At 52.5% G+C, this 56605-nt stretch carries 61 protein-coding genes (2 of these 61 only partly in view); 49 read left to right on the forward strand and 12 right to left on the reverse strand.

The window, feature by feature from the left end:
• The 13 genes from ispF to AB1I49_RS03335 form a co-directional block, all read left to right on the forward strand.
• Positions 1–324, forward strand: the 3' portion of a protein-coding gene (gene ispF / locus AB1I49_RS03275) for a 2-C-methyl-D-erythritol 2,4-cyclodiphosphate synthase (protein WP_186834206.1). Its footprint begins 144 nt before the window's first position; the window shows 324 of its 468 coding nt (coding positions 145–468); its start codon lies beyond the left edge, outside the window; its stop codon occupies positions 322–324.
• A 29-nt stretch (positions 325–353) separates the two neighbouring features.
• Complete coding sequence (locus AB1I49_RS03280; protein ID WP_186834205.1) at positions 354–875, forward strand: zinc-ribbon domain-containing protein; 522 nt, start codon at positions 354–356, stop codon at positions 873–875.
• 45 nt (positions 876–920) lie between these two features.
• A complete protein-coding gene (locus AB1I49_RS03285) occupies positions 921–2057 on the forward strand; it encodes a D-alanyl-D-alanine carboxypeptidase family protein (protein ID WP_186834204.1) in 1137 nt (378 codons plus the stop codon).
• A 79-nt stretch (positions 2058–2136) separates the two neighbouring features.
• Positions 2137–3474: a glucose-6-phosphate isomerase gene (locus AB1I49_RS03290; protein ID WP_186834203.1), complete on the forward strand. Its 1338-nt coding sequence runs from the start codon at positions 2137–2139 to the stop codon at positions 3472–3474.
• A gap of 41 nt (positions 3475–3515) precedes the next feature.
• Positions 3516–3932: a hypothetical protein gene (locus AB1I49_RS03295; RefSeq protein ID WP_186834202.1), complete on the forward strand. Its 417-nt coding sequence runs from the start codon at positions 3516–3518 to the stop codon at positions 3930–3932.
• Between the two features lie 219 nt (positions 3933–4151).
• Positions 4152–4652, forward strand: a complete 501-nt coding sequence (locus AB1I49_RS03300) for a YceD family protein (RefSeq protein ID WP_186834201.1) — start codon at positions 4152–4154, stop codon at positions 4650–4652.
• 20 nt (positions 4653–4672) lie between these two features.
• A complete protein-coding gene (gene rpmF / locus AB1I49_RS03305; protein ID WP_186834200.1) occupies positions 4673–4858 on the forward strand; it encodes a 50S ribosomal protein L32 in 186 nt (61 codons plus the stop codon).
• 78 nt (positions 4859–4936) lie between these two features.
• Complete coding sequence (gene der, locus AB1I49_RS03310; protein ID WP_186834199.1) at positions 4937–6259, forward strand: ribosome biogenesis GTPase Der; 1323 nt, start codon at positions 4937–4939, stop codon at positions 6257–6259.
• Positions 6259–6987 carry a glycerol-3-phosphate 1-O-acyltransferase PlsY gene (gene plsY / locus AB1I49_RS03315; protein ID WP_407721365.1) on the forward strand — a complete coding sequence of 243 codons (729 nt, stop codon included), beginning with the start codon at positions 6259–6261 and terminating at the stop codon, positions 6985–6987. Before der ends, plsY begins: the two co-directional genes overlap by 1 nt.
• A gap of 129 nt (positions 6988–7116) precedes the next feature.
• The gene (locus AB1I49_RS03320; RefSeq protein ID WP_186834197.1) at positions 7117–7458 is read left to right on the forward strand and encodes a histidine triad nucleotide-binding protein; all 342 of its coding nucleotides are present in this window, start codon (positions 7117–7119) and stop codon (positions 7456–7458) included.
• A gap of 12 nt (positions 7459–7470) precedes the next feature.
• Positions 7471–8010, forward strand: coding sequence for a phosphoribosyltransferase family protein (locus AB1I49_RS03325; RefSeq protein WP_186834196.1), 540 nt, complete (start codon positions 7471–7473; stop codon positions 8008–8010).
• Between the two features lie 59 nt (positions 8011–8069).
• Complete coding sequence (holA, locus tag AB1I49_RS03330; protein ID WP_316609794.1) at positions 8070–9107, forward strand: DNA polymerase III subunit delta; 1038 nt, start codon at positions 8070–8072, stop codon at positions 9105–9107.
• Positions 9104–9688, forward strand: a complete 585-nt coding sequence (locus AB1I49_RS03335) for a ribonuclease M5 (RefSeq protein WP_186834194.1) — start codon at positions 9104–9106, stop codon at positions 9686–9688. The genes holA and AB1I49_RS03335 overlap by 4 nt, the downstream gene beginning before the upstream one ends.
• 18 nt (positions 9689–9706) lie before the next feature.
• Here AB1I49_RS03335 and sigK read toward each other — a convergent pair whose 3' ends face one another.
• Positions 9707–10405: an RNA polymerase sporulation sigma factor SigK gene (gene sigK, locus AB1I49_RS03340; RefSeq protein WP_407721366.1), complete on the reverse strand. Its 699-nt coding sequence runs from the start codon at positions 10403–10405 to the stop codon at positions 9707–9709.
• Positions 10406–10491: 86 nt separating this feature from the next.
• Between sigK and xth the strand changes: the two genes are divergently transcribed.
• On the forward strand, positions 10492–11250 hold the full coding sequence (xth, locus tag AB1I49_RS03345) for an exodeoxyribonuclease III (protein WP_186834193.1): 759 nt from the start codon (positions 10492–10494) through the stop codon (positions 11248–11250).
• Between the two features lie 42 nt (positions 11251–11292).
• Here the strand turns inward: xth and AB1I49_RS03350 are convergent, their stop codons facing one another.
• Together AB1I49_RS03350 and AB1I49_RS03355 are read right to left on the reverse strand one after the other, a co-directional pair.
• Positions 11293–12429 (reverse strand): DUF2974 domain-containing protein, encoded by a 1137-nt coding sequence (locus AB1I49_RS03350; RefSeq protein WP_407721367.1) that lies wholly within the window; start codon positions 12427–12429, stop codon positions 11293–11295.
• Positions 12422–13585, reverse strand: a complete 1164-nt coding sequence (locus AB1I49_RS03355) for a lysylphosphatidylglycerol synthase transmembrane domain-containing protein (protein WP_407721368.1) — start codon at positions 13583–13585, stop codon at positions 12422–12424. The genes AB1I49_RS03350 and AB1I49_RS03355 overlap by 8 nt, the downstream gene beginning before the upstream one ends.
• 165 nt (positions 13586–13750) lie before the next feature.
• Here AB1I49_RS03355 and AB1I49_RS03360 point away from each other — a divergent pair, with 165 nt between their 5' ends.
• Positions 13751–14203, forward strand: a complete 453-nt coding sequence (locus AB1I49_RS03360; RefSeq protein ID WP_186834190.1) for a hypothetical protein — start codon at positions 13751–13753, stop codon at positions 14201–14203.
• Between the two features lie 2 nt (positions 14204–14205).
• A complete protein-coding gene (locus tag AB1I49_RS03365; protein ID WP_186834189.1) occupies positions 14206–14601 on the forward strand; it encodes a CBS domain-containing protein in 396 nt (131 codons plus the stop codon).
• Between the two features lie 32 nt (positions 14602–14633).
• Here AB1I49_RS03365 and trxA read toward each other — a convergent pair whose 3' ends face one another.
• The 4 genes from trxA to fabF are packed head-to-tail and all read right to left on the reverse strand — an operon-like array spanning position 14634 to position 18303.
• On the reverse strand, positions 14634–14942 hold the full coding sequence (gene trxA, locus AB1I49_RS03370) for a thioredoxin (protein ID WP_186834188.1): 309 nt from the start codon (positions 14940–14942) through the stop codon (positions 14634–14636).
• Between the two features lie 13 nt (positions 14943–14955).
• The gene (locus AB1I49_RS03375) at positions 14956–15369 is read right to left on the reverse strand and encodes an acyl-CoA thioesterase (RefSeq protein ID WP_186834187.1); all 414 of its coding nucleotides are present in this window, start codon (positions 15367–15369) and stop codon (positions 14956–14958) included.
• Positions 15370–15377: 8 nt separating this feature from the next.
• Entirely contained in the window at positions 15378–17039 is a 1662-nt protein-coding gene (locus AB1I49_RS03380; RefSeq protein WP_186834186.1) for a class I adenylate-forming enzyme family protein, read from the reverse strand.
• 37 nt (positions 17040–17076) lie between these two features.
• Positions 17077–18303, reverse strand: a complete 1227-nt coding sequence (gene fabF, locus AB1I49_RS03385; protein ID WP_407721369.1) for a beta-ketoacyl-ACP synthase II — start codon at positions 18301–18303, stop codon at positions 17077–17079.
• Positions 18304–18511: 208 nt separating this feature from the next.
• On the opposite strand from fabF, the gene AB1I49_RS03390 reads away from it, so the two are divergent.
• On the forward strand, positions 18512–19420 hold the full coding sequence (locus AB1I49_RS03390; RefSeq protein ID WP_186834184.1) for a LysR family transcriptional regulator: 909 nt from the start codon (positions 18512–18514) through the stop codon (positions 19418–19420).
• Between the two features lie 308 nt (positions 19421–19728).
• On the opposite strand, the gene AB1I49_RS03395 is transcribed toward AB1I49_RS03390, so the two are convergent.
• On the reverse strand, positions 19729–20277 hold the full coding sequence (locus AB1I49_RS03395) for an NADH peroxidase (RefSeq protein WP_186834225.1): 549 nt from the start codon (positions 20275–20277) through the stop codon (positions 19729–19731).
• Between the two features lie 179 nt (positions 20278–20456).
• Between AB1I49_RS03395 and AB1I49_RS03400 the strand changes: the two genes are divergently transcribed.
• The 9 genes from AB1I49_RS03400 (at position 20457) to AB1I49_RS03440 (ending at position 30146) form a co-directional block, all read left to right on the forward strand.
• Positions 20457–20999 carry an N-acetylmuramoyl-L-alanine amidase family protein gene (locus AB1I49_RS03400; protein WP_186834183.1) on the forward strand — a complete coding sequence of 181 codons (543 nt, stop codon included), beginning with the start codon at positions 20457–20459 and terminating at the stop codon, positions 20997–20999.
• 73 nt (positions 21000–21072) lie between these two features.
• Entirely contained in the window at positions 21073–21735 is a 663-nt protein-coding gene (locus tag AB1I49_RS03405) for a lactate utilization protein (protein ID WP_316619635.1), read from the forward strand.
• Positions 21735–23051, forward strand: coding sequence for an RsmB/NOP family class I SAM-dependent RNA methyltransferase (locus tag AB1I49_RS03410; RefSeq protein ID WP_316611890.1), 1317 nt, complete (start codon positions 21735–21737; stop codon positions 23049–23051). The genes AB1I49_RS03405 and AB1I49_RS03410 overlap by 1 nt, the downstream gene beginning before the upstream one ends.
• Positions 23048–23899 carry a 16S rRNA (adenine(1518)-N(6)/adenine(1519)-N(6))-dimethyltransferase RsmA gene (gene rsmA, locus AB1I49_RS03415; protein ID WP_186834180.1) on the forward strand — a complete coding sequence of 284 codons (852 nt, stop codon included), beginning with the start codon at positions 23048–23050 and terminating at the stop codon, positions 23897–23899. Before AB1I49_RS03410 ends, rsmA begins: the two co-directional genes overlap by 4 nt.
• 1 nt (position 23900) lies before the next feature.
• A complete protein-coding gene (locus AB1I49_RS03420; RefSeq protein ID WP_407721370.1) occupies positions 23901–24155 on the forward strand; it encodes a hypothetical protein in 255 nt (84 codons plus the stop codon).
• Between the two features lie 158 nt (positions 24156–24313).
• Positions 24314–26917, forward strand: coding sequence for a cation-translocating P-type ATPase (locus tag AB1I49_RS03425; protein WP_407721371.1), 2604 nt, complete (start codon positions 24314–24316; stop codon positions 26915–26917).
• 46 nt (positions 26918–26963) lie between these two features.
• Positions 26964–27503: an inorganic diphosphatase gene (locus tag AB1I49_RS03430; protein WP_186834177.1), complete on the forward strand. Its 540-nt coding sequence runs from the start codon at positions 26964–26966 to the stop codon at positions 27501–27503.
• Positions 27504–27621: 118 nt separating this feature from the next.
• Positions 27622–28122, forward strand: a complete 501-nt coding sequence (locus AB1I49_RS03435) for an RNA polymerase sigma factor (protein ID WP_186834176.1) — start codon at positions 27622–27624, stop codon at positions 28120–28122.
• A gap of 5 nt (positions 28123–28127) precedes the next feature.
• Entirely contained in the window at positions 28128–30146 is a 2019-nt protein-coding gene (locus AB1I49_RS03440) for a beta-propeller domain-containing protein (RefSeq protein ID WP_407721372.1), read from the forward strand.
• A gap of 47 nt (positions 30147–30193) precedes the next feature.
• Here the strand turns inward: AB1I49_RS03440 and AB1I49_RS03445 are convergent, their stop codons facing one another.
• A complete protein-coding gene (locus AB1I49_RS03445) occupies positions 30194–30400 on the reverse strand; it encodes a hypothetical protein (RefSeq protein WP_186834174.1) in 207 nt (68 codons plus the stop codon).
• 75 nt (positions 30401–30475) lie between these two features.
• On the opposite strand from AB1I49_RS03445, the gene pgeF reads away from it, so the two are divergent.
• The gene (pgeF, locus tag AB1I49_RS03450) at positions 30476–31306 is read left to right on the forward strand and encodes a peptidoglycan editing factor PgeF (protein WP_316609445.1); all 831 of its coding nucleotides are present in this window, start codon (positions 30476–30478) and stop codon (positions 31304–31306) included.
• Here the strand turns inward: pgeF and AB1I49_RS03455 are convergent.
• Positions 31298–32242 (reverse strand): RluA family pseudouridine synthase, encoded by a 945-nt coding sequence (locus AB1I49_RS03455; protein ID WP_201428928.1) that lies wholly within the window; start codon positions 32240–32242, stop codon positions 31298–31300. The two genes, pgeF and AB1I49_RS03455, sit on opposite strands and share 9 nt — an antisense overlap.
• Positions 32243–32331: 89 nt before the next feature.
• Here AB1I49_RS03455 and AB1I49_RS03460 point away from each other — a divergent pair, with 89 nt between their 5' ends.
• The 12 genes from AB1I49_RS03460 to secF all read left to right on the forward strand — a co-directional run bounded on the left by AB1I49_RS03460 (position 32332) and on the right by secF (position 46352).
• Positions 32332–32475: a hypothetical protein gene (locus AB1I49_RS03460; RefSeq protein WP_201428927.1), complete on the forward strand. Its 144-nt coding sequence runs from the start codon at positions 32332–32334 to the stop codon at positions 32473–32475.
• Between the two features lie 2 nt (positions 32476–32477).
• The gene (gene spoVM / locus AB1I49_RS03465) at positions 32478–32570 is read left to right on the forward strand and encodes a stage V sporulation protein SpoVM (protein ID WP_186834171.1); all 93 of its coding nucleotides are present in this window, start codon (positions 32478–32480) and stop codon (positions 32568–32570) included.
• Between the two features lie 161 nt (positions 32571–32731).
• Positions 32732–35506 carry a dockerin type I domain-containing protein gene (locus tag AB1I49_RS03470; protein WP_407721373.1) on the forward strand — a complete coding sequence of 925 codons (2775 nt, stop codon included), beginning with the start codon at positions 32732–32734 and terminating at the stop codon, positions 35504–35506.
• A 112-nt stretch (positions 35507–35618) separates the two neighbouring features.
• Positions 35619–37145: a DUF3794 and LysM peptidoglycan-binding domain-containing protein gene (locus AB1I49_RS03475; RefSeq protein WP_407721374.1), complete on the forward strand. Its 1527-nt coding sequence runs from the start codon at positions 35619–35621 to the stop codon at positions 37143–37145.
• A 12-nt stretch (positions 37146–37157) separates the two neighbouring features.
• Positions 37158–38636 (forward strand): stage IV sporulation protein A, encoded by a 1479-nt coding sequence (spoIVA, locus tag AB1I49_RS03480; protein ID WP_407721375.1) that lies wholly within the window; start codon positions 37158–37160, stop codon positions 38634–38636.
• A 182-nt stretch (positions 38637–38818) separates the two neighbouring features.
• A complete protein-coding gene (locus tag AB1I49_RS03485; RefSeq protein ID WP_186834167.1) occupies positions 38819–39259 on the forward strand; it encodes an OadG family transporter subunit in 441 nt (146 codons plus the stop codon).
• A 25-nt stretch (positions 39260–39284) separates the two neighbouring features.
• Positions 39285–40517, forward strand: a complete 1233-nt coding sequence (locus tag AB1I49_RS03490; protein ID WP_186834166.1) for a sodium ion-translocating decarboxylase subunit beta — start codon at positions 39285–39287, stop codon at positions 40515–40517.
• A gap of 152 nt (positions 40518–40669) precedes the next feature.
• Positions 40670–41398, forward strand: a complete 729-nt coding sequence (locus AB1I49_RS03495; protein WP_186834165.1) for a YveK family protein — start codon at positions 40670–40672, stop codon at positions 41396–41398.
• A 2-nt stretch (positions 41399–41400) separates the two neighbouring features.
• Positions 41401–42129: a CpsD/CapB family tyrosine-protein kinase gene (locus AB1I49_RS03500; protein WP_316616903.1), complete on the forward strand. Its 729-nt coding sequence runs from the start codon at positions 41401–41403 to the stop codon at positions 42127–42129.
• A gap of 208 nt (positions 42130–42337) precedes the next feature.
• Complete coding sequence (locus AB1I49_RS03505) at positions 42338–43621, forward strand: aspartate aminotransferase type Ic (protein ID WP_186834163.1); 1284 nt, start codon at positions 42338–42340, stop codon at positions 43619–43621.
• A gap of 312 nt (positions 43622–43933) precedes the next feature.
• The gene (secD, locus tag AB1I49_RS03510) at positions 43934–45343 is read left to right on the forward strand and encodes a protein translocase subunit SecD (protein WP_186834162.1); all 1410 of its coding nucleotides are present in this window, start codon (positions 43934–43936) and stop codon (positions 45341–45343) included.
• Positions 45333–46352: a protein translocase subunit SecF gene (gene secF / locus AB1I49_RS03515; protein WP_316616901.1), complete on the forward strand. Its 1020-nt coding sequence runs from the start codon at positions 45333–45335 to the stop codon at positions 46350–46352. Before secD ends, secF begins: the two co-directional genes overlap by 11 nt.
• A 47-nt stretch (positions 46353–46399) precedes the next feature.
• Here the strand turns inward: secF and AB1I49_RS03520 are convergent, their stop codons facing one another.
• Together AB1I49_RS03520 and AB1I49_RS03525 are read right to left on the reverse strand one after the other, a co-directional pair.
• Entirely contained in the window at positions 46400–46780 is a 381-nt protein-coding gene (locus AB1I49_RS03520; protein WP_407721376.1) for a DUF4363 family protein, read from the reverse strand.
• Entirely contained in the window at positions 46777–47451 is a 675-nt protein-coding gene (locus AB1I49_RS03525) for a DUF421 domain-containing protein (RefSeq protein WP_201426567.1), read from the reverse strand. Before AB1I49_RS03525 ends, AB1I49_RS03520 begins: the two co-directional genes overlap by 4 nt.
• A 78-nt stretch (positions 47452–47529) precedes the next feature.
• Between AB1I49_RS03525 and AB1I49_RS03530 the strand changes: the two genes are divergently transcribed.
• From AB1I49_RS03530 to dxs, 10 genes are all read left to right on the forward strand, one after another.
• The gene (locus AB1I49_RS03530) at positions 47530–48999 is read left to right on the forward strand and encodes a spore germination protein (protein ID WP_407721378.1); all 1470 of its coding nucleotides are present in this window, start codon (positions 47530–47532) and stop codon (positions 48997–48999) included.
• Positions 48983–50047 carry a GerAB/ArcD/ProY family transporter gene (locus AB1I49_RS03535; RefSeq protein ID WP_407721379.1) on the forward strand — a complete coding sequence of 355 codons (1065 nt, stop codon included), beginning with the start codon at positions 48983–48985 and terminating at the stop codon, positions 50045–50047. The genes AB1I49_RS03530 and AB1I49_RS03535 overlap by 17 nt, the downstream gene beginning before the upstream one ends.
• Positions 50031–50639, forward strand: a complete 609-nt coding sequence (locus AB1I49_RS03540) for a Ger(x)C family spore germination protein (RefSeq protein WP_316609430.1) — start codon at positions 50031–50033, stop codon at positions 50637–50639. The genes AB1I49_RS03535 and AB1I49_RS03540 overlap by 17 nt, the downstream gene beginning before the upstream one ends.
• A gap of 108 nt (positions 50640–50747) precedes the next feature.
• Positions 50748–51713: an HPr(Ser) kinase/phosphatase gene (hprK, locus tag AB1I49_RS03545; protein WP_186834155.1), complete on the forward strand. Its 966-nt coding sequence runs from the start codon at positions 50748–50750 to the stop codon at positions 51711–51713.
• A 15-nt stretch (positions 51714–51728) separates the two neighbouring features.
• The gene (gene murB, locus AB1I49_RS03550; protein WP_186834154.1) at positions 51729–52634 is read left to right on the forward strand and encodes a UDP-N-acetylmuramate dehydrogenase; all 906 of its coding nucleotides are present in this window, start codon (positions 51729–51731) and stop codon (positions 52632–52634) included.
• A 10-nt stretch (positions 52635–52644) separates the two neighbouring features.
• On the forward strand, positions 52645–53508 hold the full coding sequence (gene rapZ / locus AB1I49_RS03555) for an RNase adapter RapZ (protein ID WP_186834153.1): 864 nt from the start codon (positions 52645–52647) through the stop codon (positions 53506–53508).
• An 8-nt stretch (positions 53509–53516) separates the two neighbouring features.
• The gene (whiA, locus tag AB1I49_RS03560; protein WP_316611403.1) at positions 53517–54449 is read left to right on the forward strand and encodes a DNA-binding protein WhiA; all 933 of its coding nucleotides are present in this window, start codon (positions 53517–53519) and stop codon (positions 54447–54449) included.
• Complete coding sequence (xseB, locus tag AB1I49_RS03565) at positions 54442–54657, forward strand: exodeoxyribonuclease VII small subunit (protein WP_316611402.1); 216 nt, start codon at positions 54442–54444, stop codon at positions 54655–54657. Before whiA ends, xseB begins: the two co-directional genes overlap by 8 nt.
• Positions 54654–55529, forward strand: a complete 876-nt coding sequence (locus tag AB1I49_RS03570) for a polyprenyl synthetase family protein (protein ID WP_316611401.1) — start codon at positions 54654–54656, stop codon at positions 55527–55529. Before xseB ends, AB1I49_RS03570 begins: the two co-directional genes overlap by 4 nt.
• A gap of 32 nt (positions 55530–55561) precedes the next feature.
• A protein-coding gene (gene dxs / locus AB1I49_RS03575; protein ID WP_316609973.1) for a 1-deoxy-D-xylulose-5-phosphate synthase crosses the window boundary here: on the forward strand, positions 55562–56605 show its 5' portion. The gene runs 852 nt beyond the window's last position; the window shows 1044 of its 1896 coding nt (coding positions 1–1044); it begins with the start codon at positions 55562–55564; the stop codon falls past the right edge of the window.

The following is a 56605-nucleotide window of genomic DNA, read 5'->3' on the forward strand; positions in this document are numbered from 1 at the left end:
CTCGGAGCCGCCGCGCTTGGAGATATCGGCAAGCTCTTTCCGGATACAGACGACAGATTCTTGGGCGCGGACAGTCTTTTGCTGCTCGCCGAGGTCGTGCGTGTTCTTGAGGAAAACGGATACAAAATCGTCAATATCGACTCCACCGTGATCGCCCAGAAGCCAAAGCTGCGCGGTTACATAGATACCATGCGCCGGAATATCGCCGGCGCGTGCAAAATCGACGTCTCTCAGGTCAGCGTCAAGGCGACCACCGAAGAGAAGCTCGGCTTTACAGGCAGATTGGAGGGCATTTCAGCCCACTCGGTTTGCCTTATTGAGTAATATTTGTAAATGAAGAAGGAGAAATTAATATGAAAACCTGCCCACAGTGTCACGCGAATCTGGCTGACGACGCGGTGTTCTGTACTAACTGCGGTACACCTCTGAACGCGGCTCCTCAGGCTGAGCAGCAGATCCAGCCCTATCAGCAGCAGCCGGGTCAGCAGACGCCCCCCGTACCGCCTGCGGCTCCTGCGGTAAGTCCGTACGACCACACCGCCGAATTCAGTGAGGAAGAGGTGCACGATAACAAGATCTTTGCCCTCGCGATCTATGCCCTCAGCTTTATCGGCATCATCATCGCGCTGCTAGCGAAGAGCTCCGACAATTCCGCGTACCTGCGCTTCCACATCAAGCAGGAGCTTTCGATCCTGATCACACAGGTTCTGGTCGGTTTCGCGACCGCTGTTCTCTGCTGGACCTGTATCGCTCCGATCGCGGGCTGTGGCTTGCTCGCTTTTCTCGGGGTAGTTGAGATCATCTGTTTCATCAACGTTTGCCGCAACAAGTCGATTGAGCCGCTTCTCGTCAGAAAGCTCAAATTCTTAAAGTAATAAAACCGACACCTCGCTCATAGGATAGGGCGAGGTGTTTTACATATGAGAAAAGTGATCGTTTCAATATTGCTCGCCTGTTCGCTCCTGATAACGGCTGCCGCGCCCGCGTTTGCCCTTGACGAGGGGAGTATTTCTGCGCCGTCGGCAATCCTTATGGAAGCAAGAACAGGTAAAATTCTTTTTGAGAAAAATGCGCATGAGAACAGACCATGCGCGTCTATCACAAAGGTCATGACGCTGCTGCTTGTTTTCGAGGCGATGGACAGCGGCAGGCTTAGTCTTGACGATACGATTACTTCATCTGCGCACGCGGCTTCGATGGGCGGCAGCGACATCTGGCTCGAGGAAGGCGAGAGCATGACCGCTGACGACATGATCAAGGCAACGGTAGTCGCCTCGGCGAACGATGCGGCTGTCGCGCTGGCGGAGCACATCAGCGGCAGCGAGGACGCGTTTGTCGAGCAGATGAACGCCCGCGCAAAGGAGCTGGGCATGGACGAAACGACCTTCAAGAACTGCAACGGACTCGACGAGGAAGGCCACCTGACCTCGGCTTACGACGTGGCTCTGATGTCGCGCGAGCTGATGAAGCACGAGAAAATCTACGACTACACGTCGATCTGGCTCGACTATCTCAGAAACGGCGAGACCCAGATCGTCAACACCAACAAGCTGCTCAAGACCTACAAGGGTATTACGGGTCTGAAAACAGGCACCACCGACGATGCTGGCTGCTGCATGGCGGCTTCGGCGCAGCGCGACGGAATGACCCTGCTCTCTGTTGTGCTAGGCTGCGACACAGGCAAGCAGCGGTTTGCGGATTCAGCCGCGCTTCTCGACTACGGCTTTGCGAATTATGCTGTAAAAGAATTAAAAGCCCCCGAGGATCTGCCCGATACGCTTTCGGTAAACGGCGGAATGGAGAGCTCTGTCGGCATTTCCTGCGATATTCAGGGAAGCATCGTCACCGAGAAGGCGAGCGCGGACGAAGCTCAGTGCGAGGTCGATCTGCCCGAGGCGGCGGACGCTCCGGTTGAGGAGGGAGAGGTCGTCGGAAAAATAACCTACACCTTCGGCGACGAGAAGCAGACCTATGAGATACTCGCCGAGAACGCCGTTGAGCCTACCTCGTTCGGCAGGATTTTCGCCTATCTTTTTAATTCTATAACTGCATTATAAATTTTGGTGAAAACGCCTTGCAAAATACCCTTGTTTATTGTATAATAAATGAATAAAGGTATTTGGAGGAGTTTATACTATGGCAACAAAATTAACTGATAAGTATTTAAACGGTTTTATCAGCGACCATGAGTATGAGGGTATTGCAGGTGAAGTCAAGGCAGCGCATAAGGCTCTGCATGACGGAACATGTCTCGGCAATGACTTCATCGGTTGGCTGAACCTTCCCACAGATTATGACAAAGAGGAGTTCGCCCGCATCAAGGCTGCTGCCGCGAAGATCAAGAAGGACACCGACGTGTTTGTCGTTATCGGCATCGGCGGTTCCTATCTCGGCGCGCGCGCTGCGATCGAGTTCCTCACCTCACAGAACTACAACCTCACCTGCAAGGACACACCCCAGATCTTCTTCACGGGTAACTCCATCAGCTCTTCGGCGCTCGCCGAGATCATGGAGCTTTGCGAGGGCAAGGACGTTTCTGTAAACATGATTTCCAAGTCCGGCACAACCACCGAGCCCGCGATCGCTTTCCGCGTATTCCGCGAGATGCTCGAGAATAAGTACGGCAAGGAAGGCGCACGCGAGCGCATCTACTGCACCACCGACAAGGCGCGCGGCACTCTCAAGGAGCTCGCTGACAAGGAAGGCTACGAGACCTTCGTAGTACCCGACGACGTAGGAGGCAGATTCTCCGTTCTCACAGCTGTCGGCCTGCTTCCAATCGCTGTTTCGGGCGCTGACATCGACGCACTCATGCAGGGCGCTCAGACCGCTCAGAAGGAGCTCGACAACGACGACCTGTTCACCAACGACTGCTACAAGTATGCCGCTATCCGCAACCTGCTTTACCGCAAGGGCAAGACCATGGAGATCATGGTAGCCTACGAGCCTGCCTACACCATGATGGCTGAGTGGTTCAAGCAGCTCTACGGCGAGAGCGAGGGCAAGGACAACAAGGGTATCTATCCCTCAAGCGTTGTATTCTCGACCGACCTTCACTCCCTCGGCCAGTACATTCAGGACGGCAGACGCACAATGTTCGAGACAGTAGTGCTCTTCGACAAGTGCAAGCAGGAGATCACACTCGGCACCGATCCGACAAACGTAGACGGCCTCAACTTCCTCAGCGGCAAGACCATGGGCTTTGTCAACCGCAAGGCGTTCGAGGGCACCGTTCTCGCTCACAACGACGGCGGCGTTCCCAACATCGTGATCAACGTTCCCGAGATGAACGAGACCGAGCTCGGCTATCTCATCTACTTCTTCGAGAAGGCATGCGCTATCTCAGGCGCAATGCTCGGCGTCAATCCCTTCAACCAGCCCGGCGTTGAGAGCTACAAGAAGAACATGTTCGCTCTTCTCGGCAAGCCCGGTTACACCGAATTAAAGGCTGAGCTTGAGGCAAGACTCGGCTGATCCGAATATCATCACAGTTTAAAATACAGGAGGTTTTTACAATGGTTAAATTATTAATCGGTAAAAAAGGCACAGGCAAAACAAAGAAACTCATCGCTCTCGCTAACGAGGCAGTAGCGGCTTCCTCAGGTAACGTAGTTGTTATCGAGAAGGGCTCCAAGCTCACCTACGACGTTACCCACAAGGCAAGACTTATCGACACCGAGCAGTACACTATCTACGGTTATGATATGCTCTACGGCTTCCTCAGCGGTATCTGCGCGGGCAACTACGACGTGACCGATATCCTTGTTGACTCCACCTTCAAGATCGCTCCCGAGGCGATCGCGGGTCTTGAGTCCTTCACCAAGAAGCTGCAGGATCTCTCCGAGACAACTTCCACCAACATCACCCTCCTCATTTCCGCTGACAGCGCCGACATTCCCGAGTCCATCAACGCGGTTTGCGAGCAGGTCTGATCTGTTAATTGAGTATTTTACGCGCTCCCGAGGTAATTCGGGAGCGTTTTTCTCGCAATAATACAATATTATTCCTATTTGGAAAAAACGGCTGTGCTATGCGCCGAAAAAGCGGTAAAAATTCAAAAATCTCGTGTTTTTCGGTTGACAAAGTCCCGAACCTTTTGTATAATATAAGACAGCGTTTTAATATGCGTTTATGCGGTTTGGGGTGTGTCAATGCTTTTTGAACTGAAATCCGTCTTTATGAACGACGGCGAAACAAAGAAATGTTCCTACGAGCTTGATATTACAAAACTCGACGTCGACGGGATTTTTCCATTCACTACTCCCGTTACGGTCAACGCCGAGGCACAGAACCGCGCTAGCCTCGTTACCCTGACGCTCAGCTGCAAATACGGCTTTTGCCGTCCGTGCGACCGCTGCGGCACTCCCGTTGAGGACGAAACGGAAGTCAGCTTTTCTCACCCTCTGGTGCAGGAGCTTGTTGACGAGCGCAACGACGACTATATTGAAACACCCGATTTCACCCTCGAGCTCGACGAGGTTGTCATCTCGGACATCATTCTGCACTATCCTCAGAAATATCTCTGCAAGGACGACTGCAGGGGACTGTGTCCGAAATGCGGCAAGAACCTCAACGAAGGCGATTGCGGCTGCGACAGAACGCAGGTAGATTCGAGGCTTGAAATTCTCAAACAGCTTATGGAAGATGAATAATATACAAGGAGGTCTTTGAAATGGCAGTACCTAAGAGAAAAACATCACACGCAAGAAAGAGCTCAAGACGTTCAACAGTATGGAAGCTCAACGCGCCCACACTCACAACTTGCCCCAACTGCGGCGAGCTGATGGCTGCGCACAGAGCTTGCGGTAACTGCGGTATGTACAACGGCAGACAGGTTATCGTTAAGAAGGAAGCGTAATCCTTTATCTGAAAACGATGGGCGGCAGGAGCTATACTTCTGTTCGCCCTTTTGTCTTATAGACAGGAGTTGATCAACATGAACAAGCCTGTGATCGCGATCGTGGGCAGACCGAATGTCGGAAAATCAACACTTTTCAATAAACTCATCGGACAGCGCGTTTCCATCGTCGACGATACTCCGGGCGTCACCCGCGACCGCATTTACGGCGAGGTCGAGTGGTGCGGCAAGACCGCAATGGTCATCGATACGGGCGGAATCGAGCCAAAGAGCGACGACGTTATTCTCGAGCAGATGCGCCGTCAGGCAGAGCTTGCGATCGATACAGCCAACGCGATCATCCTTGTGACCGACTGCAAGAGCGGCATGGTCGCGACCGATGCGGACGTGGCACAGATGCTTCAGAAGTCAGGCAAGCCGATCGTCGTCTGCGTTAACAAGTGCGACACCGTCGGCGAACCCGATATGGCATTCTACGAGTTCTATAACCTCGGCTTGGGCGACCCGGTACAGGTTTCAGCCGTACACGGCCACGGCACGGGCGATTTGCTCGACGCGGTGTACGAGCACCTGACCTTCTCCGACGAAGAGGAGGAAGGCGAGGACGCGGTGAACGTTGCGGTGATAGGCAAGCCGAACGCCGGCAAGTCCTCTCTCATCAATAAAATAACCTCGTCCGAGCGCTGTATCGTGTCCGACATCGCGGGCACCACGCGCGACTCTATCGACACCCTGATCGAGAACAGCTACGGCAGGTTCAATTTCACGGACACCGCGGGACTCCGCCGCCAGAGCCGTATTTACGACGACATCGAGAAATACAGCATTCTGCGCGCGAAGATGGCGATCGAGCGCAGCGACGTCTGCGTTATCATGATCGATGCCACAGAGGGTATCACCGAGCAGGACACCAAGGTCGCGGGACTTGCTCACGAGGCGGGCAAGGCGTGTATTCTCGCTGTCAACAAGTGGGACGCCGTCGAGAAGAACGACAAGACCATGTCCGAGTTCAAAAAGAAATTGGACGCGGATTTTGCCTTTATGTCCTACGCTCCTCAGGTTTTTATCTCCGCAAAGACGGGACAGCGTATCGACAGGCTGTTTGAGGCGATCGTCGCGGCAAACGAGAACGCCAGCCTGCGAATCCGCACGGGTATGCTCAACGAGCTTCTCGCTCAGGCGACGACGCGCGTACAGCCGCCGTCCGACAAGGGCAAGAGACTCAAGATTTATTATATGACACAGGCGAGCGTAAAGCCGCCGACCTTCGTGTTCTTCTGCAACAACGCGGAGCTTTTCCACTTCTCATACCAGCGCTATCTCGAAAACCGTATCCGCGAGGCATTCGGGCTCGAGGGAACGCCTATCCGCATGATTATCCGTGAAAGGGGCGACAAATAATGGATCCTGTCATAGGGGTTATCACATCAACATTCGGCACATACTGGTGGGTATGGCTGCTCACCGCCGTGATCGCTTATCTTATCGGCAGCGTCAATCCCGCAGTCATCGTCACAAAAATCTGGACGAAGGGCAAAAAGGATATCCGCGACATGGGCAGCGGCAACGCGGGCTTCACAAACGTCCTGCGTTCTGTCGGCAAGGTTCCCGCGATTATCACGATAGTCTGCGACGCGCTTAAATGCGTAGCCGCGGTGCTTATCGGCGGACTGCTGTTCGCCCTTATTGCGGGTGACAGCTCGGTTGCTCCCCAGGTGATAAACGTCGGAAAATACCTCGCAGGTATCTTCTGCATTCTCGGTCACTCATTTCCACTCTACTTCCACTTCAAGGGCGGCAAGGGCGTCGTTTCGGCGGCGGCACTCATGCTCACGGAGGATTGGCGCGTATTCCTGATGATACTCGCGACCTTCCTGATATTGTTCCTCATTTCAAAGATAATCTCGCTCGGCAGCATCGCAGGCGCGGTTCTCTACGGCCCGTATACATTCATCGCCACCTTCCTGTTCGACAGGCTTGTCTACGGCGACAACCTGCCCAGCATCGCCTATGTGGTGATCTCCACCGCCGCCGCGCTTATAATCGGTATCTTCGTTACCATCAAGCACAAGGATAATATCGGCAGACTTATCCGCGGCGAGGAAAAGAAAATCAAAGCTAAAAAGTAATTAATGAAATCAGCAGTCAGCGCAAACTGATTGCTGATTTTTTTCTCTTGATTTTTCGCCGAAATAGTAGTAAAATATTCAGTGATGTGTTAAGCACTTTTATTAATATTTACAATAGGGGCGAACGATATGAACGATTGCATTTTCTGTAAAATTATCGACGGTTCCATTCCGTCAAAAAAAGCGTATGAGGACGACAGGATCCTCGCCTTCCACGATGTGAATCCGCAGGCGCCTGTACATGTGCTTGTAGTACCCAAGGAGCACATCTGCTGTGCCGACGCGATCACGGCTGAAAACGTGGACGTTGTGGCACATATCTTCACAAAGATTCCCGAAATCGCCAAGTCACTCGGACTCACAAACGGCTACCGTATCGTAAACAACTGCGGCGACGACGGCTGCCAGACCGTGAAGCACCTGCACTTCCACATTCTCGGCGGCAAGCAGCTCAACGGCGAAATGGCGTAAGAGGTGGCTGAGATGGATAAGTACAAAATGACGATCGCGGGCGTAGAACGCGAACTGAATATGTTCCCCGTAAACGATAAGCTCGACATCGCGGCGTTTATCATGTTCGGTGACGTCGAGGTGACAGAGAAGGCTGCTGCGGAGCTGCTCAAGATCTGTCCCGAGCACGACGTAGTTGTATCAGCCGAGGCAAAGGGTATTCCGCTCTGCTACGAGATGGCACGTCAGGGCTGCCGCGAGTACGTTATCGCGCGCAAGAGCATCAAGGTATATATGCGCAACTGCACTCATGTCACCGTAAACTCAATCACCACTGAGAACTCCCAGACGCTCTATCTCGGCGAGGACGACGTAAACTTCCTCAGGGGCAAGCGCGTGCTGATTGTGGACGACGTTATCTCCACAGGCGAGAGCCTTGCTGCGCTCGAGCAGCTTATGGAAGCCTGCGAGGTCGAGGTAGTCGGCAAGGCGTGCGTGCTTGCAGAGGGAGACGCGAAGAACAGAGATGATATCATCTTCCTCGAGCCGCTGCCGCTGTTTTTCAAGGACTGATATTTTGAAAGGGTTTGGTTCTTCCAAACCCTTGAATTTTCGATAAAGTGAGGGAGCTTATGCCGAATATCACCGAAGCGGATCTAAAAAAGCATATAAAATCGCGCGAATTTTCGTCCGTGTACCTGATTTACGGTGCGGAACAGATGTATGTGCGCAACTATACCGATAAGCTCGTAAACGCAGTTGCGGGCAAGGCTCCGTCGGACTTCAACTTCCACCGTTTTGCAGGAGAGGTCGACCTCTCCGAGCTGGCGGCGGCGACGCAGGTTGTGCCGTTTATGAGCGAATACAACCTCGTGCTTGTCAGCGACGCGTTCTTTGATATGATGACAAAGACCGAGCTCGATACCTTCCTCGAAATCTGCGCCAATCCCGTTGACGGCACGGTTCTCGTGATTTCGCTGCCGTCGAACACGCCTAAGGACAAGACGCTCTCCGCGATCGTTAAGGCAATCGGCAAGAAGGGCGACGTCTGCGAGTTCAAAAAGCCCAATGCCATGACGGTCGAGAAATTCATCGCGAAGTGGGCAAACGCTAACGGCAAGCTGATTTCTCGCGCGGCGGCGAACAAGCTCGTTTCACTCTGCGGCGACGACCTCACGCGCCTGAAAAACGAGGTCGACAAAATCTGCTCCTACTCGAGCGGCGAGGAGGTCAGCCTTGAGGATATCGACAAGCTCGCGACCGTCAACCTCGAGAGCCGTATCTTTGACCTGTCTGATGCTGTGCTCGCAGGTAACGGCGAAAAGGCGTTCCAAGTGCTCGACTTGCTTTTCTATCAGAAGGAAGAGCCGATTGCCATGCTCTACACGCTTTCAAACGCCTATATCGACGCCTACCGCGTCCGCGTTGCGGCAGAGTGCGGCGTGATGAACAGCGAGCTGGCAAAGGATTTCGGCTACGGCAAGCGCACCTTTGTCCTCGACCGCGTGAAGCGTTCCACAAACCGCGTCAGCACCGAGGCGCTTCGCAAAAGCCTTGATCTGATGATGGACGCGGATTTGAAGTTCAAGTCCGTACGCCTCAACGACCGGCTTTACCTCGAGCAGCTTATCGCTCAGCTGCTTCTGACCGCGAGGGAGGGAAGACGATGACGCTTAAGGAAGCGGTGATCGTTGAGGGTCGTTACGACAAAATCAAGCTGCGAGGTATCATCGACTCGCCGATTATCGAAACCAACGGCTTCCGCGTTTTTAAGGACAGCGAGAAGCTCAGCCTGATACGAAGGATTGCCGCGGCGCGCGGGATACTTGTTTTCACCGACAGCGACGGCGCGGGCTTTGTGATACGCAATTTTCTGAGCGGAGCCGTGCCCAAGGATCAGGTGAAGCATTGCTATATTCCGCAGATCGGGGGCAAGGAGAAGCGCAAGGCAAAGGCAGGCAAGGAGGGCTTGCTCGGCGTTGAGGGCGTGAGTGATGAGGTTATAATCGACGCTATCCGCAAAAGCGGCGCGACGATCATCGGCGAGGAAAGGAGCGTTGACCGCGAGATCTCAAAGGCTGATTTCTACTCTCTCGGTCTGACGGGAACCGAAAACTCGGCAAAGCTCCGTCAGGCGCTGCTCAAGGAGCTCAGTATGCCGACCTACCTCTCGACAAACGCCATGCTCACGGCGCTTAATTGCTTATATTCCTTTGAAGAATTAAAAGAACTGGTTGAAAACTTAGGGTAGCCGAAGGGCTGCCCTTTTTCAGCGCAGATTCGAGCTTGTGTCGTAGCGCTTTTTTAGCTTTTTGAGCGCCTTTGTTTCGATCCGGCTGACATACGAGCGCGAGATGTTCATGATTTTGGCGACCTTTTTCTGTGTCATAGGCTCTCTGCCGCCGAGTCCGTAGCGCATTATTATTATCTGCCGTTCGCGGTCTGTCAGTTCCTCGCGGATAAATTGCCCGAGCTTGCGGCCGTTGAGCTTGCGGTCGAGCTCGTCGAGAATGTTGTCGTCCACCGCCATAATGTCCATCAGCGTGAGCGGATTTCCGTCCTTGTCGGTGTCGATCGTTTCGTTGAGCGACACGTCCTGAGCGGTCTTTTTTGCGCTGCGGAAGTGCATGAGTATCTCGTTCTCGATACACCTGCTCGCGTACGAGCTCAGACGGATGTTTTTGTCGGGCTTGAAGGTGTCGATAGCCTTGATAAGCCCTATGGTGCCGATGGACACCAAGTCGTCCTGCTCTGTCTGAACGCCGTAGTATTTCTTGATAATGTGCGCCACGAGCCGCAGGTTGTGCTCAACCAGCTTGTTGCGCGCGTCGATGTCGCCCTCGTGCATTTTGCGCAGATATTCGCGTTCCTGCTTTTCGCTCAGTGGCTTCGGGAACGAACCGCCGCCGCAGACGTGAAGGATAAAAAAGCAGACGTACTGACCTAGCATTGCAATCAAATCAAACACATAACCACCTCAATAAAAAGTATTCGAAAGGCTTGCGAAACATTCTGTTTTGCGATATACTGAAAGCGTATCAGGAGGTTAGTATCATGAAAAAATTGATATCATGGAACGTAAACGGTCTGAGAGCCTGTATGACAAAGGGCTTTGAGGACTTTTTCAGGGAGATCGACGCGGATATATTCTGCCTTCAGGAGACAAAGCTCCAGCAGGGACAGATCGACTTTGCGCCCGAGGGCTACAACTGTTACTGGAACTACGCCGAGAAGAAGGGCTATTCGGGCACAGCTATGTTTACAAAGGAAGAGCCGCTGTCGGTTCGCCTCGGCATCGGGATAGAGGAGCACGACAAAGAGGGAAGGGTCATAACCGCAGAGTTTGCGGACTTTTTCGCCGTGACCAGCTACACCCCGAATTCACAGAACGAGCTTCGCCGCCTTGACTACCGCATGGAGTGGGAGGACGCGTTTCTCTCGTACTTAAAGGAGCTTGAAAAATCAAAGCCCGTTATTCTCTGCGGTGACCTCAACGTGGCGCATAAGGAAATCGATCTAAAGAACCCCAAGACAAACCGCAAAAATGCGGGCTTCACCGACGAGGAGCGCGAAAAAATGAACGTGCTTTTAGGCAGCGGATTTACGGATACATACCGCTATTTCAACCCCGACAAAGAGGGCGTTTACTCGTGGTGGTCGTACCGTTTCCGCGCGCGTGAGAAGAACGCGGGCTGGCGCATAGATTATTTCATCACCTCGGAATGTCTTAACGACAAGCTAGTCAGCGCGGATATCCACACCGATGTATTCGGTTCTGACCATTGCCCGGTGGAATTGGTGATTGATATATAAAAAATCAGGGACAGCTCACACGGCTGTCCCTTTATCATTCTATTACTTGTTTTTCGGCGGCTTCTGTTCCCTGCGGATTTGGCGGTTCTCTTTTGTCAGCGGATTGATGTCCGAGATATTTCCGCCCGCCGTTTTCAGAAAACTCAGCAGCTTTGCGCCGATAAGCGAGCGCGTCTCGGAGTCGAGCTTCGTAAAGGTTTTGAGCATGACAGGGATATCCTTTATCAGCTTGTCCGCCATATCGTCGAAGGTGTATTCCTCCGTGCTCTTCATGATGTTGAATATAGCCTCGGTGAAGTCGCGGCGTTCCTGAGGAGTCATCTTTCCGATGAACTGCGTCAGCGTGTGGTCAAAGAACGCGCTCGTGCCTGTGGTTCTCCGCAGCTCAACAAGGCTGTCGCGCTTGATTTCCCACGAGTACACGTCGTGCTGCAAAAATCCCTTCTGGCTGCTCTTGATTACGGTATAGCTTTCCTCGTGCTCAAAGAGCATGCCGAAAATCGACGACTGCGGAACATAGGTGCTGATTTTGCCGACGATGCGCTCAAATCCGCTGTCCTTTATGTGCTCAAGCTCAAACCCCGGGCCGTCCATGCTGTAAATCGCGTCTATCCTGTCCTGAACCTCGGGTGCGGAAAACGCCGAGACATACACCGCGAGGTTGCCGCCCTTTGAGTGACCGCCGACACAGAACCTGCCGCCGAAGCGCGCGGTCACCTCGTCGAAGTATTTCTTAGCCTCGATCTGCGACTCAACGGGGAAGGTGAAGAACATATTGAAGTCCTCCTGCCAGCCGACAAGGGTGTTGTCGGTGCCGCGGAAGGAGATAAAGCGCAGGCTGTCGCTGAGCTCGATCACCATTGCGGAGAACTGCATCTGCCGTTCGTCGTCGACCTCGTTGACGTAGCCGCAGAGCCTGAGGTCGCGGTAGCGTTCGCTCTCCGCAAGAGCGCTCAGCAGCCTGTCGTCGCCGTCCCAGAGAAAGGCAGGTGTGTCGCCTGAAAATATACGGTCAGCCGCCTGACTGACCGTAGTGTAGCTATCGAATTTTTCGCTGACTGCGCCGTCAAACGGCAGGTATGAAAGGCGCGAGAGGATAACCGCGTCAGCATCGCAGATACCCGTTTGGGCGAATGTCAAATCGCCGCGCCATTCGAGGTAGTCAAAAATATTATACATCGTCGTCCTCTATACTCGCCGCTTCCGCCTCCGCGGCAATATCGTCGAGCACTGATTTGTTGATTTCCGAGGTCTTTTTCCTGCCCTTTGTGTAATACGAGAAGGGCGCTGTGAGCAGCATCGCGCCGTAGTAGGTGATGAAACGCCACAAGAGGATAGCGGGCTTGATCTTGTTCACGCCGCCGAGCACGAAGTACGCACTGAAATACATCGAGAACGCAAGCTCTGCGCCGCCTGACGCACCGGGCAAGGGTACGAGGTTCGAGGTGAAGAGCACGAAACTCTGAATGCACAGGAAGTCAAAAAGACTTGCGACGGGCATATGATGATCCGCGGCGATATGCGGCATATCAAAGGCGATATAGATGAAGTACGGCACCGACATGATGCAGACGATCTGGATAAGCACCAGCAGGAAGATAAGCAGCAGGCGCTTCTTGTTTCTCATGAGCATGCGGTTCGCGGTGTGGAACATCTTGAACTCGCGGGTCAGGCTGCGTACCTTCTTCATCGGATCCTTGACGAAGGGCAGTACCTTCATGATTTTATATACCAGACGGATAATTTTCTTTGTGAAGCTCTCGGCAAAGCAGACGATAAGGAACATCGCCGTTACCGCGAGCTGTACCACAAAGCCGACGACGATAAACGCGGACGACCAGAAGTTTGTGAACGCGGTCTGGAAGTAGCCGAACCGCACGATCACCGCGAAGATGCTGAACGAGGTCGTTACGAGCTGATAGACGATGAATTTCTGCGTCAGACACGCCGAGCCGTAGCCTATACGGACGTTTTTCTGAGAGAGAAAGTACAGCTGCATCGGCTGACCGCCAGTGTTTGAGGGCGTAACCGCGCCGAAAAATACGCCGATGAACGCGGTTTTAAGCGAATCCCAGAATCTGAAATGCGGATACTCCGCGCGGAGGTAAATCTGGGTGACTATGCCGTCGATGATCATGTTGCAGTCAAAAACCAGGAGTCCCACGATCACCCAGCCCCACTTGAAGCTGTCGGGACGCTTTATCAAATCGATCAGGCCGTTTTCGGTGCAGACGAAGTTGATGATAAGCCAGATCGAAATAACGGCGACCGCGATATTGAAAATCAGAGTGCCGCTGATTTTGAACCGTTTCTTTTTCTTGGGAATGTCAGACAAGACAATCTACTCCTAATAGCATTGTATACTAATAATATTACAATTTTTAGGCTTAAATTGCAACTACAAACTTGTAACTATTTGGGAAAAATCTATACAAATCTATCATGCACTTGTATTATCCTTCACTGTATGATACAATAGAGTCAAGGTAAGGTGAATTAAATGAGCTTTTTTGATGTGGTCAATCTTTGGGGACTGCTGTTCGCGTCGGTTCTTGTCGCGCCGCATATTATCTATGCCCGCACGCATACAGTTAGTACAGCGGACTATTCCAACCGCGCCATGGTCTATATCGCGCGGACAGGCAGATTTTTCAGCGCGTTTCTGATGGCTATTAATATCGGAGTCCTCGAGCAGGGTTTTCCCGAGCCTAAGGCGCTGATGGAACGTTTCTGGCTGATTACCGCAGGCTCGCTGCTGCTTGTCTACGTACTTTTGTGGCTCTTGTTTTTCAGGACGGGCAACAAGGGAGTCGCGCTCGCAATCGCCATAGTCGCGGCGGTAACGGTGATTTTCAGCGGCATAGTCCAGGTCAAGACCTTGCTGATGACAGCGGGAATCGTATATCTCATCGGAGAGCTCTATCTGTTTTCTCAGTTTTTCAAGAAGAGGTAATCATGAATGTTTTAATGCTTCTCAAGCCAAAGGAAACCGTAAAATACATCTATGACAGCAACACTCTGCGACAGGGTATGGAGAAGATGCGCGCCCACAGCTACACCGCTATTCCGGTGATTTCGGAGAGCGGAAGGTACGTCGGCACCGTCAGCGAGGGCGATTTCCTCTACTACATTCTCGACAAGCGCGACAACTCGATACTCACAAAGGGCAAGCACTATATCCGCGATATCCTCCGTCCCGACTTCAATCCAGCCGTGCGTGTAGACGTCAGCATGGACACCCTCTTTGAGCGCGCCGAGAACCAGAACTTTGTTCCCGTAGTCGACGACCTGGGAACCTTCATCGGCATCGTCACCAGACAGGACATAATCAAATACTTCATAAACAAATAAAGAAAATCGGCTCCGAAGAGCCGATTTTTCATTTATATACCGTTCAGTATCTTTTGCATTTCCTCCCCGGACTTAAGACCGATTGACTGGACAACCGTTCTGCCGCCCTTGAAGATTACGACCGTCGGGATAGAAAACACGTTGTATTTTACCGCGAGGTCGTGACATTCATCCACGTTTACCTTGAAGAATTCGAAGTCGTCGTTCTTGCTCTCGAGCTCTTCGAGAATAGGCGAGAGCATGTGGCACGGGCCGCACCAGTCGGCGTAGAAATCGACTACGACAGGGTGCTCCGCGCTGAGAACGCGTTCCTCAAAATCCTCCTCATACAATTTTTCCATTTCAAAACTCCTGTTATTTTTCAACTGCCTCCGCCAGTTTCCTGTAATAATCGGGGTATGCGCGGCGCAGTGACATCGGCTTGAAATCGCCGCGGACAAAGCAGTGCATGGTATGTCCTTCGGCGGCGGTTTCGCCGTTTTTATTTCTGGCGGTGTAGGTGTACTCCATCTTGGTTCCGTTGAAGTAGCTCAGACGGATCTCGATGTCTACCTCCTCGCTGAACCGCACGGGAATATAGTAGCGCGCGTAGGCGTCCACATTCGGAATGATGATTCCGTCACGCTCCATCTGCATCACGTCGCAGCCGATGCTGTGCATAAACGCGATCCTTGCTTCCTCAAAGTAGCGGATATGGTTGGAGTGGTGAACAATGCCCATCATGTCGGTTTCGTAGTAGTTTGCCTTGCGTGTATAGATATAACTCATGCGGCACCTTACTTTCTGAGCAGGAGACCGTTCTTGAGATCCTCGCGCGCCTGTTTTTTGATTAAATAGTGCTGCTTCTTGCCTGTCGCGGTGTGCGGAAGCTCTGTGACAAAGCGGTAGTAACGCGGCACCTGATACTTCGAGAGATTCGGCGACTGTGCGCAGAAGTCAAGCAGCTCGGCGACTGTCAGGCTGTCGTCTGCTTTGATAACGTATGCCGCAAGACTCTCGCCGCGTGTGCTGTCGGGTACGCCAGTTACGATGCACTCGCTTACCTTAGGGTTGAGGTTGATGACCTCCTCGATGCGGGCGGGGTAGATGTTCTCGCCCTTGGAGATGATCATATCGTCCTTTCTGCCCGCGATGCTGATGTACTGCTTCTCGTCCCATGTGCCGATATCGCCCGTGTACATCCAGCCCTTGTAGAACTTCTCCTTTGTAGCCTGCTCGTTGTCAACATAGCAGTAGGTCGTCTTTGCGGGGCACTTGATGATGACCTCGCCTTCTTCGACGTTGTCCGTGGCGACAAGCTCGTCGGGCTCGGCTTTTCTGTCCTCGTAAACCTTTACTATGCGAACCTCGTCGTCGGTGCAGGAGCGTCCCGCGGTACCCGACATCTCGGGCAGGTCAAAGGGTCTGAGGAAGGTGTTCCAAAAGGTCTCGGTCGTGCCGTAGCCGTTGAAGAGGTTGGGTGAGAGCACGTTCTGGAAGCGGATGCAGGCTTCCTTCTCAAGCGGGCTGCCCATGGTGATGATGCCCTTGAGCGAGGAAATATCCTTCGGGTGCTTTTCCTGCTTTGTAGCGAGCAGGGTGAGAACGGACGGTACGCCTGTGATGAAGGTGATCTTGTAGTTCTCGATATAGCGCAGGGTGACCTTGGGGTTGAAGGTGCGCATGATAACGACAGCCGCGCCCGCGTAAAGCGTCGGGGTGGGGCCGCCCGAGTGCAGACCTCCGCGGTGGAACCACGGAGTCATGTTCATCGTGATATCCGTGGGGTTGAGCGGAAAGTGCATGATAACGTCGTGAGCCGAGAGCACCTCGTTGATGTTGTTGAGCGGCACGCCCTTGGGAGTGCCTGTGGTACCCGAGGTCTGCAGGCGAACGATCTCGTCGTAGATGTGCGGAGCAAAGTCTACGGGCGGGTCGATCTCGGAGCTGCCCTTAACGTAGTCCTCATAGAGAATGTGTCCCTCGGGGACTGTAAATTCTTTTTCGGAATTATTTACCGCGATAACGATCTCGGGCTTGTGTTTGCTCAGCTTGAGAGCCCTGACTGCAGTATTGACGATCTCAGCGTCGTAGAGGTATACCCTGGGCTTGTTGTGGCTGATGATCTCGGCTGTTTCGCCGGGAGAGAAGTTGAAGTTCGCGGGGTTGCTGATAGCGCCGATTTTCTGAGACGCAATATATGTAAAGAGGAATTCGGGCGAGTTGAAAAGCTGCATGAAAATTACGTCGCTCTTCTTTACGCCGTCCTTTTTGAGGGCGTTCGCGAAGCGGTTAGCTTCGGCGTTGAGCTGTGTGTAATTCCAATCGCGCTTGCCTGCGGGGTCGATCGCTGCCATGCGGTAGCCGAAGCGGCGGACGTTGCGCATAAAGCCGTTGAGCCAGGTAAACTCGCTCTCAAAGGTTTCCTGAAACATCGAAATGTCGTATGTGTAAGCCATGGTTACCTCCATAGTTTTCGCCGGAGAATGGGGCTGTTTATCCCTCGTATTTTCCGACAATAATACTTGAATTCTGACCGCCGAAGCCGAAGGCGTTGGACATCGCGTAGCGGATATCGGCTTTCTTAGCGGTGTTGGGAACGAAGTCGATTCCCTCGCATTCGGGGTCGATCTCGTTTAGATTGATTGTAGGCGGAATAATGCCAGTTTCGATCGCCTTGACGCAGGCGATGGTTTCTGTGATGCCGCCCGCGCCCATCATGTGGCCTGTCGCGCCCTTTGTGGAGCTGACATAGGGGAGCTTGTCACCGAAAACGCTCTTTATCGCGCCTGTCTCAACGGTGTCGCCCTTGTTGGTGGCGGTGCCGTGAGCGTTGACGTAGCCGATTTCGGAAGCGTCGATTCCCGCGTCTGCGAGAGCCTGCTTCATACACGCGATTGCGCCTCTGCCCTCGGGGTGGGGTGCTGTGACGTGGTGGGCGTCGCAGGTGTTGCCGCAGCCCTTGACCTCGCCGTAGATTTTCGCGCCTCTCGCGAGAGCGTGCTCCTCGGTTTCGAGAACGAGCGCGCCGCCGCCTTCGCCGATAACAAAGCCGTCGCGTGTCACGTCAAAGGGTCTGCTCGCGGTCTTGGGGTCGTCGTTTCTGCGTGAAAGTGCCTTGGCGTTCGCGAGGGAGTAGATAACCAGCGGACAGAGCACGCTCTCGGCGCCAACAGCGAGCATAACGTCAGCCTTGCCTGCCTGCATGCACATGCACGCGGTATTGATTGCGTCGCCGCCAGAAGAACAGGCGGTGCTCACGGTGAAGCTCGGTCCCTGAATGTTGTAGTCGATCGCGATATTTGCCGCGGCGATATTTCCGAGGATTTTGGGAATGAAACGCGGGCCTACCTTCTTGTGGGAAGCGCCGGAAAGCGCGTCCTGAGTGAAGGCGGTTGTCGCGACGCCGCTCATGGCGGTGCCCATAATAATGCCTGTTCTCTCAGGCTCAATCTCTATGCCGCTCTGCTTGATCGCTTCCTCGGCGGCGACGTAAGCGTACTGCATAAAGGGGTCTGTTTTTCTGATCAAGTCCTTGGCGAGATAGTCCGACGGGTTGAAGTTCTTGACCTCGCCCGCGATCTGTACCGCCAGCTCTGAGGGGTCAAATGTCTTGATTGTGTCAATACCCGAATTGCCCTCGGTGATGTTCTTCCAATACTCGTCGACGCCGATACCCACGGGTGTTACGGCGCCCATGCCTGTGATCACAATTTTTTTCATGTTACTCATAACTCCTTACAAATCGGACAACGGGGTGAATTCGGTCCCGTTATCAAAAAAATAGCTATTTACTTTTTGCATGCCGTTATGCTATATTAAGATTATAGCAGACATTTCCTGTTTGCACAACCGTCCCGACAATGCAATTTTAATTAATTTTGAATAATGTTATGCAAAAACCGCATAACTAATAACGCAGGTGCTTTTTATGGATATCAACCAGCTCGTATATTTTATCTCAGTCGCCCAGACGCTCAACTTTTCCGAGGCGGCGAGGCGTAATTATGTTTCACAGTCGACCGTCAGCCGCCACGTGAGCGACCTCGAAAAGGAGTTCGGAGTGCAGCTCTTCTCGCGCACCCGCCGAGAGGTTTTCATTACAAACGAGGGCAAGACCTTGCTCCCTTACGCGATAGAGATGGTCAACACCTTCAACAAGGCTCGCACTGTCATCAAGGAGATGCACGACGGAGGCAAGGGCAAAATCACGATCGGCTGCGATGTGACCTCGATGAGCTTTCCGTCGAAGTGTCTGTCCGACTTCGGCAAGCGATATCCCGGAATCAGCATCGAGCTGTGCAGGCTTGACGCGTCCGACAGGGCTCAGGCGATTACGGGCGGCGACTATGATTTTTGCTTCATGCCGCGCGACATGGTGCCCGAAAGCTCGGGCATAGAAACCCTGATCACCCACCACGAGCCGCTTGTGATCGTCGCTCCGCACAAGAACCGATTCAGAGGAAAGAGCATCAGCCTCTCCGAGCTTGCGGACGAGCGGATCGTGCTGCTCTCGGAATCCTCCGCGCCTATATTGTTTATGGAGGTCATGGACTTGCTGCGTACCTTCCACCTCTCGCCGCGAACAGACAGCTCATACGACGACCTCGCTTCATTGTATATGGCGGTCTCCGCGGGAATGGGTTTGTCGGTGCTGCCGAAGTCGCTCTCGGAATTCGCTTCCTCGGCGCGCACCTCGGTCTACTCTGTCGAGGACGCCGACACCGCCGTAGCATATGTAATGGCATGGGCGAGGGATATCGCGAACCCTGTAGCCGGTCTTTTCATAGACACCGTCCGCAAGTACGCCGAGGGCGAGGACGATATATATGATTTGTAAAAAAAGAAGGAGCGGGAATAATCCCACTCCTTTTTTGTTGCGATTAAAAAAAGTTGCGTTTGACCAGAAAGAACGCCAGCGCTAAAAACACCAGCCCGATAAGCAGGTATGCGAACAAGACGGAAAGGTCAAAGCATGATATGACAATCAGTGCGATTCCTGCAATAACATTGACAGCCGAACATAGAATGACGCTTCTTTTCGTCGCGTCGCGTTTGATTCCTTTGACCGTCTGTTGAAACAGCAACACTGTTCCCGCCAGAAATCAGATTGCAAGAACGCAGATCAGCGCAAGCGGTATCATGGAATCAGCCGAAATATCTCTTCAGCAGTCCCTTAAAGCCTGCGCCGTGTCTCGCCTCGTCCTTCGCCATTTCGTGGACGGTGTCGTGAATAGCGTCGAGGTTAGCAGCCTTTGCTCTCTTTGCAAGGTCAAACTTGCCTTCGCAGGCGCCTGCCTCAGCGTCAGCGCGCATCTTGAGGTTCTTTTCGGTGCTGTCGGTCAGAACCTCGCCGAGAAGCTCGGCAAAACGGGAAGCGTGGTCAGCCTCTTCGAAAGCGTATCTCTTGAACGCTTCTGCGATCTCGGGATAACCCTCTCTGTCGGCAACTCTAGCCATTGCAAGATACATACCAACCTCGCTGCACTCGCCCTCAAAGTTAGCTCTGAGATCCTTGATGATGTCCTCGCTTACGCCCTCAGCCTTGCCTTCGCCGAGCTTGTGAACGGTGGCATACTCAGCCTCTTCGTCCATGGGCTTAAACTTGGAAGCGGGCTGCTTGCAGACGGGGCAAGCCTCGGGAGGCTCTGCTCCCTCGTGAACATAGCCGCATACAGTACAATACCATTTCATAATGACATTTCTCCCTTCAATAAATAATTTACAAAATTCAGAATACAACATCTATGTATTTCGATTATTTTAACATACAAACAGCATGTTTTAATTGCGTTATAGAATTATAGACGGATTATCGCAACTTTTTCTAATCCGCGCATATGCTGTATAGAACCAAACAGAAAGGGAGTACAGCTATGCCTAAAATTTACCTCAGTCCGTCCGCACAGGAGTTCAATCACTACGTCGACGGCGGCAACGAGGAATACTACATGAACCTTATCGCCGACGCGATGGAGCCTTATCTTACTGCAAGCGGGATCGATTTCTCGCGCAACCAGCCCGAAATGCCGCTGTGGAAGATCATCAACGACGCGAACGGTCAGGATTACAACCTCCACCTAGCGATCCACAGCAACGCCTCGCCCGACGCTCAGGCAGGAAAGAACACGGGCGTGCAGATTTACTACTATCCGACCAGCGAGCGCGGAAAGCGCTTCGCGGAGATCATCGCCGAGAACTACCGCCCGATTTACCGCGAGCCTATGAACATAAAGCTCGTGCCTAACGCGAATCTCGCCGAGCTGAGGAAAACAAAGGCGCCTGCCGTGCTGATCGAGACTGCCTACCACGACAACCGCGCCGACGCGCGCTGGATACGCGACAATCTCGACAACATCGCCCGCGCTCTCGCGAAATCCGTCGCGCAGTACCTCAACGTGCCGTTTAAGGAGCCGTAAAATCACGTCTGCGTCTTGCGCTCGTTCGTTTTTTGCGCTATAATAAGGAAAAACAAACAAGGGCGTGATTAACATGACTGACGAATTAAAGGCAAGAATAGAAAAAACAATGCAGAACCTCCGCCGCAACCGTATGGAGGCGTACTTTTGCGAGAACAGCGCCGAGGCACGCGAGCTCGTAAAGACCCTTATCAAAAAGGGCGATGTGATATCAAACGGCGGTTCCGTCACACTCAAGCAGACGGGAATTTATGATATTATCAGTTCGGCTGATTACAACTACCTCGACCGTTCGCGCGAGGGCATTACCCGCGAGGAGGTTGAGGAGGTTTACCGCAAGACCTTCAGCGCCGACGCGTTCTTCACAAGCTCCAACGCTGTCACCGAAAACGGCGAGCTTTATAACGTCGACGGCAACTCCAACCGCGTTGCTGCGATTCTTTACGGCCCCAAAAGCGTTGTCGTCGTCTGCGGCGTCAACAAGCTGGTAAAGAACATATCCGAGGCTGTTGAGAGAGTCAAGACAAAGGCGGCTCCGCCCAACACCGTCCGCCTCGGAATCGACACCTACTGCGCAAAAGCAGGTCAGTGCGTTTCGCTGAACAAGGAGAATCCCGAGCTCTGCGAGGGCTGCCACGGTGACGGCAGAATCTGCTGTAACTACGTCGTATGCGCTCAGCAGCGCCATGTCAACCGTATCAAGGTCATCATCATCAACGAGGAACTCGGCTACTGATGGAAGAGTTTCTCGGCAGAATGAAGTCGCTGCTCGGCGGCGAATACGATGAATTTCTGAAATATTACGAGGCGGAGCACTTCCGCGGACTGCGCGTAAACACTCTCAAGTGCAGTCCCGAAAAGCTCGGAACCCTTATCGGATTTGAACTCAAGTCCACTCCGTTTTGCCCGAACGGTTTCTACATTCCCGCGGAGGTGCAGTCGCCCGGTAACAGTCCGCTGCACCACTGCGGCGCGTTCTATATCCAGGAGCCGTCCGCGACCTCCGCGGCGGAAATGCTCGGCGTTGAGGAGGGAGATTTTGTCCTCGACCTCTGCGCCGCACCGGGCGGAAAGAGTACCCAGATCGGCGCTATGCTCAACGGCACGGGACTTTTGTGGAGCAACGAGATCGTCAGAAACCGCGCTAATATTCTCTTATCGAATATTGAACGAATGGGAATCAGCAACGCCGTTGTGTCGAACGCCCACCCCGAACAGCTCTGCGAAAGGGTCGCGGGAATGTTTGACAGGGTGCTTGTCGACGCGCCGTGCAGCGGCGAGGGAATGTTCCGCAAGAACGGCGAGGCTCAGACCGAATGGAGCGTTGAGCACGTCCGAAGCTGCGCCGAACGCCAGCTGCATATCCTTGACAGCGCCAAAAAAGCGCTCAAACCCGGCGGTGTGATGGTCTACTCGACCTGCACCTTCTCGCGCGAGGAAAACGAGGGCGTGATTACGCGATTCTTAGACGAAAACCCCGACTTTGAGCTTGAGGATTCGGGCGTGAGCTTCGGCAGACCTGCGCTTGAATACGCGCGCAGGATATTCCCGATGGACGGCGGCGAGGGTCATTTTGCCGCGCGCCTGCGAAAAAAAAGTGAGAGCGTAAAATCCGCTTTGCCTGATATAAAAACAAAGACGGACAGCGATATTCTTGATTTTTACGACAGCCTCTTTGTCAACCGACCCTTCGGAGAGAATATCACTGTCGTGAAGGATAAGGTTATAATTCTTCCGAAGAATTATCAACCGATAGACGGCGTACCCGTATTGAGAGCAGGCGTAATCCTGGGCGAGATCGTGAAAAGGCGGATTGAGCCGCACCACAGCGCGTTTGCCGCCGCAAAGGAATCCGACTGCGTGAACGCGGTAGATTTCGACGCTGACAGCGCCGAGATAAAGGCTTATCTCCACGGAGAGGAAATCACCGTGCCTGCGGACATAAAGGGCTACAGCGCCGTATGCGTGAGCGGCATGACCACAGGCTTCGGCAAGGCGTCAAACGGCAGATTAAAGAATAAATACCCGAAAGGACTGCGGACACTCAGATGAAACGATTATCCGACATCGGTACAATAAAAGATATCCTCTCGCGGCACGGCTTCACGTTTTCGAAGGCGCTCGGTCAGAACTTCCTGATCAATCCGTCCGTCTGTCCGCGCATGGCGTCGTGCTCGGGAGCGGGCAAGGGCGTCGGCGTGATAGAGGTCGGCCCCGGAATAGGCGTTCTCACAAACGAGCTCTGTCAGCTCGCGGACAAGGTCGTCGCGGTAGAGCTGGACAAGCGTCTGCTGCCCGTGCTCGATGAAACGCTCGCGGAGTACGATAATGTTAAGGTCGTCAACGCCGACGTGCTTGAGCTTGACCTGAATCAGCTGATTAAGGACGAATTCGATGGGCTTGAGGTTGTCGTCTGCGCGAATCTTCCGTACTACATAACCTCGCCCGTGATCATGAAGCTGCTTGAGGACAGGCTCCCGATAAGCGCCGTAACCGTAATGGTTCAGAAGGAAGCTGCACAGCGTATCTGCGCCGAGGTTGGCTCGCGCATGAGCGGCGCGGTGACGGTTTCGGTCAACTACTACGCAAAGCCGCAGATGTTGTTCGGCGTGAGCGCAGGCTCGTTCATGCCCGCGCCGAAGGTCGATTCGGCGGTTATCAGGCTCGATATTCTTAAGGAACCGCCAGTACAGGCTGACGAAGGGCTGTTTTTCGCGGTGGTCAGGGCGGCGTTTTCACAGCGGCGCAAGGTGATCTCGAACTCGCTCAGCGCGGGACTCGGCAAGAGCAAGGAGGAGATCCTCGCGGTTCTGGAGGCGGCAAACGTCCCGCCGACAGCGCGCGCGGAAAAGCTCAGCTTAGAGAATTTTGCGGCGATAGCCAACGCGATAGGTGAATGATATGGATAATAAACAAAAAATGAACGTGCTCTTTATTCTGGGATTTATCCTCGCTTTTATCAGTCTTGCGGCAGCGGGCGCAGCGGCGTTCGTCGGCTATTATATGAACAAGACCGAATGGGCGGCGGTCATCGGCGGCGCGGGTGCGCTGTGCGCCTTTATCGGAATAATCCTCGCGTACTGCAGCAAGCCGAAGGTTAAAAAACGAAAAAAAAGAAAAAAGCTTATTGACAATCCCGAGAACGATGTGATATAATTGCATTGCTAAAGGGGAGTAGTTCGCGGCGATAGCCGTGGTATATTTCGTCAATCTCATATCCTTTTTGGGTATCGGATATACACTAAAGAACGAGACTTTTATTGCGCATGGGTAACGTGCACAATAAAGGTCTTTAATTTTTGGAGGTAGATTTTATGGCAGACTGGTATCAAAAAACAGGCGAAGAAGCGCTCAGGCATTTTGACGTCACGACCGACGGTCTCAGCTCCGAGCAGGCGGCCGAACGGCTCAAAAAGGACGGCGAAAACGTCCTCGCCGAGGGTAAGAAGAAAACCGTTTTGCAGGTTTTCCTCGGTCAGTTCGCGGATTTACTCGTACTGATTCTGATCGCGGCGGCGATAGTTTCGATGTTCTCGGGCAATATCGAGAGCACGATCGTTATTTTCGCGGTAATAATCATGAACGCGATTCTCGGTACCGCCCAGCACGTCAAGGCAGAAAAGTCCCTCGACAGTCTCAAATCCCTGTCCTCACCGTCCGCCAAGGTTATCCGCGACGGTCAGAAAATTGAAATAGACTCCAAAAACGTCGTTGCGGGGGATATCATCGTTCTCGAAGCGGGCGATCTGGTTGTCGCCGACGGCAGGATTATCCGCAACTATTCTCTGCAGGTCAACGAGAGCTCGCTTACGGGTGAGTCCACAAACGTCGACAAGAACGACGAAACCATCAGCGGCGAGACTCCGCTCGCTGACCGCGCTAATATGGTATTCTCAGGCAGCCTTGTAACCTACGGAAGAGCGCTTGTCCTCGTCACCGAGACGGGTATGAATACCGAAATCGGACACATCGCTTCCCTCATGAACGCCGCCAAGGAGAAAAAGACTCCGCTCCAGCAGAGCCTTGACAAGTTCTCGGGCAGACTCGCTATTATCATCATGGTGATTTGCGCTGTCGTATTCGGGCTTTCTCTCTGGCAGGGCAAGACCATCATCGACTCACTCATGTTTGCCGTAGCGCTCGCGGTTGCGGCGATTCCCGAGGCGCTCAGCTCGATCGTCACCATAGTTCAGGCTATGGGGACCCAGAAGATGGCAAAGGAAAACGCCGTTATCAAGGATTTGAAGGCGGTTGAAAGCCTCGGCTGCGTTTCGGTTATCTGTTCGGACAAGACCGGTACGCTCACCCAGAACAAGATGACTGTTCAGCGCATCTACATCAACGGCGAGAGCATCCGCGAGGAAGAGCTTGACATCAGGCTCGAGAGCCACCGCCGCCTGATTTACGACATGGTTCTCAACAACGACTCCAGCATCGTCGACGGCAAGGGCATCGGCGACCCGACAGAGTACGCGCTGATTGAGACTTCGCGCAGCATAGGCCTTGACGAGAACATTATCCGCGACACCCTCGGCAGGGTAGAGGAGGTTCCGTTTGACTCCGACCGCAAGATGATGAGCTCCAAATACAGGCTTCACGGCGTGCCGCACATTCTCACAAAGGGCGCGCTCGACTCTATCCTCGACCGCTGCGTCAGCATTGCCACAAAGGACGGCGTCCGTCCGATCACCGACGAAGACAAGAAAATAATTCTTGCACAGAATAATAGATACTCCGAGGAGGGCTTGCGCGTCCTGACCTTCGCCTACAAGGAAAGCGACGAGGCTCTCTCGGTCGAAACCGAATACAACTACACCTTCCTCGGTCTTGTCGCGATGATCGACCCGCCGCGTGAGGAGAGCAAGGCGGCTGTTGCCGACGCTATCCGCGCGGGTATCAAGCCAATCATGATCACGGGCGACCACAAGATCACCGCCTCCGCTATCGCGAAGCAGATCGGCATTATGCGCGACGGCGACATGGCTGTCACGGGCATGGAGCTTGACGCGATGAACGACGAAGAGCTCGACCGTGTGCTCGAAAAGATCTCGGTCTACGCGCGCGTATCGCCCGAGAACAAAATCCGCATCGTCGAGGCATGGCAGCGAAAGGGCAATATTGTCTCCATGACAGGCGACGGCGTAAACGACGCTCCCGCGCTCAAGAAAGCCGACATCGGCGTTGCAATGGGTATCACGGGCACCGAGGTATCGAAGGATGCGGCTTCGATGATTTTGCAGGACGACAACTTTGCGACCATCATCAAGGCTGTCGCGAACGGCAGAAACGTTTACCGCAATATCCGCAACTCTATTCTGTTCCTGCTCTCGGGCAACATGGCTGCGATCATCACCGTTCTCTTTACTTCGATTATGGCGCTGCCCGTGCCGTTTGAGCCTGTACACCTGCTCTTTATCAACCTGCTTACCGACTCGCTTCCTGCTCTCGCGATTGGCATGGAAAAGCCCGAGGACGGTCTGCTCTCACAGAAGCCGCGCGACCCCAACAAGGGCATTCTCACAAAGGACTTCACTGCTCTGATGTTCGGTCAGGGCGCGCTGATAGCGGTTGTCGTCGTTGTCGCCTTCTATCTCGGACTGCCTTACGGCGCGTCAACAGCGGCTACAATGGCTTTCGCCACCCTCACCCTCGCAAGACTCTTCCACGGCTTCAACTGCCGCAGCAAGCGTTCGATATTCAGCCTCGGACTTCTCAGCAACCTCTACAGCGTCGGAGCGTTCGTTCTGGGCTGTCTGCTGCTCGCGCTCGTACTCTTTGTACCCGCGCTCCATTCGCTCTTCTGCGTTGAGGCGATGGACGGCATGATGTACGCTTATATCGCACTTCTGGCATTTGCTCCGACGGTCGTGATCCAGATTATCAAGGCTATTTCCGACAAGGTGAACAAAACCTCTTGACATAAAATTTGCCATAATTTATAATAGAAAAAAAGGAGGTTTTTCCATGAATAATATCTGGCATGACATCTCACCGAAAAGAATTACCTGCGACCGTTTTTATGCTGTAATCGAAATTTCCAAGGGTGGAAAAAATAAATATGAGCTCGATAAGGAGACCGGTATGCTCAAGCTCGACCGCGTGCTCTTCACCTCGACTCATTATCCCGCAAACTACGGCTTTATTCCGCGCACATATGCCGACGACGGCGACCCGCTCGACGTTCTGGTTCTGTGCAGCGAGACCATTCTGCCCATGACTCTGGTAGAGTGCAAGCCCATCGGCGTACTCAACATGATCGACAACAACAGCAAAGACGAAAAGATCATCGCTGTGCCGATCAACGATCCCAACTACAATACATACAATGACATCTCGGATCTGCCCAAGCACCGTTTTGACGAGATCCGCCACTTCTTCCAGGTTTACAAGACCCTTGAGGACGACAAGGAAACCGCGGCTACCGAGATTTCAGGCGTGGAGAAGGCAAAGGAAGTTGTCCAGCTCTGCATCGAAAGCTATATCCTCGACTTCCAGCTCGCATAAAAAATCAATGGGCGCACCACCGGTGCGCTCGAATTTTTTTAAAATATTTCAAAAACTGTGCAACACTTCGCCGTTTATTCGACACTATATTAATGAACGAATTCGTTGGAGGACGGAAATGAACGGTAATAAATTAGTAAAGAAAGCCAGAGCAGGTGACAAGCAGGCGTTTGCCACTCTCTACATAAGCTATAAGGACAGCCTGTACCGCTACGCTTATTACAAGCTGCGTTCAGCGGAGGACGCGAAGGACGCCGTGTCCGCGTGTATAACCCAGGCGTATATGGGCATAGCTTCAATACGCGACGAGAAGGCGTTTTCTGCGTGGCTGTTCCGCATACTTTACCGAGAGTGCTGCGCGATAATCCGCAGAAAGGCACAGATCACCTTTGCGGAGATCGACGAGAACCGCTATGTGGTTCCGGACGATACTTATATCCGCAGCGAACTCAGCGAGGCGCTTGACAGCCTTGCGACAGAGGACAGGGATATCGTTCTGCTCTCGGTCGTTGCGGGCTACAGCAGTCAGGAGATAGCGCAGATGTTCCGCATGAATCCCTCGACTGTGAGGTCGCGCCTGTCACGCGCGCTCGGCAAGATGAGACAGTTTTTGGAGTGAGTGATATGAAAAACGATTTTGATACTGTTAAAGACAGATTTGCTTCCGACGGCGTTAACGCGCCCGACGATATCAATGAGGATATGGTTCTCGGTCAGCTCGAGGGAGTCGAGCCGGTCAAGGTTAAAAAGAAAAAGACAGGCATGGTTCTCGGTATTACCTCGGCTGCGGTGGCGAGCGTTGCGGTGATTACCGCGGGCGCGTTCCTCGCGACGAATATTTTCTTCAGCCGCGTTCAGGTCGGCACGCCCGTATCGGTCAGCGGCACCGCTAAGCTCATGCAGTTCAACACGCGCGACGAGGTGAAAAAGGCAGTCGGCAACGCGAAGAAATTTCAGAATAATATCAACAGCGGCGAGAGATATAACGTTCTCGACGGCGATGTACTTGAGTACGGCGAAAAGGTATTTTCGGCAGGCTCGGCAAACGGTTCAGCGGCAGGTTCAGCGTCAGGCTTGTCGGGCAGTTCTTCGTCGCACAACTCGACCTATGTTCAGCACACGGGCGTTGACGAGGCGGATAACGTCAAGACCGACAGCGAGTATATCTACTATCTTGCGCCGACCTCAAACGGAATGAAGCATCAGATACAGATCTACCGCGCGGCGCAGAAGGATACCGAGATGATATCAGCTGTTACGGAATTGAACGACAGCAATTTCCGCGAGTTTTATGTAAACGGCGACCGTCTTGTTGTTCTTTCGGAGGTGTACTATTCCGATTCCTCAACCGAAGCGTCGGTATATGATATCTCGGACAGAAGCAAGCCCAAGCTGCTCGATTCCTTCTGCCAGAGCGGCAATTACGTTTCCTCGCGCATGATCGGCGACACTCTCTATTTGGTGTCCGATTACTATGCGTACAATGATGACGATTTGCCCGAAACCCGCAACAAAAACGCCACTCCCGACGAGGTGCCCGTCAACTGCACATATTCCGTTGAAACGCCTGCCGACAGCCGCTTTCTCGTAGTAAGCAGCGTCGATACGCAAAACGGCGCAAAGGCTCTGAGCACCAAGTCGATTCTGGGTTCGGCAGACGACGTTTACTGCAATCAGGATTACCTCTATGTCAACGCGACAGAGTACGAAACGCAGGATTACAACAGAGTTATCAACAGCTTTGCTTCCTACTACACACCGACAAATGTCAGAACCCAGATTGTAAAATTCAGTCTCAACGACAACCTCGACGCCGTGGCGAGCTGCTACGTCAAGGGTGAGATAAACAACCAGTACTCACTCGACGAGTACAACGGAAATCTCCGTGTAGCCACCACGTCGATCAACGAAAACAACTCATTTGAGGTCAACAACCTCTATGTGCTTGATTCGGGGCTCAATCAGATCGGCGCGGTCGAGGGCTTTGCCAAGGACGAGAGCATCAAGGCAGTCCGCTACATGGGCGACACCGCCTACGTCATTACCTACGAGGAAACCGACCCGCTGTTCGTGATTGACCTGTCCACTCCGTCCGACCCGCAGATCCTCGGCGAGGTCAAGATCAGCGGTTTCTCAACCATGCTCGTTCCGATTGATGAGAACACAGTCCTCGGCATCGGCTATAATACCGACAACGTGTACTACACCGATATGGAGGTTCAGGACGGCATAAAAATCGTCACCTTTGACGTCAGCGACAAGACAAACCCGAAGGTTCTGGACACGAAGGTTTTCAAGGGCTATTACTCAGAGGTGCAGAACAATCCCAAGGCGCTTCTCGTCAATACCGAGAGAAACGACTTCACGATCCCGTTCTCCTGCTACGGCGACGGATACAGTAACTACGACAGCTATTCGGGAGTAATTAATTTCAGAATCTCGGACGGAAAGATCGATATTGTCGACGAGTACCGCTCGGACGTATTTGTAAGCAGTGAAAACGGCAGCGCCGAGGTCAGCCGCTGCGTCTATGTCGGGAACACCATATATATGCTCGGCAATGTATGGGAGTATGATTACTACATCAAGAATAATACGGACGACGTATACCGAACCTCTATTGACTGGGTCGATTATAAATAGTATAATAAAAGGAGCCAACCGTATGATTGGCTCCTTGATTTTATAATTTACAGCTTGAAATCCTCGATGGAATATGTACCTCTCAGGGTAACGCTGCGCGGAACGCGCATAAGCGGGTCATAGCTGAACGCTCTGCACCTGCCGTCCTGAATACGCTTTGACTTTTTGCAGCCTATAATTCCGTTTTCGAAATAAGAATTTTCGCAGTAAGAGCAGTCGGGTGCGATATTTCTGCCGAACAGCTTGTTTTTCATTCTAAATCACCTCTGCAATTAATAGTGTATCACAAGCAGGCATAAGTTTCAAGTAGAATTTTGGAGGGAATACCGTTGAATTTTAACTCAGCCACCATGCGTCTAAATAACGCAGATACAGTGCCTTATCTCACTTATAATTCTTTATCGGAAATAAAATTCATCAACCATGCTTTTTCGACCCGTCTCGGCGGCGTGTCTGAGGGTGAGTTCACCTCGATGAACATGGCGTTCAACCGCGGCGATAACCCCGACGCGGTGACCGAGAACTACCGCCGTATCTGTGAGAGCGCGGGCTTTGAGTTCGATAGCCTGACCGCTTCCGCTCAGGATCACCACACCTTCGTCCGTGCCGTTACGCGCGAAAACCGCGGCGTTGGCATTTACAGGCCGCGCGATATGGAGAGCGTTGACGCGATCATGACTAACGAGAAGGGCGTGACCATCGTGACCTACTACGCCGACTGCACGCCGCTGTTCTTTGTCGATACGGAAAACAAGGCTATCGCTCTGGCTCACGCGGGCTGGCGCGGCACTGTCGGCAGGATCGGAGAGAAGGTCGTTAAGGAGATGGGCGAGCGCTACGGCACAAAGCCCGAAAACATCACAGCCGCCATAGGCCCCGCGATTTCCGTTTGCTGTTACGAGGTGGATTTGCCGTGTGCGGAGCACTTCCTCGCGCTTACGGATCTGAAACCCGAAAAATTTGTATTTCCGAAGGAAGGCGGCAAGTTCATGATCGACCTGCTCGAGACCAACCGTCAGATTCTCGTCGCGGCAGGCGTGAAGAACGAGAACATCACGATTTCCGACCTCTGCACAAACTGCAACAGCGAGCTTCTCTGGAGCCACCGAGCCACAAAGGGACGCCGCGGTACGATGTCTGCCTTTATGTGCTTAAAGTGATTTCGAAAACCACACGTCCTTAACCGCGAACTCCCTGCCATTCAGATAGCTGAGCGAGCCTGAGTCCTCGGTGAAATTGAAAATTAATTTATAGCTGTAAAGCGCCTGATAGGGGAAGCCCTCGGGCGCTTTTTTGCGTCCGTATTTGCTGTCGCCGACCAGAGGGTGCCCGATGCTCGCCATATGCGCGCGTATCTGGTGGGTTCTGCCGGTCAGCAGTTCGATCTCGACAAGGCTGTATTTGCCGTCGAAGGACAGGACGCGGTACTTTGTGCGTATCTCCTTGGAGCCTTCGACCTCGGTTTTGTGCACCGTGACCTTGTTTTTACTCTCGTTTTTCGTCAGGTATCCGCGAAGGATATCGCTGTCCTTGCCGGGCTTGCCGTAAACAAGGCAGAGGTAGTATTTCTCGATCTCCCTTGTTTTCATCTTTTGGTTCAGTATCCTCAGAGCCTCGGCGTTTTTCGCGGCGATGACAATACCGCCCGTGTTGCGGTCAATGCGGTTGACGAGCGCAGGTGAGAACGCTTTTTCTTCCTCGGGGTCGTACTCGCCCTTTTCGTATAAATAGTGCTGCACGCGGCTGACGAGCGAATCAAAGTGATAGCTCTTGTCCTGGTGGGCGATAAGTCCGGGCTTTTTGTCGAGCAAAAGGAGGTTTTCGTCCTCGTAAACTATTTCGAGCTTTGTCGGTGCTTTCATGAATTCATAGTGCTTTTCCTTGCCCGCTTCAAAGAACTCGTCCTTTATATAGAAGGTCAGCACGTCGCCTTCTCGCAGAATATCGTCGATGGCGCATTTTTTGCCGTTGCGCTTGACGCACTTTTTGCGGATATACATATACATCATCGCCTTCGGCATAGTGCGGAAGCGTTTTTGCAGGAACTTGTCAAGCCGTTGTCCCGAGTCGTTTTTGCCGATTGTCAGTTCTCTCATAATAATCACCACCTCTATCATACTGTAAAAACACTCAAATTTCAAGCACACATTAGGATGCGGCGTATAAAATGGTAGAGGGTGATACAGTGAGATGCAGAAAACAAAAGGTCCGCACCTGCCTATGGTTCGGACTCGGACTGCTCGTCGCGTCTGTGCTGCCGACAGAATGGGTGCTGTGCGTGGCGGCAGCCGCGCTGGTTCTCGTCAGTTTATCATGTGCTCGGAGGTAATCATGAAAGTTGTACTTATCGAAAATCCTAAATTCTTCGCGGGGTTGCTCAGAATGCTGTTCGGAATAAAAAAGGAGAAGCAGACTATCGGCTGATTCTACAGTAATATTCAACAAATTCAAGCGTAATCAGATGTGCATTGTGACAAAAACTTTGCGCATCTGATTTTTTTATTGAACTTTTCAGCAAAAGCATTTATAATTAAAATGGTAATTTATGTTGCGAATTATCGAGCAGTATTTAGGAGGTAATTAACATGAGAAACGCAAAAAAACTGATCAGTATCCTGCTTGTCGCAGCTCTGCTGATCACAACAGTCGCGACCGCGGCATTCACCGTCAGCGCAGCGGGAGGCACACTCAGCTCGCACTACCAGACCAACCCCTCGGGCAAGGTAGGCAAGGCGGGCAGCATCACCATTGACGGCGATCTTTCCGATTGGACGGAGGACATGCTCGTCGCTACCAGCGCTGCATGGGACTGCGCCAACCACTGGAAGGGCTCGCATGAGAACTGTCTTATCGACGCTTACGCTCTGTTTGCAAGCTGGGACAGCTCAAACCTTTACATCGGCATGCAGTATGTCAACACCACAGACACATGGCAGAACCCCGGCGACGCGTCCCTGATGGACGGCGGCAAAATCGGCGATCTTCACCTCGTTCTCGCTCTCAGCGTAAATCCCTCTTCAACGGGGCTTACCGGTAAGGTTACTGACGGCAAGTACATCTGGGGCGATCAGATCGACTACAGCGGCACCCATGTTGACCATCTGTTCTACATGAGCGCGAAGCCCGGCGCCGGCGTTCCCGGTCACTTCACCGTAGCGGACGCCGCGGGCAACACAGACTACACCACTCACTGCGGCAGCTACAAGACCGAGGGCATCGAGTACAAGATGGCTGACGGCAATGCCTGCAGCTCTATCTGGGGCCTCAACAATTCCGATTCACCCGACGACGTATTCTCTGACAGCTCAGACTGGGTTGATTACAAGACCTACAAGGGCAGCAAGGGCGTTCACAACACAAAGCACGACAGCTTCTATGAGATCAAGATTCCCTTCACGGCTCTGGGCATCACCGCAAGTCAGCTCACTTCCAACGGCATCGGCGCTATGACTCTCTGCGGCAGAGGCGAATCAGCTCTCGACTGCTGCCCTTTCGATCCTTCAATGATCGACAACGTAAAGGGCGATTACGGCAACGACCCCAGTACTTCTCACGAGAAGGACGACCTTGACGCACTCACAGTACCCCTCGCGAGCATCGGCAAGGGCGGCGTTACACCTACACCCCAGCCTACAACGGCTCCCGTAACGACTCCTCAGCCCACCACAGCTCCCGTAACAACTCCTCAGCCCACAACAGACCCCGTATCGGACAAGACTGTTGTTAACGCTACCTCTAACATCTGCGGCAGCGGCAATATTACGGCGACAGGCAGCACCGTTACCGTTACATATAACCTTCAGTCCGCGATGGATCTCGTTAACGGTCAGTGGAACCTGAAATACGACACCTCAAAGCTCAGACTCAAGACGGCTGCTTCGAAGCTGATGCCCAATATCAGCGGCAGCTCAAATATCTATAACGATGTCGCTTACGGCACCTTCTCCGAAGTCAGCGATCCCTATGATTTCAAGACCTCAAAGGCGTTTGTCCAGGCTGAATTTGAAGTAATCGGCAAGGGCACCGCGAACGTAGCTCTCGATGTACAGGAGCTTTCCGTCGGCTATTTCAGCGGCAGCACACTTAAATTCGAAAACGCGGTCAAAAACAGCCAGAAACAGAATATTTCTTCCATCTCCGGCTTCAGCTCCAACAATGTCACCGGTACGACCTCCGTTATCAACGGTTCTCCATCTGTTGACACAAAGCTCACTGTAAACGCGACCTCGAATTTCTTCCCGGCATCAAGCACCACCGTCAACCAGACGGGTACAAAGGTTACGGTTCAGTATCTCTTCCAGTCCACCCACGACATGCTAAACTCAGAGTGGACTCTGACATATGATTCCTCAAAGCTCAGCTACAATAGCTCTGCGACAGGCAGCATTATGCCCAACGCGAGCGGTGTGGTTGCGTCCGAGCCCAGCAAGGGCAGAATCAAGGGCTCAAGCTCCAGCACGCTCCCGTGTGAGTTCACCACGGAAAAACCGTTTGTTAAGGTGACCTTTGACGTGCTCGACACAGGCACCGCGACTGTTAACCTCAATGTTGCGATCCTCGGTCTTGTCAACGATAAAGGCGACCAGGGTTATCTCGTCGACGGCGGCAGCGTCAAGAACCTCAAGTCCCAGTCGGGCTTCTCAAATCTCAGCTATTCCACAAATACTAAATTCGGCGATATCTCTGCACAGGCTATCAAAGTCAAAACAACCTCTAACTATTTCCCCGAAGCCACGAGATCTCTTACCGACTCCTCTCAGATCACAGTTGCCTTCAAGCTCCAGTCTTTCTACGAGCTGATCAACTCGGAGTGGGAACTCAGCTACGATCCCGCAAAGCTCAGCTTCAATAAGGCGGATCTCAAGAAGCTTCAGCCCAACCTCACCGGTGCAGTTGCTCTCGAAACCACAACAGGTCTTATCAAGGGCAACTTCTCAAATCTCAGCTGTGACAACTTCTACAGAGAGAAGGATTTCGTAACAGTGACCTTCGATATTATCGGTACAGGCGAAACTACCGTCAATATGAACCTTAAGTATCTCGGCGTTGTCAATGAGGAGAATAAGGAAGGTTTTGTTATCGAAAAGGGCAAAGACACAAATCTGAAGTCCAAGACAGGCTTCAGCAAGAACTCCACATACGGTGTTTCTGCTGTTATGCCTAACGGAAACAAGGATCGCATCAAGGGAGACACTAACTTCGACGGCACGGTTGACATCAGCGATGCCACCTATATTCAGAAGCACGTGGCGGAGTACGTTCTCTTCAACAACAATCAGCTTGCGGTTGCAGATGTTACAAGCGACGGCAAGGTAGACATTGCTGACGCGACTCAGGTTCAGAGAATGGCTGCAAACTAAAATTCAATATTTATTCAGACGGCTGACCTTTTGCGGGTCAGCCGTTTTTCTGTCATAAAGCGTTTTGCTCTCTCATATACTGTTACCAACAAAGCAAAAGGAGAGAGAAAACATGGAATATCCTACGGAGAGCCGGTTCCTTCGCGCGCCCGCGGCAGTCCTCGATACCGTTGCCGAGCAGCTCGCGGACGTTGACCTGACGCTGCCCGATTACTGTCCCGATATTGAAAAAATTCTCAAGTGCACCCTGATCCCCAAGCTGCAGTCGAAGTCCCTTTCGGGCGGACAGCTAAGGGTTGACGGAAGCTGCGTGGTCAATGTTCTTTACGTTGAGAGCACGGGAAAAACTATCCGCTGCTGCGAACAGAGCGTGAGCTTCTCACAGAGCTTCTCGCTGCGGGAAACGCCCGAGAACTACGTCGTCCTCACAAAAACCAAGCCCGAGTACATAAACTGCCGGGCGCTCAGTCCGCGCAGACTTGTGATACACGGGGCATTTTCGATGTACGCCAAGGTGCTTTCTGTCGGGCAGAGCGAAATCTTCACCCCGCCCGAGGGACTTGAGGCGCTCATAAAGCCTATGGACTGCGCCGATCTTACCGCACTGTGTCAGGAGCAGTTTACCGTCAGCGAGGAGATCTCGGCCGCCGACAAGCCGCCAGTTGAGTCCGTACTGCATTCGTCGGTCACTGCGGGAATCAACGATGTCAAGGCGGTAAAGGATAAGCTGATGGTCGGCGGTGAGCTGAACCTGAGAATGTTCTACCTCTGCGACGTCGAAACGGGCGAAACCGCGAAGCTGGACTACGTCCTGCCGTTCAACCAGATTCTCGATTGCGACGGCGTTGACGAGAATACCCGCAACCTGCTCTGCTGCGAGGTCATGTCCTACGACGTCCGCCTGAAAAACGATATTATGAGCGAGAAGCCCGTCATCGCGCTTGACGTAAAGCTCTGCCTTACCGAACAGGGATATGTGATGCGCGAGGAAAAGTTAGTTTGCGACGCGTTTTCAGTAGAATACGCCTCAGCGCCGCGCTTTGATAACCTCAAGACCGTCACCGAGCTGCTGCCTGTTTCCGAGAGCTTTATGGAGAAGCTCTCGATTTGTGTGGACAGCGGAAAAATCGGCAAGATCCTCGACATCTATGCAGACAGCCTCACCCTCAACGCTGCTCCCGCCGACGGACGGCTCTCCGTCAGCGGCAAGGTCAATCTCTGCATGCTCGCCCTCGACGGCGATGATTTCCCGATGTTCGTCGAGCGCAGCTGCGACTTCTCGCACACGCTTTCCTCGTCCGAGGGCTGCGACAGCCTGTGCTTCGGCAGAGTGCGCGCATCGGGACTCAGCTTCCGCCTCGCCGACGACAGCACCGCCGAGATTAGAGTTGAGCTTAAGGTCACGGGCGGCGCGATGAAGAACGAGTGCACCCGCGTTGTGACTGACGTAGAGGTGTTTGAGGATCAGCCTCTATCGTCGGGTGACTGCGCCCTGACGCTGTATTTTGCCGACAGCGGCGAAAATCTCTGGAGCATTTCCAAGGCGCACAATACGCGGCTTGAACCGCTGATGCGCGAGAATAACCTTGAGGAAATCGATCTCGACAGCCCTCAGATGCTGTTGATTCCGAAGCTGTAAGGAGGCAAAGCGATGGAAGAGAGAAACGTTTACAGAGATATTTCGCAGCGCACCGACGGCGACGTCTACATCGGCGTTGTCGGCCCTGTCCGCACGGGAAAGTCGACCTTTATCAAGAGATTCATGGATTCGCTCGTCCTGCCGAATATCCGCGACGAGAATATCTACCGCCGCGCGGTTGACGAGCTGCCGCAGTCGTCCGCGGGCAGGACGATAATGACGACAGAGCCTAAGTTTATCCCCGAGGAGTCCGTTGAGATCGATCTCGGCGACAACGCGGCGTTCCGCGTCCGAATGATCGACTGCGTCGGCTATCTTGTGCCGTCCGCTCTGGGACAAAGTGAGGAGGATTCGCCGCGCATGGTGAAAACTCCGTGGTCAGAGGAGGAGATCCCGTTTGAAGAGGCGGCGGAAATCGGCACAAAAAAGGTGATCACCGACCATTCCACAATCGGGCTTGTTATCACCGCAGACGGTTCCTTCGGCGAGATTCCGCGCGAGGACTACGAGGATAGCGAGCGGCGTGTGGTTGAGGAGCTTCAGGCGATAAACAAGCCGTTTATTCTTCTGCTCAACTCCGCCAATCCCGACGGAGAACGTGCGAAGGCGCTCTCGGAAGAGCTTTCCGCGCGTTATCAGGTGCCTGTACTGCCTGTCAGCTGCATGGAGCTGAGTGAAAACGAGATAAAGCGCGTCCTCGCGCAGCTGCTCTTTGAGTTCCCGATGAAGGAGATACAGGTCGATATCCCTTGCTGGCTGATTTCGCTCGAAAAGGATCACTGGCTCAAGTCATCTGTGTTCGAGTGCATTCGCTCCGCCGCTCAGGGTATGGAAAAAATCCGCGAAATACAGGATATGCTCTCAAAGATCTCAGACTGCGGCCATATTTCAGAGGCGAAGCTCGATTCGCTCGATCTGGGAACGGGAAGCGCGCGTATTTCCGTTTCACTGAAACCCGAGCTGTTCTACAAGGTGCTTTCCGAACAGACCGGACTTGAGGTTTCCGACGAGCGTGATCTGATGGAGAGTATGGAGCGCTTGTCGGAAAAGCAGCGCGAATACGACAAAATCGCTCAGGCATACGAGCAGGTCAAGGAGACCGGCTACGGAATCGTTATGCCGACGATCGACGAGCTGTCCCTTGACGAGCCGCAGATCATCAAGCAGAGCGGCAAGTACGGCATACGTCTTAAGGCGAGCGCGCCGTCTATTCACCTGATGCGCATTGAAACACAGACGGAGGTAACGCCGATTGTCGGCTCGGAGCAGCAGAGCGAGGAGCTTGTGTCATATCTGCTCAAGGAATTCGAGGAAAGTCCCGAGAAAATCTGGGAGAGCAATATCTTCGGCAAGTCCGTCCACGAGCTGGTCAACGAAGGTCTGCACAACAAGCTGAGCCGTATGCCGTCAGACGCGCGGCGGAAGATAGGGGAGACGATTGAGAAAATCATCAACGACGGCTGCAACGGACTGATTTGTATTATTATTTAGAAACCATTTTATCTACAATGCCAAGGCTGATGCTTTGGCATTTTTTTTGCATTATTTGGTAAGCTGAATTGATTTTTATATAAATCGACGAAAAACATGTCGGCGCTGATTTGTTATTGAAAAAAATGCTGAATTAAAGTATAATATCAATGTATGCAAATTCACATTTTGGAGGTTGTTTTATGGTACTTAACGGTATTGGGTTAACGCAGTTTGCCGCGACCGAGCTGTCGCTCGCCGAAAAGGGTATCGCCTCGGCAAAGGTTATTCTCACAGGCTTTGTGGTGGTATTCTCGGTTTTGCTCCTGCTCATCGGCGTAATCAAGCTGTACAGCTTTATCGTCGGAAAGGCGCAGGGCTCGGGCGGAAGTAAAAAGAAGAAAAAGGAACAAACGCCTCCCGAAAAGAAAAAAGTCACGGCTGAGATTTCCAAGCCTGCTGAGGTGAAACAGGCGCTTCCTGCCGAGGAAGGCATTCCCGAAGAGGTTGTCGCCGTTATTGCGGCTGCTGTCGCGACGATGTACGGCAAATCGGGCAGGGCAAAAATCAAAAGCATCAAAAAAGCCGGCGGCAGATCCGCGTGGGCAAACGCGGGTGTATTAGACAATACCCGCCCGTTTTAAGGCTTGGAAAGGTTCGGTTTAGTTTATGGAAATATTAACAGGTTTTCTTGACGCCATCAGGGGCATTTACGAAAGCTCAGGATTGGTTAGTCTCGGTTGGCAGAATTACGTAATGATCGGCATTTCGTGCTTTCTGCTCTATCTCGCAATCAAAAAGCAGTATGAACCGCTTCTGCTGCTTCCCATCGCTTTCGGTATGCTGCTCGTCAATCTCTATCCCGAGATCATGGCGGCTCCGCACATCAGTCTGGTAGAAATCCAGAGCGCGAACGACCCTGCCGCGACAGGTCACGTCGTTCAGGAAATAGGCGGAAAGATTTACTACGAGAACCCCACCTACGGCGGTCTTCTCTACTATCTCTACCAGGGCGTAAAGCTCGGTATCTATCCACCGCTCATCTTCCTCGGCATCGGCTGTATGACCGACTTCGGTCCGCTGATCGCCAACCCCAAGAGCCTTATCCTCGGCGCTGCGGCTCAGATCGGTATCTTCATCACCTTCACAGGCGCGATTTTCCTCGGCTTTACCGAAGCTGAGGCGGGCGCTATCGGCATTATCGGCGGCGCTGACGGTCCGACCGCGATTTATGTTACCACAAAGCTCGCTCCGCATCTGCTCGGTTCGATCGCGATTGCGGCGTATTCCTACATGGCGCTTGTTCCCATCATTCAGCCGCCTATCATGAAGCTCCTCACCACAAAGAAGGAGAGAGGCGTTGTGATGGAGCAGCTCCGTCCCGTATCAAAGCTCGAGAAGATCCTTTTCCCGATCATCGTTGTAATCCTGATTGCGATATTCCTGCCCGACGCCGCTCCTCTTGTAGGTATGCTGATGCTCGGCAATCTGTTCAAGGAATCCGGCGTGGTTGAGAGAATCGCAAAGGCCGCTCAGAACGAGCTGATGAATATTATCACTATCTTCCTCGGCACAACAGTCGGCGCGACTGCTTCGGGCGCGAACTTCCTCAAGCTCGATACCCTCAAGATTATCGCTCTCGGTCTGATTGCATTCTGTATGGGCACAGCCTTCGGCGTTCTCTTCGGCAAGATCATGTACAAGTTAACAGGCGGCAAGATCAATCCTCTTATCGGTTCCGCAGGTGTTTCCGCTGTTCCAATGGCCGCGCGTGTATCGCAGAAGGTCGGCCAGCAGGAGAATCCCGGAAACTTCCTGCTTATGCACGCAATGGGTCCGAATGTTGCGGGCGTTATCGGTTCGGCGGTAGCCGCAGGCGTACTGCTGAATGTTGTCGGATAAATAAAAAATCTAAAGGAAGCCTCTGCTTCCTTTATTTTTCTGCTAATAGATTGAAATAATTCTTTTATGGAAACATAATCCCGATTATATGATATATAATTCTAAGGTGTAATATTATGCGATAAGATTCTTTACGCAGAAGGAGACAGGAAATGCCAAAAAATATAACCATTCAAAAGATTTTAGGCGTACTCCTGCACAGAATTCGTTTTATCGTGATTGTTGCGTTGGCAGCGGGTTTACTGACATTCCTCTATACATATTTCTTTATCACCCCGCAGTACACCTCGTCAACCATGATATTTGTGCAGAACTACAACAAAAAAGAAGTTACGGACGATACTGCCGACAAGGCTGATACAGAATCCTCGAGAACCTCTGATTCAAACTCGAGCAACAACGAAGTCGCTCAGAAGATCTTTAACTCAGATATCAGCGGTTCCTCTACTCTGGCGAAAATCTGCGTCACCCTGTTCCAGAACTCCGACAAGATCACCACTCTGTACAACGGCTGCAGTGTCAGCTTTTCAACGGTGGAAGGAACCTTCTATATCAACGTAAACGTGACGGGAGATGATCCCGAGAAGTGTGCCAATGTAGCAAATCAGATTTCCGATATGTGCAATGAGGTTTTCCACGATAACTTCATGTACGGTCAGCTTGGTATAATCCGCACCGCCAAGGCTCCTTCATCGCCGATTTCGCCGAACAAGATGAGAAATACACTCATCGGCTTTGCGGTCGGACTTGTGGCTGCCTGCCTGATCTCGGTTCTGCTTGAGCTGATTGACACCACCATCAAGTCAGACGAGGATCTCTCGGAAATCTACAAGATTCCTGTATTCGCTGAGATTCCCGATTTTAACACGGGAGGTAAGTAAGCATGGCTCTGAAGATTAAACTGAAAAAACCGGATAAACAAAAGACCGAAAAGAACTATAACTCCGCTGATGCTATTTCAGAGAAGAGCAAATTCGCGATAGTTGAGTCCTACAAAAGCGCCCGTTCCAATATCATGTTCTCTCTCTCCGCAGAGGATCAGAAGGTTTTCGCTGTAACAAGCTACGCGAAGGGCGAGGGTAAAAGTACCGTTTCGGCAAATCTCGCGATTTCCTTCTCAAAGATGGAACGCAGGGTTTTGCTGGTTGACTGTGATCTGCGCCGTCCGAACCTGCACAATATCTTTAAGGTAGAGAATACGGTAGGACTTTCGAACATAATTGGTAAAATGGCGGATTTTGAGGACGCCGTAAAGCACGATGTTCTTCCTAATCTCGATATTTTGCCCTCCGGCACGATTCCGCCCAACCCGTCCGAGCTGCTCTGTTCTCCCGGCTTTGAGAAGCTGGTTAAGGGTCTGATTGATGAGTACGATTACATTATCTTCGATACTCCGCCTATCGGTGTTGTCGCCGATGCCCTTCTGCTCAAGGACAGGGTCGCGGGCTATGTTGTCGTTCTCCGCGAACGCTCCACCACCCACGGCGATATCCAGAAGATGCTCGAGAGCATCAAGCTTGCCGACACAAAAATCCTCGGGTTCATCAAGGTCGGCTGCACCCAGAATAAGAAAAGCGCCGGCAGAGGTTACTATTACTATCAGTACTATTAACCGCACGAATGGTACAGCTTCCGAAAAACTGAATAATATTATAATAACAATTTCAACAGACTCACTAAGCAATCGCGAGGTGAGCCTGTTTTTTATTAATAAAACTGACGAATTTGCAGGATTTGTAAAAAAGACTTGCATTTTCAGTGCCGTTGTATTAGAATATATAAGGTTACAAAAAGAACATTTGCGTAAGGAGATATGGGAAATGGAATACTTTAAGTGCAGCTCCGAGGAGCTGGAAAAGGAATACGCCGCTCTTAAAAAGCGCTATAAGGACGAAAAAGGCAAGGGTCTTTCGCTCAATATGGCAAGAGGAAAGCCCGGCAAGGAGCAGCTTGACCTTTCGCTGAAAATGCTCGACGTGATGAACAGCAAGTCTGATTTCATCGGCGAAGACGGCATGGACTGCAGAAACTACGGTATCTTTCACGGTATCGACGAGTGCCGCAAGCTCTTCGGCGAGATTCTCGGCGTGCCCTCAAACAGCGTTATGGTCGGCGGCAACTCCAGCCTGAACATGATGTTCGACACGATTTCCTGCATGATGACAAAGCCGATTGTCGAGGGCTGCAAGCCCTGGTATGAGGTTCCCGACAGAAAGTTCCTCTGTCCGGTTCCCGGCTACGACAGACATTTCGGTATCACCCAGTACTATGGCTTTGAGATGATTCCCGTTCCCATGAACGAGAACGGCCCCGACATGGACATCGTTGAGCGTCTTGTTTCGAACGACGAGAGCATCAAGGGTATCTGGTGCGTGCCGAAATACTCAAACCCCAACGGCATTACCTACAGCGACGAGACCGTAAGACGTTTCGCATCCCTCAAGCCCGCGGCGAAGGATTTCCGCATTATGTGGGATAACGCCTACTGCATTCACGATATCACCGACACACCCGACAAGCTGCTCAATATTGTTGACGAGTGCAGAAAGACAGGCAACGTTGACCTGCCGGTTCTGTTCTGCTCGACGTCTAAAATCACCTTCCCGGGCGCGGGTGTCGCTGCAATGGCGGCTTCCTCGAACAACATGAAGGTGTTTGCGGCGCGTTACAACTACGAGATCATCAGCTATGATAAGCTCAACATGCTCCGTCACGTCAAGTTCTTCGGCGACTTTAACGGTGTTCTTAAGCATATGGAAAAGCATAAGGCTATCCTAAAGCCCAAGTTTGACATCGTGCTCAATACGCTTGACAAGGAGCTCAAGCCAACAGGCACCGCGAACTGGACCAACCCCAACGGCGGCTACTTCGTAAGCGTAGACGTCATGGAGGGCACCGCGAAGCGCGTTGTACACCTCTGCCGCGACGCGGGCGTAGTTCTCACCGGAGCGGGCGCGACATATCCGCTCGGCAACGACCCTCACGACAGCAATATCCGCATAGCGCCTACCTTCCCGCCCAACAACGAGCTGGAGCAGGCCATGGATATTTTCTGCACCTGCGCGAAGCTCGCGGCGTGCGAGAAGCTGCTCGGCAAAATCTGATAAGTTAGTTTTTATGACCCGGCAGGAGCGATTCTGCCGGGTTTTCCTTTTGGAGCCGATAGATTCGGGTGTTATTCAGCGCGTTTTGTACAAATCGGCGGAGTATAAGGGCGGATAAATTTTATGTTACAATTTTTTCGGTCTGATTTTATGCAATACTGCTAAAGATAAAGTTTTTTTATCAAATATTTGCATTTCCATTGACAATTTGCCAAAAAAATCATATAATAATTCTGTTACGTCTGTAAGTCTGCGCCCGTAACAGGGTTGTTTTTTTCTTACAGACAATTATATTACGGAGGTTCAAAAGGCATGAAAAGAGTTCCAAAGCCGGTGTTCTTCATTGTTGCTTTGCTGATACTTGCCTTTTCGTTTACTGCGATTTTCGGAGTATCCTATTACACAGGTGACAACAAAAACACAGTACTCAAGGGTATCGGCGACATTCGATGGGGAATCGACATCAGGGGCGGTGTTGAGGCGACATTTAAGCCTGCCAACAACTACGACGCTACCGATGAACAGCTGGAATCGGCAAAATCCATCATTGAGCTTCGTATGATTTCACAGGGCATCACAGACTACGAGCTATACGCTGACAGAAACAGCGACAGAATCATCGTTCGTTTCCCCTGGAAGTCAGACGAAACAGAATTCAACGCGGTAAACGCGATTGAGGAAATCTCCTCGACCGCAAATCTTACCTTCCGTCCCGGTAAGTCCTACGAGTCAACTGACGTAGGCTCCGACGGAGAGTACATCTACAAGACTCCTACGGGAGATACCGCGACAGTTCTCATGGACGGCTCGGCCGTTGAGAAGGCAGAGGCGCAGTACTATCAGGACGACAGCGGTAAGGCGCAGTATGTTGTAAGCCTTACTCTCAACGAAGAGGGCGCCAAGACCTTCCAGGAAATCACCACTACCTACTTAAACCAGACTGTCTCCATCTGGATGGACGACATTATGCTTTCCGCTCCTACCGTTCAGGCGACAATCACTGACGGCAAGGCGCAGATTTCAGGCAGCTTCACCGCTAAGCAGGCAACAGAGCTCGCTCAGAAGATCAACGCGGGCGCGCTTCCCTTCCAGCTTGAAACCGCCAACTACGGCAACATTTCAGCTACTCTCGGTGAAAACGCCCTTACGGCAATGGCATACGCGGCGGTTGTCGCCTTTATCCTCATTGCTCTGATCATGATTATTTTCTACCGTCTCCCCGGTTTTGTAGCGATCATCGCTCTTATCGGTCAGATGGGTCTTACCGTTGCGGCGGTTTCGGGTTATTTCCCCGCGTTCCCGTCCTTTACCATGACACTGCCCGGTATCGCGGGTATGATCCTCTCCATCGGTATGGGCGTTGACTGTAACGTTATTACTGCGGAGCGTATCAAGGAAGAGCTGCGCGGCGGCAGAACGCTCGACGGCGCTCTCGACAAGGGTTCCAAGAACTCGCTCTCAGCGATCGTCGACGGTAACATGACCGTTGTAATCGTATCTATCATTCTTATGCTGGTATTCGGACCGTCCAACATTCTTTCCTTCATCTTCGGCGAGTCCACTACAGGTACCATCTACGCGTTCGGTTATACACTGCTCGTCGGTGTAATTTCCAACTTCATCATGGGTATCTTCTTCTCAAGACTGATGCTCAGAAGCATTGCAGGTATCAAGCCTCTGCGCAAAAATTGGTTGTTTGGAGGTGCGAAAGATGAAAAATGATGTTCAGACCAAGACTGACGTTCAGATGACCGAACAGGAGGTCAGCGAGAAGTTCAACCGCGGCAGAAAGGTTATCGACTTTGTCGGCAGCAAGAAGATCTTCTTCGGTGTTTCGCTCGGAATCATGCTGATTGGTATCATCTGCAACTTCATTTTCGGCACCACCCTCGACATTCAGTTCTCGGGCGGCGCGACCCTTACCTTCAGCTACACCTCTGACGAGGAGCACCCCATCGACCAGAACGCCCTTTATGATTTTATCCAGGAAAAGACAACCGATAAGATCACAACCTCGTTCTCTGAGGATCTGATGGGCAACACAGGCAAGAACGTATCCGTACAGTTCTCGGGCAACGACTCCATCGAGACCGATATTCAGAAGAACCTCGAGAAGGATCTTCAGGCTCAGTATCCCGACAATAACTTCATCACACTTGAGGCGAACTCGGTTGACGCTTCCATGGGCTTCAGCTTCCTGCTCAAGTGTCTTGCGGCGGTAGCTCTCGCGAGCATTCTGATGGTTCTCTATGTAACCATCCGCTTCAAGAAAATCGGCGGTCTTTCCGCAGGCGTCATGGCTCTGGTAGCTCTGTTCCACGACGTAGCGATGATTTACTTCCTCTACGTTATCTTCCAGATGCCTATCGACTCAAACTTCATCGCGGTTGTACTCATGATTCTCGGTTACTCACTGAACGATACCATCGTTATTTACGACCGTGTCCGTGAGGAGAGAAAACTCATGGGCAGAAGAACAGACGTCGGCACCGTATTCAACGTTTCTGCGACAAAGACGCTCAAGCGTACAATCATGACCTCTGTCACCACCCTGACAGCGATTATGACCGTTTACGTACTCGCGACGATCTTCAATATCTCCTCGGTTAAGGGCTTCGCTCTTCCGATGATGATCGGTGTAGTTTCAGGCTGTTATTCCTCAATCTGCATCGCAGGTCCTCTCTGGGTTATGTGGCAGAACCACAAGGCAAAGAAGAAGGCCGCAAAATAATAATATTAAAAAACGGAGAGGCTTGTTTTCAAGTCTCTCCTTTTTGTTTACAGGATATTTTCGGCGTACGGGTACTCGCTGTCCTTTATGGACGCGAGCGCCCTTTTTGTTTTCTCGCTTTCCGAGAAGTACATATCGGGGTTGCCGCTTTCAATGTGCGATTTCATCTGAGCGATGCCAAGTCCTATGCCGTCCACATAGTCGTGAATCAGCAAAGCGTCGATTCCGTGAGCGCTGTCCGTCCACTCGTCGTTCAATCGAGTGCATTCCGTGAGAGCGTTCTCGAAATCGTCGCGCAGCATATAGCCGTCTATTCTGTCAATCGTTTCGGTGTAGCTGTCCACGCTGCTGCTGATGTAAGCTGTTTCGATTACAGCGCCTATTGCGCAGGCTGCGAGAAGGGCTAGGGAGATTATTATACGCTTCATGAAACCTCCTTTGCGATCAGGTTGTATTTGCCGTTTCCGTCGAGGGTGAGGATAAAGACCTCGCTTAGCTTTGCATTATTCTCTTGCAGAATATTATCGACCTGCATACGGCTGCCGCTGCACAGCTTCAAGCCGTCGTCGAGCAGCTCTCCGTCGCAGACCACCACAGCCTCCAGCTTTTTGTCGTCAATTGTAACACCCAGATCCTGAGCGGTCGGCACGCGGTTCTGAGGCTTCTCAAGAACGCTGATTGAGCCGTTCGTTTCCACAATGCAGTACTGCACCTCGTCGATTGAAAATATATCCTGCTGCCTGAGCTGTGCGAATAAGTCCTCGGCGCTCATTCTCAGACGCTTGAGCTGCTTTTGCAGGAGCTTTCCGTCCTCGATTACCACGACAGGGTTGCCGCAGATCAGGCGGCGGAACAGGCGGCTCTTCATCATCAGCGCGCTCGCAGCGATTTCGAGCGACACCAGAACAAGCACGGGGATAACGCCGCTGAGCAAGGGCTGCGAGGTGTTCTGCATCGGGAGAGAGGCAATATCCGATACCACCAGAGTCACCACAAGCTCGCTCGGCTGCATATCGCTGATTTGCCGCTTTCCCATCAGGCGGATCGCGAGAATAATAAATACGTAAAGGATCACCGTTCGTAGAATTGAAATAATCATTATATCACCAAGCCTATTATCTGCAAAATTGCTCTGTATATTCGCGGGGTTTTTGCTTAGGTTAATAATGGTGATTGTATGAATTATTCTATAAACGAAATAAAGCTCAGTCTGCAAAGTCAGTTTGACGATTCCGCCGACCTTAATGTGCGCGTTTTTACACTGAAATCCGCTCTGAAGATTCAGGCGGCGGTGATAACCATGGAAGGCCTCGTCGATAAGGAACAGCTCTCCCAGAGCGTTCTCAATCCGCTTCTGACCTTTGACTACGGCGCGCGCGACTCTGCCGCCGTGTCTGTTACTGCGTATTCCTCGGTGATGGCATCGTCCGATGTGATTAAGCTCAGCTCGGCTGACGAGATCGTGACCTACATCACCTCGGGATTCGCTGTGCTGATGATTGACGGGGCAGAGGAGCTTTACGCCGTCGGCGTTCAGGGCTACAGCTTCCGCGGAGTCAGCGAGCCTGAGAGCGAGGTTGTACAGCGCGGCTCACGCGAGGGCTTTACCGAGCCGCTGCGCGTCAATATGTCGATGATTCGTCGGCGAATGAAAACGCCCGACCTCAAGTTTGAGCAGATGACCGTCGGTACTGACAGCAAAACACAGCTGATGATTTGTTATCTGCAATCTCAGGTTTCGCTCGACTTGCTCAACAAGCTGAAAAACCGCCTTTCCGGCTGCAATCTCGAAACCGTTCTCGCCTCGGGATACCTTTCTGACTATCTCGAGGACAACGGCTCGGGCAGTCTTTTTTCGGGAGTCGGTATATCCGAAAGACCCGATACGGTCTGCGGCAAGCTGACCGAGGGCAGGATCGCGATTATAGTCGACGGCACTCCTGCCGTGATGATCGTTCCGCACCTCTTTGTCGAGGAGTTCCAGAGCGTCGACGACTACTCAAACCGCACCTACTATGCCGCCTTTATCCGCCTGATGAAGTACCTCTCGTTCTTCGTCTCGGTATTTCTTCCCGGACTGTACGTCGCGCTCGCGCAGTTTCACCCCGAGTATTTCCCGACGTGGCTGCTGATCAATACCTCCGAATCCCTCGCTCAGACTCCGTTTCCCGTGACCGCCGAGGTGCTCGCGATAACGGTGGTGTACGAGATAATGAAGGAAGCCGGTCTGCGGATACCGAAATCCCTCGGTCACGCGGTCAGCATAGTCGGCGCGCTCGTAATCGGTGACAGCGCGGTCAACGCGGGTATAATCAGCGCGTCGACGCTGATGGTTGTCGCCACCGCCGCGATATGCGGCTATGTGACGTCGCCTCTCTATCCGCCGATAATGATGCTTCGCATGCTGTTTATCGTCGTCGGCGGCTTCACGGGACTGTGGGGAATAACTCTCGCGACGGCGGTTGTGCTCATCGGAATGTGTGCCAAGACCTCCCTCGGTGTGCCGTACCTGTCCTCACTGTCGCCGTTTTCGCTGAGAAGAATGCGGGATGTATTTATCCGCGCAGGCTGGCGGCAGCTCTCGAAGCACACGATCCGTGTCCAGAAGTTCCCCGAGACGGAGGTGCAAGATGCAAACAGAGGTTAAGTTTTCGTCCAAGCGTTTTCTGCTCGCTTTACTCCTGTGCGCGTGCTCGGTAATTCTTTTGCAGAATAATGATTTGTCGCCGAACGCTTCGTTCACCTTCAACGCAATCTGCATCGCGGCAGGACTTGCGGTCTGTTTTTTGTTTTTCCTTCCTTCGCTCATACTCAAAAAGCAAACCGATTCCGACGTGCTCACGCTCGCGCGGAGGTTCACGCCAAAGCTGAGGATTCCTATAGCGATTTTTTACGCGCTGTATTTTGTCTATGCCGCGCTGTATTTCCTGCTGCCGTATATCGATATGTTCCACACGAAGTATTTTCCCGAGGTCACGCCGTGCCTGATAACGTTTATCATGCTTCTAGGCTGCGCTTACGCCGCATGCAAGGGCGTGAACGTGATCTCGCGGTTCGGCATATTTCTCTTTCTGTTTGCGCTGCTGACAAATATCCTGATGTTCGGCGGCAGCCTGTCCGAGCTTGATTTCAGCCACTACAGCTTTGAATTGAACGGCGAATTCAACGCGTTCATGCAGAATACGCTTTACTTTGTCACGCCGTCATTTATAGCTGTGATCTTCGCCTGCTGCTCGGGTGTGACTCGGAATTTCCGTTTCCGCCAGCCTGTGTTTACCCTGATTTTCACGGGATTAAAGTACGCGGCGGTCATTTTCTTCGTCTGGTTCGCTCTGGGAGACTACGTCGGCAGACAGACCTATCCTGCCTTTGTGCTTTCGCGCGTTGCGCACTTCGGGCCGTTCGCCGGAATCGAGAGCTTTTATCTCGCTCTCTCGACAATGTCGGTGTTTATGATAGTGTCGCTGTTTTTATGCTGTATCTCGCGCGGCACGTGCAGTGACGGCAACCGGAAATGCGTGCTGATTTTCACTCTTATCATCTTCGCTCTCTATGTCACTGCGACATATATTAATTCTGTAAAAGAAATATTAGCCAATCCGATACCGCTGCTTCTGCTGACCTTTGTTGCGGCGGTAATGCTGCCTGCGGCGTATATTTTTGTTGGGAGGAAGTCAAATGCGAAGGGGAATTAGCATATTATTAACTGTCGCTGCCGCCGTCATGCTTTCTGGCTGCAACAATTCTCGTCAGATCGAAACCGCGTCGATTATCAAGAATGTCAGCGTCGACCGCCGCGGCGGACAGGTGGTTTACACCTTCTACCGACTGTCGAGCAGCGAAAAGCCGTGGGGTATAGACGTGCCGGCGGACTCGTTTGAACAGGCGTGTGCGCTCGCGAGAGAGCAGTATATCCCGAACCTGTCGCTTGCGAAGCTCGAGCTGCTGATGCTCAGCGAGGACGTGTACAGACAGGTAATGCAGGACGACGTGGATTATATCTCGACACAAGCGTCATTCTCGCCGATTGCCTATGTCACACTCTGCGACGACGGCGCGATTGAGAGGATAAAGGAGACAAACAGGACGCAGAGTCTTATAGAGGAGCAGTTAATTCTCTTAAAGAAAAATAACCCTTCAGTGAATATAAATTACCTCTCGATTTTCAACAATTTTGCCCGAAGGGGAGAGGACAGCTTCACGGTGCCGTTTATTAGTTCTGAAAAAGAATTAAAAGTCAGCGAATTTGAGATTGACCGTGAGAAAATGAAAAAAACTGCGAAATAATTGTAAAAAATTTTATGAAAGGACTTTATCTCAGCCGCGTTTTGTTGTATAATATAACTTAATTGTATAGTGACTATTTATACCCATTTTTCGAAAGGCGGCGGCAGTATGTCTGAATTTTCAGTACCCTTATCCGAGCTTGTTGAGCGGCTCGGTCTTGACAAGGTTTATATCGCGGACAACTATGAGCAAACCAAGATTTCAACAGTCGAAATCAACCGTCCGGGCTTGGAGCTGACGGGTTATTTCGAGTTTTTTGACAACAAGAGGATCCAGGTGCTCGGCAATACGGAGTTTGCCTATCTCGGACGCTTTGGCTCCGAGGCTCAGAAAATGGTAATTGAATCCATTTTCAGTTTCGGCCCGCCCGCGGTAATTATTTGCCGCCATATCGAACCGACAAACGTAATTCTCGAGAGCGCGAAGCTCCACAAGGTGTCGATTTTCGCCACAGATGAAAATACTTCCGATCTGACGGCCCGCCTTGTACAGTACCTGAACCGCGAGCTCGCCCCTAGAATCACCCGTCACGGCGTGCTCGTTGAGGTATACGGCGAAGGCTGCCTGCTGATCGGCGACAGCGGCGTAGGTAAGAGCGAAACAGCGATCGAGCTGATAAAGCGCGGCCACCGTCTTGTCGCGGACGACGCGGTCGAGATCCTGCGCACAAACGTCAATACGCTTATCGGTCAGTCGCCCCAGAATATCCGCCATTTCATCGAGCTGCGCGGCATAGGTATCATCAACGCGCGTCAGCTCTTCGGCATGGGCGCTATCAAGACCCAGGAAAAAATCGACATGGTCGTCAGTCTTGAACTGTGGGACAATTCCAAGGTATACGATCGCATGGGACTTGACAACGAGGTCATGCGTATTCTCGGAGTAGAGGTGCCGGCGCTCACAATTCCCGTAAAGCCCGGCCGAAACTTGGCGGTTATCATCGAGGTTGCCGCCATGAACAACAGGCAGAAGAAGATGGGCTACAACGCCGCGCAGGACTTGCTCGTCAATCTCGGCATGGATCTCTCGGCAATGCCCGCGCCCGGAAAAACCGTAGTCGACACATGGGAATAAGTTTTAAGGAGTAATATGAACAGATCTGATATTATATATGACCTTGCGATGCTCCTCGGCTGTGAGGCGCGCAAGAACGAACCTCTCAACAGGCACACAACCTTTAAAATCGGCGGCAACGCCGACGTTTACATAAAGGTCGGCACGCTCAGCAAGCTCAGCGCGATCCTCAAGGAATGCCGCGAGTCCGACGTCGATTACCTGATCCTCGGCAATGGCAGCAACGTCCTCGCCTCGGACGAGGGTTTCAGCGGAGTTGTGATCCGCCTTGACGGCGACTTCCGCAGGATCTCGCTAGTTGACGACAACACGATCTACTGCGGCGCAGGTGCGAGCCTCGCTTCATTGTGCAAGTTTGCCCTGAAATGCGGACTTACGGGACTGGAGTTCGGCTGGGGTATTCCCGGTTCGGTCGGCGGCGCGGTGTTCATGAACGCGGGCGCATACGGCGGCGAGATGAAGGATGTTATTTTCAGCGTTTCACACATCGACCCGAGCGGCGGCATAGGCAGGATCGAGCGCGATGACCTCGAGCTCGGCTACCGCACCAGTATTTACCGCAGAAACAACTGCATAATAACGGGCGTTACCCTCAAGATGCAGAAAGGCGAGCCCGACGAGATCCGCGCGAAGATGGACGACTTCCTCGGCAGAAGAAGCGACAAGCAGCCTCTCGAGTACCCGAGCGCAGGAAGTGTTTTCAAGCGTCCCGAGGGAGCTTTTGCAGGCGCGCTGATTGAACAGTGCGGACTCAAGGGCAAAAGACACGGCGGCGCACAGGTAAGCGAGAAGCACGCGGGATTTATCATCAACGCCGGCAACGCGACCGCACACGACGTAAAGTCACTTATCCGTGAGGTTCAGACCGAGGTAGCCGACAAAACAGGCTATACTCTCGAATGTGAGTTAATTATTTTATAAAGGGATCCGTATGGAATTTGTAATTATTTCGGGTATGTCGGGCGCGGGAAAGACCTCCGCTCTCCACGTCCTCGAGGACATTGGTTACTATTGCGTCGACAATATACCGTCGTCGCTGCTCCAGACTTTATACAATCTATGCCGTAGCTCCTCTGACGAGGGCATGAAGCGCGTCGCGGTTGTTGTTGACGTGCGCGGCAATGAAAACTACAAGCAGATGGCAGCCGAAATCGAGGAATTCAAGAACGAGAACGCAGGCGCGAAGCTACTGTTTCTTGACGCGAAAAGCGACGTGCTAATTCTCCGCTACAAGGAAACGCGCAGAAAGCATCCGCTCGCTGACAAAATCAGCGAAGGCTCTGTTTCCGAGGCGGTCGAGCGCGAGGTAACTCTGCTCTCATCTGTTAAGAAGCTTGCCGACTTCATGGTGGACACCACAAAGATGTCCAACAAGCAGCTGCGCGAGCGCGTTATGTCGATGTTCATGGAGGACACCTCTCAGGGCATCACACTGACCTTCATGTCCTTCGGCTTCAAGTACGGAATCCCGCTCGAGGCTGACACGATTTTTGACGTGCGCTGTCTGCCTAATCCCTTTTACATTCCCGAGCTTAAACCGCTCACGGGAATGAACAAGGAGGTCTTTGATTACGTGACCGAGAGCGAGGACACTCTGGGCTTTGTCAATCACAGCCTTGGACTGCTCGACTACGCAGTGCCGCTCTATCTCAAGGAGGGCAAGAGCGAGCTGGTTGTCGGAATCGGCTGTACCGGCGGAAAGCACCGCAGCGTCACCGTTGCGCGCATTTTTGAGACCCACTTCCGCGAGCTGGGCTACCGCTGCGTAATCCAGCACCGCGATATCGATAAATAAGGTGCGATATGTCATTCTCATCAGAAGTAAAAAAGGAGCTTTGCCGCACCGAGAGCTTTGACCGCGACGTATTGCGCGCGGAGCTTTACGGAATGCTGCTCTTCGGCAAAGTCTTTCGCGACAACCAGATAGTATTTACGACAGAGAGCTCTCACGCCGCGCGTCGGATAACAATGCTGCTCGAAAACCTCTTTATGCCTATCATCGAGAAGCAGACGGCGCTCCGCCCGAAGTCAGACGAAATGAAGCTCTACCGCATATCGCTGATTGACAGCGGCGAGTGCAGGCGAGTGTTCGAGTCCTTCGGCCACAGCGCAGGAGAGGTCACTCTAAGAGTTAACCGCGCGAACGTCTCGAGCGACGAACAGTCGGCGGCGTTCGTCAGGGGAGTATTTCTCAGCTGCGGTTCGGCGTCAGACCCGATGAAGAGCTACCACGCGGAGTTCTGTGTGCCGCACAAGAACCTCGCCTCCGATCTCAGCAACATTCTCCGTGAGGTCACAGAGTGCCGTTTCACGCCGAAAACGGTTATCCGAGGCGGCAACTACGTCGTCTATTTCAAGGGCAGCGAGCAGATCTGCGATTTGCTCACCTATATCGGAGCGCCCGTACAGGCGATGGAAATCATGGGCACCAAGGCTGTCAAGCAGGTGCGCAACAACATCAACCGCTCGGTCAATGGAGAGGTTGCCAATATCAGAAAAGTCGCTTCGGCTGCCACAAAGCAGCTTGAAGCTATAAATAAAATCAAACGGACGAGGGGTCTTGAGAGTCTGCCCGATGACCTCAGGGAGATCGCTTATCTCAGGCTCGAGAACCCCGAAATGTCGCTGCGTGATCTCGGCGCGAATTTGTCAACGCCGATAAGCCGCAGCGGAGCTAATCACAGAATGCAGCGCCTGATGGAATACGCGGGCGGGCAGGAGGACAACCATGGATAAAAAAATGACTTTTGAAGAGGCTAACCGTGCGCTTGAAGAAACTGTAAGTAAGCTTGAGAACGAATCCTCTTCGCTCGACGAGAGCATGGCTCTGTACGCCGAGGCGTGCGAGCTGCTCGCGTTCTGCGTCAATGCGCTCGACAACTACAAGGGACAGATCATGGATATCCATAAGAGAGTTATTGAGGGAAAGGAAGAGGAAAAATGAAAACCGATTACGCCAAACTGACAGAGCAGGCGCTGCTCGATTGTCTGCCCGGCCTCAATTGCCGTGAACGGGTGCTGATCGAATCGATGAAATACAGCCTCGAGGCAGGCGGCAAGCGCGTACGTCCGCAGCTTGTTTTTGAGTTTTCAAGACTCTGCGGCGGCAGCGACGACGCGGCGGCACCGTTTGCCTGCGCGGTCGAAATGATCCACACCTACTCGCTCATTCACGACGATTTGCCCTGCATGGACGACGACGATCTCCGCCGCGGCAAGCCCTCGAATCATAAGGTGTACGGTGAGGACATCGCGCTTCTGGCAGGCGACGCGCTTCTTACACTCGCATTTGAAACCCTCTCAAGCGACAGAGCGGCTATATTGTCGGGCAACAGAGCGTGCCGTCTTGCCGCCAAAACCCTTGCCGCCTACGCAGGCGCAAACGGTATGGTTGGCGGACAGGTCATCGACCTCAAGAGCGAGAACACGAACGCTCCGCTAGAGGTTCTGCGCGAGATGGACTACAAAAAGACCGCCTGTCTTATCAAGGCGGCGTGCGAGCTCGGATGCATCGCTGCAAACGCCGACGACGAACAGCGCAAGGCGGCTTCTCTCTACGGAGAATGCATCGGGATCGCCTTCCAGATTCAGGACGACATTCTCGACCGGACCTCCACAGACGCGGAACTAGGCAAGCCCGTCGGCAGCGATGTGGAAAACAGCAAATCAACCTATGTTTCGCTGCTCGGTATCGAGCGCTGCAGAGAGCTGGTGGACGAGCTTACTCAACAGGCTCTTGAGGCTCTCGGGGCGTTCAGAGCGGATACCACAGAGCTGAAAAATTTCGCGCTTGATCTCGCCAAGAGGACGAATTAATTCCTCAAAAGAATTATAAGGGAACGAGAAAAATGGGAGAGTATAAAATCCTGCCGGCGATACATTCCCCGAAGGACGTAAAGCGGCTTTCCGAGGAAGAGATTCCTCAGCTTTGCGCGGAAATCAGGGAAAAGCTCGTCGAGGTTGTATCTGTCAACGGAGGCCACCTGTCGCCGAATCTCGGCGTGGTTGAGCTGACTGTTGCGCTGCACCGCAGCTTCCGCTTCCCGAAGGACAGCATTGTCTGGGACGTCGGCCACCAGAGCTACACCCACAAGCTGCTCACGGGCAGATACGATAAATTTGACACATTACGGCTCAAGGACGGAATTTCGGGCTTCCCGAAAACCGAGGAGAGCATTTACGATGATTTTAATACAGGTCACAGCAGCACCTCTATCTCGGCGGCGTTCGGAATCGCCAATGCAAAGCTGCTCAGTGGCGACAACAGTCACACTATCGCTGTGATAGGCGACGGCTCGTTCACGGGCGGTCTTGCCTTTGAGGCGGTCAACAACGCCGGCCGTTTCAACAAGAATTTCATAGTGATTCTCAACGATAACAAAATGTCGATATCAAAGAACGTCGGGGCGTTTCCGCGTTATCTGACGACGGTGCGAATACAGCCGTGGTATATCCGCGTCAAGCGCGGAACCGAGAAGGTTCTCTCCAAGATACCGCTTGTCGGCAGGCTTGTGCGCGGTGTTCTGCGCCGCAGTAAATCGAGAATCAAGAATATGGTGTACAAAAATACGCTGTTTGATGATTTCGGATTTACCTATCTCGGCCCGATTGACGGACACAGCGTAGAGGAACTCGAAAACGCGTTCAGCGTCGCGAAAAAGGAAAACAAGGCTGTTCTGATCCACGTTGTCACCAAGAAGGGCAAGGGCTATCAGCCTGCCGAGAAGAGCCCGGGTGAGTTCCACGGCATCGGCAAGTTTGATATCGACTCGGGCGAGCCGCTATCCAGCCACAAGGGATTTTCGGCTGTTTTCGGCAAGACGCTCTGCGAGTTCGCCGAGGACGATTCAAAAATCTGCGCCATCACCGCTGCTATGACAGGTGGCACGGGG

Source organism: Ruminococcus sp. NATIVEDY160, assembly GCF_045819885.1.
In the GTDB taxonomy this organism is placed as follows: Bacteria; Bacillota; Clostridia; order Oscillospirales; family Acutalibacteraceae; genus Ruminococcoides.

Bases quoted from the DNA above. Each gene is read 5' to 3' on its own strand.
- AB1I49_RS03280 (WP_186834205.1), top strand. From the start codon at position 354: ATGAAAACCTGCCCACAGTGTCACGCGAATCTGGCTGACGACGCGGTG.
- AB1I49_RS03285 (WP_186834204.1), top strand. From the start codon at position 921: ATGAGAAAAGTGATCGTTTCAATATTGCTCGCCTGTTCGCTCCTGATA.
- AB1I49_RS03290 (WP_186834203.1), top strand. From the start codon at position 2,137: ATGGCAACAAAATTAACTGATAAGTATTTAAACGGTTTTATCAGCGAC.
- AB1I49_RS03295 (WP_186834202.1), top strand. From the start codon at position 3,516: ATGGTTAAATTATTAATCGGTAAAAAAGGCACAGGCAAAACAAAGAAA.
- AB1I49_RS03300 (WP_186834201.1), top strand. From the start codon at position 4,152: ATGCTTTTTGAACTGAAATCCGTCTTTATGAACGACGGCGAAACAAAG.
- rpmF (WP_186834200.1), top strand. From the start codon at position 4,673: ATGGCAGTACCTAAGAGAAAAACATCACACGCAAGAAAGAGCTCAAGA.
- der (WP_186834199.1), top strand. From the start codon at position 4,937: ATGAACAAGCCTGTGATCGCGATCGTGGGCAGACCGAATGTCGGAAAA.
- plsY (WP_407721365.1), top strand. From the start codon at position 6,259: ATGGATCCTGTCATAGGGGTTATCACATCAACATTCGGCACATACTGG.
- AB1I49_RS03320 (WP_186834197.1), top strand. From the start codon at position 7,117: ATGAACGATTGCATTTTCTGTAAAATTATCGACGGTTCCATTCCGTCA.
- AB1I49_RS03325 (WP_186834196.1), top strand. From the start codon at position 7,471: ATGGATAAGTACAAAATGACGATCGCGGGCGTAGAACGCGAACTGAAT.
- holA (WP_316609794.1), top strand. From the start codon at position 8,070: ATGCCGAATATCACCGAAGCGGATCTAAAAAAGCATATAAAATCGCGC.
- AB1I49_RS03335 (WP_186834194.1), top strand. From the start codon at position 9,104: ATGACGCTTAAGGAAGCGGTGATCGTTGAGGGTCGTTACGACAAAATC.
- xth (WP_186834193.1), top strand. From the start codon at position 10,492: ATGAAAAAATTGATATCATGGAACGTAAACGGTCTGAGAGCCTGTATG.
- AB1I49_RS03350 (WP_407721367.1), bottom strand. From the start codon at position 12,429: ATGTATAATATTTTTGACTACCTCGAATGGCGCGGCGATTTGACATTC.
- AB1I49_RS03360 (WP_186834190.1), top strand. From the start codon at position 13,751: ATGAGCTTTTTTGATGTGGTCAATCTTTGGGGACTGCTGTTCGCGTCG.
- AB1I49_RS03365 (WP_186834189.1), top strand. From the start codon at position 14,206: ATGAATGTTTTAATGCTTCTCAAGCCAAAGGAAACCGTAAAATACATC.
- trxA (WP_186834188.1), bottom strand. From the start codon at position 14,942: ATGGAAAAATTGTATGAGGAGGATTTTGAGGAACGCGTTCTCAGCGCG.
- AB1I49_RS03375 (WP_186834187.1), bottom strand. From the start codon at position 15,369: ATGAGTTATATCTATACACGCAAGGCAAACTACTACGAAACCGACATG.
- AB1I49_RS03380 (WP_186834186.1), bottom strand. From the start codon at position 17,039: ATGGCTTACACATACGACATTTCGATGTTTCAGGAAACCTTTGAGAGC.
- fabF (WP_407721369.1), bottom strand. From the start codon at position 18,303: ATGAAAAAAATTGTGATCACAGGCATGGGCGCCGTAACACCCGTGGGT.
- AB1I49_RS03390 (WP_186834184.1), top strand. From the start codon at position 18,512: ATGGATATCAACCAGCTCGTATATTTTATCTCAGTCGCCCAGACGCTC.
- AB1I49_RS03400 (WP_186834183.1), top strand. From the start codon at position 20,457: ATGCCTAAAATTTACCTCAGTCCGTCCGCACAGGAGTTCAATCACTAC.
- AB1I49_RS03405 (WP_316619635.1), top strand. From the start codon at position 21,073: ATGACTGACGAATTAAAGGCAAGAATAGAAAAAACAATGCAGAACCTC.
- AB1I49_RS03410 (WP_316611890.1), top strand. From the start codon at position 21,735: ATGGAAGAGTTTCTCGGCAGAATGAAGTCGCTGCTCGGCGGCGAATAC.
- rsmA (WP_186834180.1), top strand. From the start codon at position 23,048: ATGAAACGATTATCCGACATCGGTACAATAAAAGATATCCTCTCGCGG.
- AB1I49_RS03420 (WP_407721370.1), top strand. From the start codon at position 23,901: ATGGATAATAAACAAAAAATGAACGTGCTCTTTATTCTGGGATTTATC.
- AB1I49_RS03425 (WP_407721371.1), top strand. From the start codon at position 24,314: ATGGCAGACTGGTATCAAAAAACAGGCGAAGAAGCGCTCAGGCATTTT.
- AB1I49_RS03430 (WP_186834177.1), top strand. From the start codon at position 26,964: ATGAATAATATCTGGCATGACATCTCACCGAAAAGAATTACCTGCGAC.
- AB1I49_RS03435 (WP_186834176.1), top strand. From the start codon at position 27,622: ATGAACGGTAATAAATTAGTAAAGAAAGCCAGAGCAGGTGACAAGCAG.
- AB1I49_RS03440 (WP_407721372.1), top strand. From the start codon at position 28,128: ATGAAAAACGATTTTGATACTGTTAAAGACAGATTTGCTTCCGACGGC.
- AB1I49_RS03445 (WP_186834174.1), bottom strand. From the start codon at position 30,400: ATGAAAAACAAGCTGTTCGGCAGAAATATCGCACCCGACTGCTCTTAC.
- AB1I49_RS03455 (WP_201428928.1), bottom strand. From the start codon at position 32,242: ATGAGAGAACTGACAATCGGCAAAAACGACTCGGGACAACGGCTTGAC.
- spoVM (WP_186834171.1), top strand. From the start codon at position 32,478: ATGAAAGTTGTACTTATCGAAAATCCTAAATTCTTCGCGGGGTTGCTC.
- AB1I49_RS03470 (WP_407721373.1), top strand. From the start codon at position 32,732: ATGAGAAACGCAAAAAAACTGATCAGTATCCTGCTTGTCGCAGCTCTG.
- AB1I49_RS03475 (WP_407721374.1), top strand. From the start codon at position 35,619: ATGGAATATCCTACGGAGAGCCGGTTCCTTCGCGCGCCCGCGGCAGTC.
- spoIVA (WP_407721375.1), top strand. From the start codon at position 37,158: ATGGAAGAGAGAAACGTTTACAGAGATATTTCGCAGCGCACCGACGGC.
- AB1I49_RS03485 (WP_186834167.1), top strand. From the start codon at position 38,819: ATGGTACTTAACGGTATTGGGTTAACGCAGTTTGCCGCGACCGAGCTG.
- AB1I49_RS03490 (WP_186834166.1), top strand. From the start codon at position 39,285: ATGGAAATATTAACAGGTTTTCTTGACGCCATCAGGGGCATTTACGAA.
- AB1I49_RS03495 (WP_186834165.1), top strand. From the start codon at position 40,670: ATGCCAAAAAATATAACCATTCAAAAGATTTTAGGCGTACTCCTGCAC.
- AB1I49_RS03500 (WP_316616903.1), top strand. From the start codon at position 41,401: ATGGCTCTGAAGATTAAACTGAAAAAACCGGATAAACAAAAGACCGAA.
- AB1I49_RS03505 (WP_186834163.1), top strand. From the start codon at position 42,338: ATGGAATACTTTAAGTGCAGCTCCGAGGAGCTGGAAAAGGAATACGCC.
- secD (WP_186834162.1), top strand. From the start codon at position 43,934: ATGAAAAGAGTTCCAAAGCCGGTGTTCTTCATTGTTGCTTTGCTGATA.
- secF (WP_316616901.1), top strand. From the start codon at position 45,333: ATGAAAAATGATGTTCAGACCAAGACTGACGTTCAGATGACCGAACAG.
- AB1I49_RS03520 (WP_407721376.1), bottom strand. From the start codon at position 46,780: ATGAAGCGTATAATAATCTCCCTAGCCCTTCTCGCAGCCTGCGCAATA.
- AB1I49_RS03525 (WP_201426567.1), bottom strand. From the start codon at position 47,451: ATGATTATTTCAATTCTACGAACGGTGATCCTTTACGTATTTATTATT.
- AB1I49_RS03530 (WP_407721378.1), top strand. From the start codon at position 47,530: ATGAATTATTCTATAAACGAAATAAAGCTCAGTCTGCAAAGTCAGTTT.
- AB1I49_RS03535 (WP_407721379.1), top strand. From the start codon at position 48,983: ATGCAAACAGAGGTTAAGTTTTCGTCCAAGCGTTTTCTGCTCGCTTTA.
- AB1I49_RS03540 (WP_316609430.1), top strand. From the start codon at position 50,031: ATGCGAAGGGGAATTAGCATATTATTAACTGTCGCTGCCGCCGTCATG.
- hprK (WP_186834155.1), top strand. From the start codon at position 50,748: ATGTCTGAATTTTCAGTACCCTTATCCGAGCTTGTTGAGCGGCTCGGT.
- murB (WP_186834154.1), top strand. From the start codon at position 51,729: ATGAACAGATCTGATATTATATATGACCTTGCGATGCTCCTCGGCTGT.
- rapZ (WP_186834153.1), top strand. From the start codon at position 52,645: ATGGAATTTGTAATTATTTCGGGTATGTCGGGCGCGGGAAAGACCTCC.
- whiA (WP_316611403.1), top strand. From the start codon at position 53,517: ATGTCATTCTCATCAGAAGTAAAAAAGGAGCTTTGCCGCACCGAGAGC.
- xseB (WP_316611402.1), top strand. From the start codon at position 54,442: ATGGATAAAAAAATGACTTTTGAAGAGGCTAACCGTGCGCTTGAAGAA.
- AB1I49_RS03570 (WP_316611401.1), top strand. From the start codon at position 54,654: ATGAAAACCGATTACGCCAAACTGACAGAGCAGGCGCTGCTCGATTGT.